Origin of the sequence: Nonomuraea sp. B12E4 (assembly GCF_039871825.1) — a bacterium.
Classification (GTDB): Bacteria; Actinomycetota; Actinomycetes; order Streptosporangiales; family Streptosporangiaceae; genus Nonomuraea.
The window spans coordinates 344,194-398,735 of sequence record NZ_JBDPME010000001.1 but is presented as its reverse complement, the minus strand read 5'-3'; the positions used below and the strand labels follow the sequence as shown (position 1 = coordinate 398,735).

Genomic DNA, 54,542 nt, shown 5'->3' with positions numbered 1-54,542 from the left:
GCCGAGCGTCCGGCCCAGGTCGGCGATCTCACGGAAGACCCGGCTGTCGGCGCCCGCGTGCGGGACCATGCCCTGGCACCATTGCTCCGCCCCGCCCTGGGAGGCGCGCCACTGGAAGTGCAGGACCCCGGTGGACCCGCGGGCCACGTACTCGAGGCTGCGCCGCGCGTGCTCGCCCGGCTCCAGCGGGAGCGTCCCCTCGGGGGTGTACATGGCCGCGACACCCTGCTCCATCAGCATCCACGGCTTGCCGCGCGCCCAGGAGCGGGCGAGGTCGGAGGCGAGGGCGACCTGGGCCAGCCCGCCGTCGCCGGGCTCGTCGGTGTAGTGGTCGATCGCGACGAGATCGACCTCGGCCGACCATTTCCAGTGGTCCAGCGGCGTCCACCCGGCCATGACGTAGTTCGTGGTCACCGGCTGCCGCCCGTGGACGCGCAGGAGGTCGCGCTGCTCGCGATAGTGGGCGAGCAGCGCGTCGGAGCAGAAACGGCGGTAGTCCAGCAGGTGGGCGGGGTTCGACCGGTACTGGGTGGTCCGCGGTGGCATGATCTGCTCCCACGCCGAGTAGTGCTGGCTCCAGAACGCCGTGGTCCACGCGTCGTTGAGCGCGTCGAGGGACTTGTGCCGCTCGCGCAGCCAGGCGCGGAAGGCCGCCGCGCAGTGATCGCAGTGGCAGGTCGTGCCGTACTCGTTGTGCACGTGCCACATGGCCGTCGCCGGGTGGGCGCCGTACCGCTCGGCGAGCGCCGTCGCGATACGGCGCGAGGCCGCCCGGTAGGCGGGCGCGTTGACGCAGTACGTGTCACGGCTGCCATGGGTGAGCCGGGTCCCGTCGGCGAGCACCGGCATCGCGTCCGGATGGGCCAGGCCGAACCAGGGCGGCGGGGAGGCCGTCGGGGTCGCCAGGTTGACCTGGATGTCGTTGCCGTGCAGCAGGTCCATGACGCGGTCGAGCCAGCCGAAGTCGTGGACGCCCTCCGACGGCTCCAGCCGGGCCCAGGAGAAGACCCCCACGGTGACGAGGTTGACCTTCGCCTCCCGCATCAGCCGGACGTCCTCCAGCCAGACGTCCTCCGGCCACTGTTCGGGGTTGTAGTCTCCGCCGAAATACATGCTCTCTCCAACAGGGGTGTCGCGGCCGCTGATCAGTCGCTGCCGGTTACGAAACTCTGGATGGCCACCACCGCGCCGCCACGCGCCCATTCGCGGAAGGTGTCCGCTTCGATCAGCACGTCGACCGAGCCGGCCTGCCCGCGGCGGTTCGCGCTGAGCGCGCGGTCGAGGCCGTCCTTGGCGACGCGGGCCAGCTCCACGCCCTCACCGGCCACGATCACCGTCTTGACCATGGAGAACGTCGCGACATGGGCGATGAGCCGGCCGAGCGCGTCCGCGGCTTCGGCGACGACGACGCGGCACACCCTGTCCCCCTCCGCGGCCAGGCGCATCACCTCCTCGTACGTCACCGGCCGCCGCAGCCCCTGCCTGGCGGCGGTCACGATGGACTCGCTGGCCAGGTAGGCCGAGGCGCAGCCGCGGTGGCCCTCCCCGCACATCGGCCCACCCGCGTTCAGCACCAGGTGGGCGAACATGCCGAGGTCCGACTCGGCAGCCGTCACCAGATGGTCGTGTACGACCAGGGCGTAGCCGATCCCCGCCCCGATCGAGACGAGCGCGAAGTCGCGCAGCCCGCGGGCCGCCCCGAACCAGTGATGCTGGTGGCCCAGCGCCGCCACGTCGTTCTTGACCACGCACGGGACGCCCAGAGCCCGCTCCAGCAGCGACTTGAGCGGCACCTGCCGCCAGCCGAGATACGCGGAGTCGACCGGCCGCTCGCCGCCGAGCGGGGCCGCCGAGCGGGCGTCGCCGCCGAGCGTGACGCCGGCCCCGGCGAGCGTCTGCCCGCTGCCGGCCAGCTCATCGAGCAGCCCCTTGATCTGATGGCACACGGCCTCGGGGCGGTGGTCGGAGATCGGCTCGTCGCGGGCCGCGACGATCTGCGCGCGCAGGTCGGTCACAACCGCGTGGACGCGGTCCGCGGTCAGCTTGACGCCGAACAAGCAGTGCTCGCCCGCGGCCACGTCCAGCGGCCGGCTCGGAAGCGCCGGCGAAGCCGAGTTCGCCGGCCACCTCGGTTTCGATGACGGGATCGGTCATCGGGATGACCTCGATCGCCAGGCTCACACTTCGCGCCCCTTCCTAGGGAGACCCAGGTTCGGTTTTCTCCGGGCCGGTGTCGTACGTCGGTTTGGCGCGGTAGTCACTCGCCGGTGCCGCGTCACCGGGAGTGCCCGGCAGGTCGCGGCCGATGAGGGTGCCGATCAGCAGGCCGATGGGCAGATCGGCCTCGGTCGGGTAGCGGAAGCGCTGGTCCAGGTTGAGGCTGTAGCGGTTGCGCCGGCCGATCCGTTCGCGGGTCAGGTATCCCGCCTCGTAGAGATCGGAGACGATGTTCTGCACCGCCCGCTCGGTGATGCTGATCTTGTCGGCGATGTCACGGAGCCGCACATCGGGATCGCGGGCGATCTCGACCAGCACGCGGGCGTGATGGGTGAGAAAAGTCCACGTCGACGGGCGACCTTCCGATGCGGCCACGGCCTGTGTGCTTCTTCTCCTGCGGTCTCCAGCTTGCCTTCTTGACCGAACACTATATGACGAATCCGCTTTCGTGTAACAACGTTCGGCCGTGGCGTCTTCAGCGATGCCGGCGCACCCACTCCCCGCGCGGCCTGGACGTCGGCGGCGGCCTTGGCGGCGGGCCCCCGCGCGGTCGCCCGGCCGATCAGCGGGATGCCTCGGTCATGATGGCCCCTTCGTCCGTCTGTGATTCTCCCGGCCGTCGGATGTTCATTTCCAAGACTCCGCCACGAAAGCGCCCAACCGGTCGGCATGCGGATTCACCTCATCGGCGCGGGGCATCTGACCGGGGCCCAATGGACCTACTGGTGGAGGGCATCCATGGCCAGACGAATGATGATCACGATCGCCGTCGCAGCGGTGGCGCCTCTCGTGGCCGCGGGCGCGGTCGCCGCACCGAAGATCAGCGAACAGGACCGTGCGTTCCTCATCCAGGCGCACCAGGGCAACCTGGCCGAGATCCAGGCCGGGCACGCCGCCGCCGAGGCGGCCACGGATGAGGTCCGCGCCGTGGGCGCGCTGCTGGTCACGGACCACACCAGCCTCGACAGCGCCATCACGCGGCAGGCCAGCCAAGCCGGCGTGGAACTGCCGAGCGAGCCAAGCCCTCAGCAACGCACCGCGCTCGCCAAGGTGACCGCCAAGAGCGGCAAGGACTTCGACAAGGCCTGGCTGGCCTCTCAGATCGACGGCCATCGCGAGACCCTCTCGGCCATAGAGAAGCAGCTTCGCGAGGGAACGCACCCGGACGTGAAGAAGGTCGCCTCCGACGCCCGGCCCGTCGTGCAACAGCACCTCGACGTCCTGCTCCACACAAGCCAAACCCAATGACGGGCACGGGGTTCGACGGTTGGGCCGGATCGCAAGCGGAGTCCAAGCCGGCGCTCGCAAGCGGAGTCCAAGCCGGCGCGAAAGGCACCGAACTGGCGCAGTCCGCACCCACGAGCAGGGCCGCGCCGGTGACGGGGCGAACCCGATGGACGGGCCACAGCCTCAGCTCGCCCCATGCCCAGCGAGTGGGTGCGTGTCATGCGATGGGGTGGTTCGCTCCTAAGATCCGAGGGTGGCCAAGTACTTTGATCTGCACCCGGACAATCCCCAGCCTCGCCTGATCGGCCAGGTCGTCGATCTCCTGCGTTCGGACGGGCTGATCGCATATCCGACCGACTCGTGCTATGCCCTGGGGTGCCGGCCGGGCAACAAGGACGGGATCGACCGGATCAGGGAGATCCGCAACCTCGGCAGCGACCACCACTTCACGCTGATCTGCAGGGACTTCGCCCAGTTCGGCCAGTTCGTGCATGTGAGCAATGCGGTGTTCCGGCTGGTCAAGGCGGCGACTCCCGGCGGTTACACGTTCATCCTGCCCGCGACCAAGGAGGTGCCGCGGCGGTTGCTGCACCCCCGGAAGAAGACGGTCGGCGTCCGGATCCCTGATCACGTCGTCACCCAGGCGCTGCTGGACGAGTTCGGCGAGCCGCTGCTGTCGAGCACGCTGCTGCTGCCCGACGAGACCGAGCCCATGACCCAGGGCTGGGAGATCAAGGAGAAGCTGGACTACGTGGTGGACGCCGTCCTCGACTCCGGCGAATGCGGCGCCACCCCGACGACCGTCGTCGATCTCTCGCAGGACGAGCCCGAGATCCTTCGCCTGGGCACGGGAGACCCGTCCCTGTTCGAGTAGGCGTCACCCGATCTGGACCCAGGTTCCGGGCGTGCCAGCCCACCATGCGTGTCGCCCGCTGCCAGGCCGTCGCCTCCCTTGGGTACGACGATGTCGCCCCGACGCTCGCCAGGGTCGTCGGTGACCCCTTCGAGGGCGGCGCCGGGTGAGGCGGGGGTTCGGCGTTGACGCGGGCGGCACGAAGATGTCGCCGGCGCGGGGAACCGCGCTTGTCACGATGCGCCCGCGGGCGCGCTCGCCATCATGGCAGGCATCGTGACCGCTGCTTGGTCATCCCGGCCTGGCGGTCATTCGGAGCCGGTGGGGTCGCGGTCCTGGTGCTCGCCGGTCCGTGGCCTGCCGTTGTCCTGGCCGGGGCGCTGGGCTTCGACATCCCGTGAGGTGTCCTGATCGCCCGCTTTGTGGTTGCTCTTACGGTGGGTGGTGCGTCGCTGGTCGTGGCGGGTTAAGCGATCCGTTCCGGGGTGGTGCACGAAATCGTTGATGGAGCGAAGGTTGAGCTGCCGGCCGACCTTCTGTCCGGCCTGGTTGGCGGTGGCCTCCTTGGGAGCGTGACCGTCGAACGCGATCTCCAGTCGCCAGCCGTCGCGTTGCAGGATGACCACAGGGCCGGAGGATCGCGGGATGGTTTGCACGTCCCAGCCATGTCGGTGTGCCCGGTGGGCAAGTGCGTGCGGATTCACCGAGTCTTACTCCTTGTCGAACGGGGGTGGTCCAGCGGAGTCGGCTTGCGGGGTGTCACGGGACGGATGCGGTACGTACGCGGTCGGATAATACCCATCTATCAAGGGGACGGTCGTAAGTCCGGTTCCGGTTCCATGGCGAATCAGGTCGGCGGGTGACACCGTTCGGCCAGAAGGGGCCGACATAGCCCCCGAACGGTGTGATTCCGGGCGGATCGGATCCGGCTCGACAAGCTTTTCGCCGGTCAAAACCGTTCAGGACCCGTACCCGGATCCCCGGGGTCCGGGTACGGGTCGCGTACTCATCAGGCGAGCGCGCGAGATCAGTCTTACCGGGCTCGCAGGCCGTGTACGAGCATGTGAACGGTGCCGGAGACGACCGAGCCGGCCTCCCGATCGCCGATCATGCCGCTCGTGACAGCCGCCGATCCGTACCGCCGTCCCGCGGGCCGCGGGCGGCACGCGGGTCGGGCTCATCGATCGTGCGGGCTCCGTACGCGGGGAGGTCTTCGGCGGCCCGATGGACACCGTGCGCGCCCGGGGTTGGCGTGACAGGCTCCAGGGCGGCGCAGGGCGTTGGGTTGCTGCTCGCGATGTGACGGAGGCCGAACGGTCCACGGAGGCTCCGGTCATCCTGCCGCGAACCCGGCGCGACGGCGCCAGGCGTCGTCCCGCCCAGGCCCACCTTGAACCGGTGGACCACAAGGCCGGGGTTCGCCGCCGCGACCGGCGACGTTCGCCCGGCCCGCGGTCAGCCGCGGGCGTCCAGCCCGTCTCGATCGAGCGCTGCCCGGATCTGGCTGAGCCACTCCGCGGCCAGCCGGTGCCCGTTCGGGAGCCGGTCATCTCGATCCCAGCGCCACGTCGTGACCATCGCCAGCATGAGGATCCGGCACTCGCGCAGCAGTCCTTGGTCGACGCCTGGATAGTGCCGGCCGACTTCTTCGGGCGCATGGGCGAGGTCGAATTCGACGGGCCCACGGCAGCACGTCTCGAGGTCCACGAACAGCAGCCCGTCCTTCGTGGTGAGCACGTTGCCCGGGTGCGGCTCGCCGTGCAGGAGCTGCTCGGCGCCGCCGCGCTCGCCGATGGCCCGTCCCAGGGTCCGTAAGGTGTCGCCGAGGAGCTCCCTGTCCGCGTCCGCGAGCGCCGGCGTGCGGTCGCGGCTCGCCACGAGTCGCTGAGCCTGCTCGACCCGATCCGTGAAGCGCGGCGTCGGGACATCGACCTTGCGCATGCCGGCGTGCAGCCGTTCGAGAGCGGCGGCATAGTCGGCTGGTGAGACCTCATGAGGCGTCGCAGGTTCGTAGTAGGTCCACAGCGTGACCGCGAAGCCATCGCGCTCGTGGACACGTGGCTCCACGCGCGGCTCGAGAGCGGCCACCGGGCACCCGGATTCGGCGAGCCTCTGAGCCAGCTCGATTTCGAACCCCGCGGTCTGATGCGCCACAGGTGCCACCCGGGCCAGGACGTCACACGGCAGCAGCCGCAGAGTGAGCTTGTTCGAGTCATGAAGAACGATCGCGTCGTCGGCCCTCAGACCAAGCGATGAGGCGATCGACCTGGCCGCGGCCATGGCCCGAGCGCCCTCTGACACCTGCATCGTCGCCTGCCCCTCTTGGTTTGCGCGCTTCCGCACCCTCCCAGCGGTACAACCCGGGCACCATACCAAGGTGTCCGCAGAGCCGCGGTGGCGCGCGACTCGCCTTGCCGGCACGGACGGCGACGGGGAGGTCCGCGTACGCCAGGCCCGTCGCCGCGGCGAGGGCTGATACACCAACGGCTTTATTCACGATAAGGGCCCGCTGTTTTCCGGCTGTTCCGCGGCGGGCAATTCCCGCCTCAATAGACAACAACTGTCATTTGCCAGCAAACCCACCACCGGCTGATTCGCTGAAAATGCACACCGCGCCCTATTGATGGATTAGCATCCAGGCTGGACCGGGCGAGACCGGCTACGGCACCCACGCGACTGACACGCGGGCGGAAAGGAGAATCAGGTGCATCCCCATCCGGCTGCTGGAGTCACCCGGCGCGCATTTCTCATCGGCGCTGCCGTTCTCTGCTCAGCGTCGTGTGGGACCGGCAACGGCACGGCCGGATATCGGCAGACCCCTTCCAGAGCCGCCACCGTGAAATCCCGATGGCCGGCGCCCAGGCCGGACGGCAGTTCGTTGCCGGCCATCTCCTCTCGTGCCCTCTACGCCTCGACCCCGTCCGGTGACGTCGTCGCGATCGACACGCGCACCGGACGCGAGTTGTGGCACGTCACCATCCCGCCGGACCCGGACGGCAAACCGATCACCTCCCTCGGCGATCCCGAGGCGGACGGCGATCTCGTCGTCGTTCAGGGCATCCGCGGAGAGGTGTCCTACGGCCGGCCGGCCGATTCTTTCGTGACCGCGCTGGACGCGACCACGGGCGCCACGAAATGGACCTCCCATCAGCCTGACGTCATTTCCGCCCGTGTGTCCGGCCGTCTGGTGCACTGCGAGACCAACGGCCAGGTCCGCACGTTGGACGCGGCCACCGGCCGCCTTTCCTGGAGCTGGCCGGAGAACACACCGGAAAAGCCTGAGGCGGCGAGAATGGACGTCCTGCCGGGCATCATCCTGTTCTGCCGTTTTCGCCGTGGCGCGGCACTCACCGCCCTGGATCCGAGTACGGGAAACGAACTCTGGACGCTCGACCTCGACGCCGAACACGTCGACCACGTCATCGCCGACCCGGAAATCGTCGCCGTGGCGTCTCGTACGGGTCCCGACGACACTTCGGGGCTCACCGTGGTCGACCGGGCGACCGGCCGGCGCCTTTGGCGACGCCGTCCCAAGAATCTCCATACCGACCTGACGATCCGGGGTGGGCAGTTGTGCGTCTGCGACCGTACGCATATCCGCGCCTACGACCGCGTCACCGGCACCGAAATATGGCGTCATCCGCTTGCCGCGCCCAGGTCTCCCGCGTTTTTTCGCGCCGAGGGCGGTCTGCTGCTGGTGTCGATGACGGCGGAGGCGGCCGACGGCACTTTCCGTACCGTGATTTTCGACCACAAGGGGCGCGCGGCACACACCCTGCGACTACCGGCCCCGCTGACGCCCGCGGCGGCGGACCGTGGCGTCGTGTTCGCCGTCGCCGGCAACCTTGACGCCGAGGCCATGGCCCTCGACCTCGCCACGGGCGAGTTCCTGTGGAAGACCCGGGTCGCCAAAGACTCGCAACTCTTCTACGCGAACGACCTCGTCTACGTGTGGGGGCCCACCATCAGCGCACTCGATCCGGCCACCGGGTCTCCCGTCTGAGCGGGGAACACCATGCCAGATGGCGAAGTCATGACGCAGCCAGGCAACCGCGACCCGCAGGCCGGGCGCTCCCGGAGATCGGGCTGGACCGAACCGCAGGCGCTTTGCGCCCTCGCCGCGGTGATCATCAGCGTGGTCTCCCTTTTCGTCGCGCTGGACTCGGCCCGGAGCGGCAGGGACTCCGCCGACATCAGCCGGCGGGAGGCATCGCGCGCCGGCGTTCTCGACGTCTCCGCCGTCGCCGCCTACCTGGGAACCGATCTCGAAGGCGAGACCGTGCCCCTCCGCCCGGAGGACGAGCCCAGGAAGGTCGCCGGCCTGGCCGGTCCGAAGATCGATATCACGCTGAAGAACCGCGGCAGCGGGGAGGCGATGCTCACCTCGGCCACGGTCACGGTCCTGAGCTCGGAGACCCTGTCCCCATGCATGTCGGTGGGAGGCACCGAGGGGATCGCGGCGAACTACGACTTCCCCGTTGACGTCGCGGCCCGGCCGCCCTTCACCATGAGCGAGGAGTTGCGCTTCGCCGTGCCTTCAGGAGAGCACGAGCGATTCACCCTCACCGTCGGCCCGATGAACACCACCGGCCTCACGGAAATGTGGGTCGGGGTTGTGAACCTCACGATGCACCAGCCCAACGGCAAGGACATCGACGTCGGCCCCATCGCCGTCGTCAGCCCCGGCCAAACCGACGCCTTCACCCTCCGGGAACGCCGGTGGATCATCAAGCCGCCCAAGGACCTGCCCTGCATGGAGCGGAACGCGCGAACCGTACGCGACATGGCCTCACTCGACGGAATCCTGCCCTCGGTGGAATTCAGCGCTCTGGGCAGCGCCTTGCGTACGTACCTGCCCGGCTGATCCGCCTCGGCTGCCGTGTGGGCCACGACGTGGATGCACGATCCCAGCGAGTGCATGGCGCCGCAGCCCGGACGGCGGCGATGATCGGTGGTCAACGGGCCGATCTGACGTTTCTGCCCTCGGTGACACGCTGGGGGCCGTTGGCGATGTTTCCGCCGCCGAAGGTGTTGCCGCTGGACACCGCGCCATCTGTGTGGACGAAGTTTCCGCTGTTCACCGCACGGCCCCAATTTCGGAAATTGCCGCTGTTCCGGCTGTTGCCGTTGCCGTTCGGCACCTCGAAGCCCGAAGCGGTCTGGGTGGAGGCGGCGGCCGGCGGTGTCCACAGCGCGGCAGCCGTCAGTGTCAGCCCGAGATACGACATGACCGCAACCGTCCGCGCATGTGTCGCCAACGCGTTCCTCCGTGCAGACTCACGCATGATCCACCAGGACGTACGCACAGTAATCGATAACGGGGCAGGGCAGTACACGGCGGCGGGCGGGCATTCCGGGTCGTTGCCCACTCCGTGCCTGCTTCTGAAGCTCGGCCCGCACATGTCGCGGCGCTCTCACACGATTCGGGCTTCCTCCCCGGCAGGCTGGAACTTCCGATGCCGAGGAGGGATCCCTTGGTCACGGTCATGCATACCGATGGCCGATTCCGGCACCGGCGCGCGGCGGGTCGGCGATCGGAACCTTGTTCTGGGGAGTGCCACGGGCCTCACTAGGATGCGTCCGTGTGACTGGTTCCTCGCTTGCCCTCCGCCAACGTTCGCTGGGCGACGCCTCAGCCGAGTTCCCGTTGTTCCCGCCGCTGACCCGGGGCTGTCCCAGGACGAGCACGAGCGAGATCGCCTACCCGCTGGAGGTCGTCTACGACTACGCGCGGGTGGACGGGCGCCTGTTCGACCAAGAGCCCGGGCCGGACCTCGCGCGGTGGTCGCCGCTGCTGCCGCCGCTGGACGCGCCCACGCTCGGGGAGGGCGGGACGCCGCTGGTGAAGGTCGGTGACGTCTACGTCAAGGACGAGTCGCGCAACCCCACGTGGTCGCACAAGGACCGGCTCAACCGCGTCACCGTCAGCGCCGCCGTCGCCTCCGGGGCGCCCGGTGTGGTCGTGGCGTCGTCCGGCAACCACGGGGCCTCGGCCGCCGCTTACGCCGCCCGCGCCGGGCTGCCCGCCATCGTGCTGACCTCGGCCGACTCGCCGCCGGCCGTGCAGGCGTTCACCCGCGCGTACGGCGCCACGGTCGTGTCCGTGCCGGTCGAGCGGCGCTGGCCGCTGCTGCGCGAGGTCGTGGACCGGCTCGGCTACCACCCGCTCAGCAACCAGACCGTGACGCACACCGGCCACCCGTTCGGGCCCGAGGGCTACAAGACGATCGCGTACGAGCTGTTCCTGCAGCTCGGCGAGGTGCCGGCGGCGGTGTTCGCGCCCACCGGCTACGCCGAGCTGCTGTACGGGGTGTGGAAGGGCTTCGTGGAGCTGCGCCTGCTCGGTGTGGCCGGACGGACCCCGCGGATCTTCTCCTGCGAGCCGGCGACCGGCGGTCCCCACGCGCGGGCGCTGGCCACCGGCGCGCCCGCCGCGATCGTCGAGCTGGGGCCCAGTGACGCCTACTCCATCGCCGGGCCGGTCGGCGGCCACCGGGGTGTGGTGGCCGTGCGCGACAGCGGCGGCGAGGCGGTGCTGGTGACCGACGGGGAGATGCGGGCCGCGCAGCGCGAGCTCGCCCGGGAAGGGCTGTGGCAGGAGCTGTCGGGGGCCGCGGGGCTGGCGGCGTACCGGAAGCTGCGGCGTGACTTCGACGGGCCGGTGGTCTGCGTGGCGACCTCCAGCGGGTTCAAGGACGCCGGGGTCGGCTCGCGCCGCTACCCGGCCCTGGAGCATCCGACGCTCGACGACCTCCTGCCCTGACAGTGAGGATGCCGGCGAGCGCTTCCCGCCAAGTCTGCCCCATGTCCTGACTTGTCTCCGGGTCCCCAACGGGATCTGTCGTCCCTGGCCGGGAGGCGGAAATACCGCCCGTACCGCCACGCGCGATCACGGGAAATATACGGCGAGAGCCGATTGGCGGCCATAACCGGCAAATGGCGCGCGTCAATACGCATCAAAACCGCGTCAATGGCGCTGAATCCGCATAAAGCGCCGGGTACTTTGTGTGATCGTCCGCGCTCGTTCACCGCACGCGAAGGGTCCGCATGGAATCTGGAGATGATCGCGCCAACAGGCTGCACGACCTGCTCAACTGGAGCACCCCGTTCGCCCCCGGCAGCGCGGAGGAGGTCCGCGAGCGGCTGACGTCGCGGGCCGAGGAGCCCTCTGAGGTGGCTCCGGCGGCGGAGACGCCCGCCGCCGAGCCGCAGCCGCAGCGGGCTCCCGTCGCGGATGCCGGGATCGCGCGGCGCCCGTTGCCCGATGGTCCGGTCACACCGCCGGTGCCTCGGCCGCCGGTCGATCCGCTCGACCTGTTCGGCGGCGCGCGGACGGTCCTGGCCGAGATCGGCGGCCTGACCGATGCCCTGAGAACGGCCCGGCAGCGGTACGCCGGGCCGGCCACGGGTGAGGACGGGTCCGGCACGATCGCGGTCACGCTGGCACCCGACGGCACCCTCGACCGCCTCTCCTTCCGGCGGCCGTGGCAGAAGGCGCTGCCGTTCGAGGCGTTCGACCAGGCGGTCCTGGAGGCGATCTCCAACGCGGTGCTGGCACGCTTCACCGGCATGCTGCCCGAGGAGGGCGTCATCCCGCCCGCCACCGGGCTCCCGCCGGTCCCGGAGTTCCCGGCCGTGCCCGCGCCCGGCCTCGACGCGGAGACCGTACTGCGTCAGGCCAACCTGCTGTTCGCCGAACTGGCGACGGCGCTGACCACCGCCCGGCGGGACGCCGCGCGGGCCACGCCGGCCGCCGTGACGATCAAGAGCCGGACCGGCAGGGTGACGCTGACCCTGACCGGCGAGGTCGTCACCGGAGTCGCCACCGAGCCCGCCTGGCTGCGCACCGCCAGGGAGACCCGCCTCGCCGAGGAGTTCGGCGGCGCCTTCGAGCGGGCCAACCAGGTCATCACCGACAGGCAGGCCCGGCCCGCGGCGGAGACCGTACCCGGCCTGCGGCAACTGACCAAGGTGACGAGCGAGCTCAAGGCGCTGACCCGCGGCCTCGGCCTCCCCTTCTGACAAGGACGACATTGAGTGAACTGGAGACGCGTCTCGACGAGATGCGTAAGGACGCTGAGACCTGGCAGCAGGTCGCCGAGGCCATGAACACGGCCGCGCAGACCCTCGCGGAGCTCAGGAGCGTGCGGAACGCGTTCGGCTATCTCGGCAGGCAGGGCGACGCGGACACCACCTACGCGACCCTGAACGACACCCTGCACGGCCTCGCCCAGCAGGCCGACAGGACCTTCCAGGACGTCGAGGGCAAGCTCACCACGGTGATCCGCGTGTACGAGGGCATGGAAGCGCGCAACCGGCAACTGGTCCGCGACGTCAAGGAAGGGTGGAACTTCTGACATGACCGAGTTCGCCCTGCTGATGAGGAACATCGACGGCCAACTGACCCAACTGGAGTCGACGTTCGACGACCTGCGCGAGAAGGTCAACGGTTTCCTCGACGGCGTTCCCGGCTTCCTGGCGTGGGCGGTCAAGCCGCTCCAGGACGCCTGGGACAGGTTCTGCGAGGCGTGCGGGAGGCTGTGGAGGGAGGTCTCGGATTTCTTCTCCGACCCCGGCGACCCCGGGCGGCTGAACGACGCCGCCACGACGTTCAGCGACAGGATCCAGAACGGCGTCAGCTCCCAGGCGGGCAAGCTCACCGAGACCTACATGCGGGTGGACGACAAGTGGAAGGGCGATGCCGCCGAGCAGTACAAGAAGGTCCTGGAGCCGAACGCGCCGCAGGGCGCGGCGCTCCGCCAGTACTCCACCTCGGCGGAGGAGATCTCCAAGGCCCTGAACGACTGCCGCTGGGCACTGATCGTCTTCTGGGTCGCGTTCGGCACCGCCCTGGCGATCCTCATCGGGGAGGCGGTCGCCGCGATCATCGGGATCGTCAGCATCGTCGGGACGGTCCCCGCCATCCTCTACACCGTCGGCATCATCGCGGAGTTCCTGGTCACCGTCGCCGGCGCCGCCGCGTACGCGATCAGCAAGATGTCCGACGCGGCGACCGTCTTCCGCACGCAGAACAACGGCAACGACCACTGGACGGGCGGCAGGTGGCCACCGTCCGGGGTGGTCGCCTGGTGACCAGCCCGCGCCAGCCCCGGCCCCGCCAGCCCCGGCCCCGCCGGCACCGGACCCGCCTGCCCCAGCCCCGCCGGCGCTGGGTCCGCCTGCGGCGGCAACCACCGGATCCGGCGACCGCCCGCCGCTACCTGTGGTTCTGCCTGATCCGCTTCCTGGTGCTGGGCGCGATCGCCGCCACGGTCTTCACGGCCGCCGATCCGCCCGGCACGGCGAGGCCCTTCGTGGCGGCCTGTGCGACGGCGGCGGCCAGTTGCCTGACGCTGTCGCTGGCAGCCGCCACGGGCCTGGCACGCCGCCCGCTGCCCGCCCTCGTCCTGGCCGCCTTCGCCGGCTGGGTCCTCGGTGTGCTCCTCACCGTCGCCGTCACGGTGGTCGAGGGCGGCCCCGCCTGGGGAACGCTGCTGGTCGGCTGCCTGGTCCTGCTGGCGTCCCGGCCGCCGCTGATGCTCCGCGACCGCCTCGCCGACGCCCCGGAGGCTCGCCTCAGGGGGTGACCCCCGGCTTCCGCCCACCCGGCCTTTACGTTGTGCCGGGCGTGCCGCCCTCACACGAGCGGTACGTAGTGGTGCGGGGAGTCTCGTACGGGGAAGTGGGCGATGGGCACCGGCGGCAGGCGTTGGATCTTCGCGGACCAGCTCGGGGAGCACTTCCTGGACGCGGCCGGCCAGCCGGTGCTGCTGATCGAGTCGCGGGCCGTGCTGCGTCGCAGGCGGTTCCACCGTCAGAAGGCCCACCTGGTGCTCTCCGCGCTGCGGCACCGCGCGGCCGAGCTCGGTGACCAGGCCGTCTTCCGCCCATGCGACACCTACGGCGAGGCGCTCGCCGGTGTACGCGAGCCGCTGACGGTGTGCCGTCCCACCTCGTACGCCGCGGCGGGCTTCGTCGCCGGGCTGCCCGACGTCACGGTGCTGGAGCCGCGCGGATTCGCCAGCTCGCAGGCCGAGTTCGCCCGGTGGGCGCGGGAGCGCGGGCGCCGGCGCCTGCTGATGGAGGACTTCTACCGGGACGCCAGGCGGCGGCTGGACGTCCTCATGGACGGGGCCGAACCCGCCGGCGGGCGGTGGAACTTCGACACCGAGAACCGGCAGCCCCCTCCCCCGGGCGGGCTGGAGGCGCCCCGCCCCTGGCGGCCCGCGGAGGACGAGATCGACGAGCGGGTCCGTCACGACCTCTCCCGGTGGGAGCGCGACGGGGACGTGGCCTTCGTCGGCCGGGACGCGCCCCGCGCCTTCCCCGCCACCAGGGCCGAGGCCCTCGCCGCGCTGGCGGACTTCGTGGCCCACCGGCTGCCCGGCTTCGGCCCCCACCAGGACGCCATGCTCGCCGGCGACCCGGTGATGGCGCACAGCCTGCTGTCGGCCGCGCTCAACCTCGGCCTGCTCGATCCCATGGAGTGCGTGCGCGCGGCCGAGGCGGCCTACCGCGCGGGCAGGGCGCCGCTGGCGAGCGTCGAGGGGTACGTCCGCCAGCTCATCGGCTGGCGCGACTACGTCTGGCACCTCTACTGGCACCTCGGCCCGTCCTACCGCGCGGAGAACCGCCTGGCCGCCGACGTCCGGCCGCCGGAGTGGTTCCGCGAGCTGGACGCCGGAGCGGTGCGGGCCCGCTGCCTGTCGTGGGCGCTGGAGCAGGTCCGCGACCACGGCTTCACGCACCACATCGTCCGCCTGATGGTGCTCGGCAACTACGCCCTCCAGCGCGGCTTCCACCCCGCCGACCTGGCCGACTGGTTCCACCGGTGCTTCGTCGACGGGTACGACTGGGTGATGATCCCCAACGTGGTCGGCATGTCCCAGTACGCCGACGGCGGCACCCTGGCCACCAAGCCGTACGCGGCGGGCGGCGCCTACATCAACCGGATGAGCGACTTCTGCGGCGGCTGCGACTACCGCCCGGCCGAGCGCACCGGCGACACGGCGTGCCCGTTCACCGCGGGCTACTGGTGGTTCCTGGCCCGGAACGAGCACCGCCTCAAGGGCAACCCCCGCGTGACCGTGCAGCTCAGGAACCTGCGCCGGTTGCCCGACCTCGACGAGGTGTGCGCCCGCGAGCAGGACCGCGGCACCGGCCCGCCCTGAGGCGGGCAGCTTACCTGGCCCGGGCGGCGACCCATCCGGAGATCAGGTTTCTGCCGCGTCCCGACCAGGCCGTGATCAAAGCGTGATGGACGTGGCGGGTGTCCGCTTGTTTAGCCCTGGAGCCCCGGGCAGTCCCCCAGCATGGCTACTCTTCTCTGGATCATCGCCGTCATTCTCGTCATCTCAGGCATCTACGTTCTCCTGGCCCGCCGCGACATTCTCTGGGGCATCGTGCTCATCGTGGTGGGGCTGCTGGTCGGACCCGGCGGTGTGAGCATCTTCAACGTATGAGGTCCGGCCGCGGGCGTGGGACGCCCCGCCGGGGGCGCCCTGCGGCGATCGCGGTACGGCTGACCGAATATCGGGCTCCTGCGGGCTTCCCGCAGGAGAGCAGATCACTTCTCGACACCGGCGCCTCCTGCCTCCTCGTGCCGCGTCAGGCCACGTTTGCCCTCTTCACGATGCGGCGTAGGCGTGGGTTGTCGGTGTTGCGGTTTCGCCAGGCGATATAGGGGCGGATCATGCTGCCCTGCGCGGTGGCTGGCGTGGTCGGTGCCGTTGAGGGTGAATTCGCGCAACGCGGTGAACTGCGCTTCGATGCGGTTCAACCACGAGGAGCTGGTGGGCGTGTGGGCGATCTCGACGTTGTCCGCCTCTGCCCACTCGCCGACCCGCTTGTCCTTCTTGGTCGTCAAGTGCGGGCTGAAGTTGTCACAGATGATCGCGATGCGTACCTCGGGCGGGTAGAGGCTGCGCAGATAGCGGCAGAACTCCAGGAACTCTCCGCGTCGCTTGCGCTTCTTGATGTGCCCGTACATCTTGTCCTTGCCCAGGTCTAACGCGGCGAACAGGTGCCGTATGCCTTGGGTGCGGGTGTAGGTGGCGCGGATCCTGGGCCGAGGTTCACGATCGGGATCCTTGCTCTTGGCTGCCGCACCGGATGATGCGCAGCAGCCGGTTTCCCTCGTCGTCATCGATCTCTCGCACCTGTACCCGCTCGGCCATGCCGAACGGTCTGGACCGAACGCGCTGGGCCGGAAACGACTTCCGGCCCAGCGCGCCGGGCACTGCGATCTCGTCTCAACTCAGATGCTGGGTGAAGAACCTCAGCGAGTTGTCCTCTTCGAACGACGGCACATCCCCGTGCTTGCCGGGGTTCGCGTGCAGCGTCTTGTGAGCCGAGGCCAGGGCGTCGAACAGGGCCAGGCTCTGGTCCCGCGGCACCATCTGGTCGTCCCACTGGACCAGGAACTGCACCGGCACGGTGATTCGCGCGGCGTCTTCGGCCAGCCCATGCACGCCGAGCAGGCCCAGGACAGCAACGCGGATCCGGGGCTCCGCGGCGATGAGCGGGATGCCGAGCCCGCAACCCATCGACATGCCACAGTAGCCCACCGGGCCGACGCCGACCTGGTCGAGGCGCTGGACCGCGGTCAGGACTGCCTGCCAGTCGGCGACGGCCTGATCGGCCAGATAGCTGTGCATGCCGGAGACCAGCGCGCCCGGATTATCACCGGCGGCCATGCCGGCCCGCATCTCGGCCGCGATCCGGCCGAACTCCTCGTCCTGGGGCCGGTCGCCGTGGTTGGGCGCGTCGATCGCGAGGACCGCGAAACCCTCGGCGGCGTAGCGACGCGCGCGGGACACGTTGCCGGGGGCCGTCTTGTGCTGCCCGCCGCCATGGCCCAGCAGAATCAGGGGACGAGTACCGCAGGCGTCTTCCGGCGTCCACAGCACGCCGGGGATCTCGTCGAGGGTGAAGAACTGTTCGGTGACGCCGTCCGACGACGTCTGGGAGATGAAGCGCATCAGCGTTTCAAGCCTTTCGGGAATGCCTTGTGCGGGCGCTCCCTAGACCATGCAAAGGAGGGAGCCCCGACCTGTCACAGCGTTGATCGGACTCACCTCCTCGAATTCGCAGTACTGCACGGCGGCGCCAAAGGTATCACAAAAATCATTACTTGAGCCTCATCGGGGCAAACGTTGCCTGATGCGGCACTAGTCTTCCTGCCTAGCGGCCGCCGGCTCGCCTACCAGGCGAAACACGGATGCGGCCGCCCCGGCGGCCGGCGTGGACGGCCATATCGGCTGGAAGGAATCGATCGATGACCGCAACGCCGCGCGAGCTCGTCGCCATGGCGTCCCGTGTGCTGGCCGACCAGGGGCACGACGACCTCATCTGGGGTCACGCGTCCGTACGCGACCCGGAGGGCCGGGGCGTCTGGATCAAGGCGGCGGAGTGGAGCCTGGCGGAGGTCACGGCGGAGCGCGTCCATCTGGTCGACCGCGACGGCGCCGTCCTGGAGGGTGACGGCGCGCGGCACAGCGAGTACCCGATTCACACGGAGGTCCTCGCCGCCCGTCCCGACGCCGGCGCCGTGGTCCACACGCACCCACCGTACGCCGTCGCGCTCGCCGCGGCCAACCAGCCGCTGCGCCCGGTCAGCCACGCGGCGAACATGTTCGTGCCGCCCGAGGTCCCGCGCTTCACCCTCACCGCCGACCTGATCCTCACCCCCGAGCTGGGCCGGGAGGTGGCGGCCGAGCTCGGCCAGGCCGATGCCCTGTTCCTGGTCAACCACGGGATCGTCACGGTGGGCCCGGACCTGGAGACCGCGACCGTCACCGCCGTACTCCTCGAACGCGCCTGCCGGCAGCAGTTGCTCACCAACGCCATGGGCGGATGGCCCACCTGGTCGGGCCCGGAGGAGTCCGCGGCCAAGCGCGCCCACATCTACTCCGACCACGCCCTGCGCGCCGTCTGGGACCACCTGGTGCGATCACTCGGCTCTCATCCGGCGTCTCCGTAAGGGGCGGGCCGCTCCCGCACGCGGTGAGGCTCGGTGCCGAGACGGCGGTCGCCCCGCCTCGGTTCAGCCCTGCCGGACCTTGATGCCCGGCCGCCGTCCCAGCATCCTCGATATGGCCAACCCGGAGGACGGCATCGCCAGGGCGGTGGCCCCGATCATGGCCGCCGTCCCCGCGAACAACCCCACACCCGTCACCGAGGAGAACCTCACCGCTCTGCTCCGAGCGGCCTGGGAAGGAGCGAGACCATGACCGCTGCGCGCCCCGACGTGTCCGCCGAGCAGGCCGCCCGTGAGGAAGAGCTGGTCGAACGGGTGGCGCGCTCGTTCGACTCCTGCCGGGACCCTCGGCTGAAGGAGCTGATGGTCGGCCTGGTCAGGCACGTCCACGCCTACATCCGCGAGACGCGGCTGACCGAGGAGGAGTGGAGCAGGGCGATCGGGTTCCTCACCGCCGCCGGTCACATCACCGACGACAGGCGCCAGGAGTTCATCCTGCTCTCCGACGTGCTCGGCGCCTCCATGCAGACCATCGCGGTCAACAACCAGGCCTACGCTGAGGCGACCGAGGCGACCGTGGTCGGGCCGTTCTTCGTCGAGGGAGCGCCGGAGATCGCCAACGGCGGGGACCTGTCCTTCGGCGCCCCCGGCGAGCCGTGCTGGGTCGAGGGCACCGTCACCGGCCCCGACGGCACGCCCCGCTGCTCGGCTCCGACGCCGTCTTCGGGTCAAGGAGTCCCTGGTCAGGGACTTCGAGCGGCAACCGGCCGGCACGCCCACCCCTGACGACCGGGCCGTCGGCGGCACCTGGTCGCGGACGCGTTTCGACATCGCGCTCGCCCCCTCCGGCGCCTGACCCGCGCTCTGCCGTGCCGCGGCCGGCACCCTTCCCGGGGTGCCGGCCGCTGCCGCGGGTCAGACCCTCACACCCCGGTCAGGCCGAACAGCCGGACGGCGTTGTCGTGGTAGATGTCCTGCCGCTGGTCGTCGCCGAGGTCCAGCTCCTCGATGTTCTGGATCGTCGCGCGGATGAAGCCCGGGCCCTTCTCGGGGTCGTACGGGCTGTCCGACGCGAACACCACCCGGTCATGGCCGTGGAACCGGATCGAGGTCCGGAGCGCGTCCCCGGCGCCGAAGCAGGCGGTGTCGGCGTAGAAGTTCTTGAAGTACTCGAAGGGCCGCTTCGTCAGCGGGTACCCCTCCACGTCGCCCTTCTGGCTCTCCGGCGTCCGGCTGCCCAACTGGTCCCAGCCGGCGCCGACCCGCCCGGCGAAGTGCGGGATCATGGCTCCGCCGTGGCGGATCAGGAACTTCAGGTCCGGCCAGCGCTCGAAGGCGCCCGAGAAGACCATGCGGGCCATGAACGCGGACAGGTCGTACTCCCAGCCGAGCGCCCACCAGATCTCGAACTTGGAGCGTTCCTCGGTCGGGTAGTCCGGCCACGAGGAGTTCCTGTTGGGGTGGACCTGGATCATCTTCCCGCTGCCGGCGAGCGTCTCCCAGAACGGGTCGTACCGGGGGTCGTCCATCGGCCCCCGGTTGACGTGGCAGTAGATCTGGACGCCGACCGCGTTCAGGCTGTCGAAGGCGTAGTCGACCTCCTTGATCGCCCGGTCGACGTCGTCGAGCGAGACGGCGGCGCAGAACCCCGCGAACCGGTCGGGGTGGTTCTGGACCAGCTCCGCCATGCCCTCGTTGGCGATGCGCGCCATCTCGGCGTTGCGCTCGGCGCCGGCACCCGGACGGGGTCCGGCCATCACGGCCCGCGTGCTGGACCGCGTCGCTGCAGTACTTCGCCGCCTTCACCTACGGTTGGCTGACGTCGTTGTACCTGAGGTTCGCCGACCCCAGGACGGCGGACACCATCGACGACGTCGCCGTGGCCTGCGCCGGCTCGGCGACCTTCAGGCCCTTGAGGTCCCCGATCTGCTGCACCTTGCCCGAGCCGGCGAGGTCCTTCCGGACGAGGATGGGCAGGAAGTTGTAGCCCCCGGCGAGCTTGGCCTTGTCGGCCACGATGCGCACGTCGATGCCGCGGGCCACGGCGTTGCAGAAGCCGGCCGACGGCGCGCCCGCCCCGATGTCCGGTTGCCCGGACCCCAGGGGTGCGATCACCTGCGCGGCGGAGTCGAACCTCACGGACTCCACCCGGAGGCCCTGGTCGGCGAAGTAGCCCTTCTTCTCCGCGATGAACAGCAGCGCGTCGGAGGAGCTGGCCAGGGCGCCCATCGGTGAACCTCACCCCCGGTCTCTGGCCGCCCCCTCGACGACCTGATCGATCCGGGCGGCCAGTTCCACGTCCAGCGGGGTCACCCCGCCCGCGCTGTGCGTCGAGACCCGGAACCGGATGCCCTCCCCGGTCCGCTCGATGCCCGGATGGTGATCCATCGCGTCCGCCTCGTTCATCACGGCCTCGCTCAGCCAGCCGTAGTTGTCGGGCGTGATCGGGATGTCCCGTACCAGGGCCTCCCCTTCCCTGCGCCACCCCTGCAGCGCCGCCAGCGCCGTCTCGATCTCCTCACCGCTCAGGCGTCCGGCCACGGTGTCCTCCTGTGCTCGTCGGTCCTCACCGGGGCCCTACCACCGCCCGAAGCGTTCACACGCCCCCTCACCTGGCCGAAAGTACGTTTTCGTCCCTCCTTGTCGGAAAGTACAGGGCCTTAGGGGGATCAGATCAGAAAGGCAGGAAGATGAGCACCAACGACAAGATCCGCAACAAGGCCCAGGAGCTCAAGGGGCGCGCGAAGGAGAACCTCGGCGACGCCACCGACGATGAGGAACTGCGGGCCGAAGGGCGCGCGGATCGGAGCGAGGGGGGCCTGAGGCAGGCCGGCGAGAAGGTCAAGGACGCCGGGAAGAAGGTCAAGGACGCCTTCAAGAAGTGACCACCCGCTCCCGTCGCGTAGCACCTCGCGCCAAGCCGGGCCCGGCGGGCCCCGCTTGGCGCGACCTTCCACTTTCGGCCTGCCGCCTGGGTGCCGGCGCGGCGCCCACGGGCTCGTACGCGCCCAGCGAAGTCGGTGCGCACCAGGATGTCGCTGGTCCACACGCTCTCGTCGTGCGTCCGGCGCGGCGGCGGGCCGGCGTAGGACGGGGTGACCTCGAACGGACCGAAGTTCACCGTGTCGTTGTTGATGGGAATGACCGGATAGGTCTTCCGGTCGATGGGGTTGTGCCACTCCCGCAGGATGCGCGTCGGGTCATTCGGATCGGTGCAGAAGACGATCTCGCGGGAGAGCTGGTACAGCTGGGTGGTGTCCGGCACCCGGTAGAGGCGGCGGTGTTGTAGCCCTCGATGGTGAAGAGCTTCTGGCCGTGCCGCAGCGCCGGTTCCAGGCCGCAAGCCCATGCGATCATGCCGCCGGCGGCGCTGTCCACCCCTGCTCCGAGGCGGCCCGGGGACCGGGATCGGGCCGGGGTCGGTTCACTCCCAGGTGACCGGCAGGCTGTGCACGCCGTAGATCTGGATGGGGTCGCGCAGCGGCACCTCCTCGGCCGGCACGGCGAGCCGCAGCGACGGGAAGCGGGCCAGCAGCGCCGGGAAGGCGACGCGCATCTCGACACGGGCGAGTTGCTGGCCGAGGCACTGGTGGATGCCGTGGCCGAAGGCCAGGTGCCCGGCGGTGGAGCGGCGCAGGTCCAGCACGTCGGGGTCGGGGAACTTGGCCGGGTCCCGGTTGGCGGCGTTGACCGCGAGGATGACCGTGTCGCCGGCCTTGATCGGCACGCCGCCGAGCTCGACGTCCGCCAGCACGCCGCGCATGCCGGTGGTGGCGATGGACAGGTAACGCAGCAGCTCCTCGACAGCGCCGTCGACCAGGCTGGGGTCGTCGCGCAGGGCGCTCGACTGCGCCGGGTTCCGCAGCAGCGCGAAGGTCCCGAGCGCCAGCATGTTGGCGGTGGTGTCCAGGCCCGCGCCGAGCAGGAAGGCGGCCACGCCACCGAGCTCCTCTTCGGTCAGGTCACTGGTGGTCAGGTCGCTGAGCAGATCGTCGGTGGGGTCGGCCCGCTTGGCGCGGGCGAGGGCCTGCAGGTATTCGCTGAGCTGGGCGAAGGCCGCGAGCTGCGTCCCGAGGTCGTCGCCGTTGGAGGCGGACTGGGCGAAGCCGACGAAGGCGTCGCGCTCCTCGTACGGCACGCCGAGCAGTTCGCAGATCATCTGGGCGGGGATGGGATGGGCGAAGACCCGCACCAGGTCGGCCGGCGGCCCCTGCTTCTCCATCGCGTCGAGGTGGGCCTGGGTGATCTCGGTGGCACGCTCGGTGAGCTGGTTCATCCTGCGGACGGTGAACTTTCCGGCCAGCATCCTGCGGATGCGGGTGTGCTCGGGCGCGTCCATGCCGGTCAGGTCGCCGATCGGCGCGGGCGGCAGGTGGGCGCCCATGAGCGGGTGGCACTGCGTCTCGTACCGGGAGCTGAAGCGCGGGTCGGCGAGGATCTTGCGGACCAGCTCGTAGCCGGTGACCAGCCAGACGCCGGGCGCGCCCTCGGGCGCGGCCAGGCGCGCGACCGGCAGCTCGGCGCGCAGCGCGGTGATCTCCGGGGACGGGTCGAAGGGGCAGCCGGCGGGACGCGCGAAGGACGGCGTGACCGGCTCATGCTCGCGATAGTACGTGTTCGTCATGCATTGAAAGCTACGTTGCGTTCAACTTGATCGTCAATTGGGGATTACATATACAAGCAGGTAAAGGCCGCGATATCGGTGCAATGACGATGAGCGCGAACGCAACGAATCATTGCAATGGAATGACGGCGAACGCAATAATGGCGCCATGCCAGGAGGAAGGTTGACCCAGCAGGACCGCCACCGCATCGCGGCGGGGCTCGCCGGCGGTCTCTCCTATGCCGAGATCGCCCGGCGGCTCGACCGGCCGACCTCGACGATCAGCCGGGAGATCAACCGCAACGGCGGCCCGAGCGGCTACCGGCCCGAGCGGGCGCACCGGGCGACGGAGCGGCGGGCACGGCGCGGCACGCCCGCGTCCCCGCCCACGCCCGGAGCGCCGGGCGATGCGGTGCGCGAGGTGGAGGACGGGGCCGTGACGATGGCCATCGGGATGGGCCTGCCGAAGATGGTGGCGCGCGTGCTCGTCTGCCTGCTGCTCACCGACGACGGCCGGCTCACCGCGGCCGGCCTGGCCCGCCGGCTCAAGGTCAGCCCCGCGTCGGTCTCCACGGCCGTCGGCTACCTGGAGGACCAGGGGATGACCAGGCGCGAGCGCGATCCGCAGCGGCGGCGCGACATCTACGTGATGGACGACGACGCGTGGTACCGCTCGACGGTGATCGGCTCGCGGCAGACGCTGGGGGCGGCCGAGGCCACGAAGCAGGCGGCGGAGGTCTTCGGACCCGACACGCCGGTGGGACGCCGGCTGCTCGCGAGCGGGGCGTTCCTGGAACGGATCAGCCTGGACACGCTGGCCTCCGCCGAGCGCTGGCGTCACCTCCTGCCATGACGCCCTGCCCGGACGCCCGGCCTTGACGCGCAGAAAGGCGATGGTTCCGCGCCCTCCGCGCGGAACCATCGCCTCCGTGCTACTTGAAGCGGCGCAGCCGCAGGCTGTTGCTGACCACGAAGACGCTGGAGAACGCCATCGCGGCCCCCGCGATCATCGGGTTGAGCAGGCCGAGCGCGGCCAGCGGCAGGGCGGCCACGTTGTAGGCGAAGGCCCAGAACAGGTTGCCCTTGATGGTGGACAGCGTGCGGCGGGACAGCCGGATGGCGTCGGCCGCCACCCGCAGGTCGCCGCGGACCAGCGTGAGATCGCTCGCCTCGATGGCGGCGTCGGTGCCGGTGCCCATGGCCAGCCCCAGGTCGGCCTGGGCCAGCGCGGCGGCGTCGTTGACCCCGTCGCCCACCATGGCCACGACCTTGCCCTCGGCCTGAAGCTTCTTGACCACGTCCACCTTGTCGGCGGGCAGCACCTCGGCGATCACCTCGTCGATGCCCACCTCGGCGGCCACGGTCCTGGCCACGGCCTCGTTGTCGCCGGTCAGCAGCACCGGCGTGAGACCGAGCGCGCGGAGCCGGCCGATGGCCTCCTTGCTGGTCGGCTTGACCACGTCGGCCACCACCAGCACCGCCCGTGCCTGACCGTCCCAGCCGACCGCGACCGCGGTACGGCCGGCGGCCTGCGCCTCGTGCAGGTCCCGCTCCAGGTCGGCGGGCAGGTGCTGGGACCACTCCGCCAGCAGCCTGGGCCGGCCGACCAGCACCGCGTGCCCGTCCACGACGCCCTGCACGCCCAGCCCCTCGACGTTGGCGAAGGACTCCACGGCGGGCAGCTCGCCGACGCGGCCGGCGGCACCCTTGGCGACGGCCTGGGCGATGGGGTGCTCGGAGGCGTACTCCAGGGCGCCCGCCAGGCGCAGCACCTCCTCCTCGCTCTCACCCTCGGCCACGTGCACGGCCGTCAGCGTCATCCTGCCCTCGGTGACCGTGCCGGTCTTGTCCAGCACCACGGTGTCGATCTTGCGGGTGGACTCCAGCACCTCCGGCCCCTTGATCAGGATGCCGAGCTGGGCGCCCCGGCCCGTCCCGACCAGCAGCGCGGTCGGCGTGGCCAGGCCCAGCGCGCACGGGCAGGCGATGATCAGCACCGCCACCGCCGCAGTGAAGGCGGCGCCCACCCCGTCGCCGGTGCCGAGCCAGAAGCCCAGCGTGCCCAGGGCCAGCGCGATCACCACGGGGACGAAGATGCCGGAGATGCGGTCGGCGAGCCGCTGCACCTGCGCCTTGCCGGTCTGCGCGTCCTCCACCAGCCTGGCCATCTGGGCGAGCTGGGTGTCGGCGCCGACCCGGGTGGCGCGGACGACCAGCCGGCCGCCCGCGTTCACGGTGGCGCCGGTGACGGCGTCGCCCACCCCGACCTCGACCGGCACCGACTCGCCGGTCAGCATCGAGGCGTCCACGGCCGAGGTGCCCTCCTCGACCACACCGTCCGTGGCGATCTTCTCGCCCGGCCGGACCACGAACCGGTCCCCCGCCTTGAGCTGCTCGACCGGGACGCGCCGGCCGTCGGCCAGCTCCACGTCCTTGGCGCCCAGCTCCAGCAGGGCCCGCAGCGCCGCGCCGGCCCGGCGCTTGGACCGGGCCTCGAAGTAGCGCCCGGCCAGGATGAACGCCGTCACCCCCGCCGCGGCCTCCAGGTAGATGTTGCCCGACCCGTCGGTGCGCTCGATGGTGAACGCGAACGGGTGCGTCATCCCCGGCGTGCCCGCCGTACCGAAGAACAGCGCCCACAGCGACCAGCCCAGCGCCGCGATGGTGCCGAGCGAGATCAGCGTGTCCATGGTCGCCGCGCCGTGCCGCAGGTTGGTCCAGGCGGCCTTGTGGAACGGCCATCCCGCGTACACCACCACGGGGGCGGCCAGCACCAGCGACAACCACTGCCAGTTGGTGAACTGCAGCGGCGGGATCATCGCCATCGCGATCACCGGCACGGCCAGGACGACCGCCGTGACGAGGCGGTCGCGCAGCGGCCGGAACTCGTCCTCCGGCTCCTGCCCGGCCGTCTCCGCCTGGGGCGGGGCGGGCAGCGCCGCCGTGTAGCCGGCCTTCTCCACTTCGGCGATGAGCTGCCGCGGGTCGACGGCCTCGGGGAAGGTGACCTTCGCCTTCTCCGTCGCGTAGTTGACCGTCGCGGTGACGCCGTCCAGTTTGTTGAGCTTGCGCTCGATGCGGTTGGCGCACGAGGCGCAGGTCATGCCGCCGATCGAGAGCTCGACCGCGTGCTGCCGGTCATCGGTGACCTGTGACATCACCGTTCTCCTCTCTTGCTCAGTGGCCGTGGTCGCCGTCGTCGCCGTGCCCGCTCGGGGCGTCCGAGGGGACGGCGGGGCGGTCGCCGACGCCCACGGTGAAGTCGGCGGTACGGACCTCGCCCCCGTGCTGGAAGTCCAGGAAGAGGCGGTAGTCGCCGATGCTGGGCACCTCGGCGTAGAAAACGATCTCGGGACCGGCCTTGGTCCTGCCGTCGCCGGGCTCGCCGTCGGGGTGGACGTGCAGGTAGGCCAGGTCCCGGGCGCGCAGGGCCACCAGGTGGCCGTAGGCGCCGAGGTAGGGCTGCAGGTCGGTGACCGGCTTGCCGTCCTTGCTGACCTTGAGGGTGAGCTTGCTCGCCCGGCCGGGGATCAGATCGCCGTCGAGGGTCACCTCATAGCCGTCGACCGTAGCGGTCCGGCTCGCGGCCCGCAGCGGCCTGGGCGCGTAGTCGCCCGCCGCGGCCAGGTCGGCGCCCAGCGTCAGGGCGCTGCCACCGGTGGGCGCGAAGTCGGCGAAGGCCCGGTACGGTCCGGCGTCCGGCAGCTTCAGCTTGACCGACCAGACGCCGTCGGGCGCCATCTCGGGGTGCAGGTGCTGGAAGGTCTCCAGATCGCGGGAGACGACGATGAAGTGCAGCTTCTTGTCGTGCTCGACCTGGAAATCGGTCACCGGCCTGCCGTCGGGGCCGGTCACGCTGAAGCGGAAGTCGGCCGGCTCGCCGGGTGTGATCGTCGGGGTGAGCGGGTTGAGGGTGTAGCCGTTCTCGGACACTTGGAGCCCCCCGGGGGTATCGCTCTTCGCCTGCTGGGTGGCGTGGCCCCCGTGACCCACGCTCCCAGCCGTCTCCTTCGTGGGCGCCGTCATGGCGGCGTGAGCCTCGGCCGGGGGCGTCCCGACCGGCCCCACGACCTTGCCCGCGCCCAGCGCGCCGCCGAAGACGACGGCCAGGCCCAGGACGTAGGAGCCGAGCTTGGCCGCGGTGTTCACTGGTTCGCCACTTCGTATCCGGCCTCCTCCACCGCGGCGACGATGCGCGCCGGGTCGATGGGGCCGTCGCTGTCCACGGTCAGCAGCCCGGTCGCCAGGTCCACCTCGACCTGGGTGACACCGGCCACCTCACCGACCTCCTCCTTGACCGAGCTGACGCAGTGGCCGCAGGTCATGCCCTTGACGGTGTACGTGGCGGTGGTGCTCATATCGATCTCCTCAATCCGCGTCGATCACGAACGAACAAGTCTGGCGATGGCGTCGGAGGCCTCCTTGACCTTGGCCTCCGCCTCCGGGCCGCCCTTCTGGGTGGCCTCGGCCACGCAGTGGGCGAGGTGCTCCTCGAGCAGCGACAGGGAGAACGACTTCAGCGCGCTGGTCGCCGCCGACACCTGGGTCAGGATGTCGATGCAGTATTTGTCGTCCTCGACCATCTTCTGCAGGCCGCGGACCTGCCCTTCGATCCGGCGCAGCCGCATCGCGTGATCCTGCTTGCTACCGCTGTATCCGGCCATGTCCACCCCTTCCTCCATCGCCCTGAACAACACCATACCCCCCTACGGTATTCCGCGCAATCGCCGGATCGCGTGTCAGGCGGGATCCCCCAGGTGGACAGACCACAGGTCGTCCGCGGGCGCACCCCATTGCCGCCCGCATACCCCCCGACAGTACTGTGGCTGGACAGCCGACTCGACGCCGGACGACCAAGGAGCATCGCCATGGACCACAGCGATCACCCTCGTTCAAGCTCCCAGGCTCGCCCCGCGGGGCACGATCACGCCGCCCCAGCCGCGGCCACATGGGCGATGGCCGCGCAGGCGACCCTGCACTGCCTGACGGGCTGTGCCATCGGCGAGGTGCTGGGCATGGTCATCGGCACCGCCGCCGGCATGTCCAACCTCGCGACGGTGGTGCTGGCGGTGGCGCTGGCGTTCGTGTTCGGCTACGCGCTGACCATGCGTGGCGTGTTGCGGGCCGGAGTCGGCTTCCGCACGGCGTTGAAGGTCGCGCTGGCCGCGGACACCGTGTCCATCGCGGTGATGGAGGTCCTGGACAACGCCGTGATGGTGTCCGTGCCCGGCGCGATGGACGCGGGGCTGACCAGCCGGCTGTTCTGGGGGGCGCTGGCCGGGTCGTTGCTGGTGGCCTTCGTGCTGACCACGCCGGTGAACAAGTGGCTGATCTCCCGGGGCAAGGGCCACGCGGTGACGCACCAGTACCACGGCCACTGATCGGCCACGCCGGTCGGCACTTGCCAGGCGTGCGCGCTTCTCCGTGACGGCCCTTTCCGAAGCGGCCGGTGGAGTGGTCGTCCTGAGCCTCGCGGTCACGCTCGGCTACGTCGAGGCGTGCGAGGGCGACCCGGCGCAGTGGGAAAACCGATGCCATTCCCTGATGCGCGGGCTCTCCTCCACCCGGCCGCCCGCCCGCACCGAGGGCGCGGCGCCCTATCTCCATGCCCGCGGCGAACCTGGGACCGCACTCATCCTGGCCGAGCCGAACCGCGCGGGGGCGAGACTGCCCCGACCTGCACCTGGAGGGGCATGCGGCGGCCGGTCCGCCGCGGCCACGGGCCGTCGGGCCCGCACTGGAAGGGCTCGCGGGTGCAAGCCCTCGACACGAACGCGCTCGGCCAGGAGCCATGCGGACGCTGTCAGAACTGGTAGCGGATTATCCAGCCGCTCTCTCTCATCGACGGAACCATTCTGATCAGCGCGCAGAGCATCCGGCAGTACAGCGGTGTGCGGGCGAGCAAGGGTGTGTCCAGCTGGTTCTCCTTTTCCATGAAGCGCAGGCGGTCGTCGAGACTCTCGGCTGCTCGCGCGTCGTCGAGCGTCCACTTCTCCTCGATGCCGAATTTCTTGAAGAGCGCTGACGGACGCTTCTCGTGGAGCTTCTTGGTCTGCGAGGAGATGTTGTTTCGCTGCACGGCTCCGTGCGGCCATGGATCGCGGAGGATGGGACGCCGGTCACGGCCGTCCAGACAGCGAAGGTACAGCTCCAGTCATGCGGTGGCCGTAGGCCGGTGAAGTCAGCCGGAGTCCTTGTTGGAGCCGAAATGGTGGCGCACCGGCCCGGACGACACGCCGGCGGTCTCAACGGTCCCGCGGATCGTCGCCCCACCCGAAGCCGTGCTCCCCGATGCGCTGCCTGGCCGCGTCTCCAACCCGAGCACGAGCGGTTTGATCAATATGCTCCAGCGGGGGAGTCAGCGCAAGAAGCACCGATCGCACGCCTCAAGGGACATCAGGGCGGGCAGTGTCGGGCAGTCCCGCGGCCAGTGCGCGCAGGACGGCGCGCAGGAGCGGGACGAGCGGCACCGGCGGGTCCGAGTGCAGCCAGTGCACGACGGCTGTCTGGACGGCGGCGGTCGCGGTGACCGCGACCAGGCGCGGGTAGAGGTCCCGGGCGGCGTCGGTGCCGGTGCGCTCGGCTATCGCCGCGGCCAGCTCGCTGTCGGCCGCCGACACCGCCCGCATCGACACCGCCCGCACCGCGGGCTCGTCGGCAAGGAGGCGAACACTCGCCAGCAGCTCGGGATCGGGAGTCGTGCCCAGGCGACCCGAGTGCCCCTCCCAGGGCTCGACCATCGCCTGCGTCAAAGCCTCCCACAGAGGCTCCTCGGCAGGCCGGGCACGCAGCGCCGCCACGGCCCGCCCGAACCGGTCGGTGTGGCCTGCGGCCATCGCCTCGTACTTGCCGGCGAAGTAGTTGTTGAACGTCCGGACCGAGACTCCGGCCTCGGCGGCGACATCCTCCACTCGCACGCCCTCCGGCCCGCGTTCCAGGGCCAGCCGCAGCGCGACCGTCATCAGCGCCTCACGCGTGGCCCGTTTCTTCCGCTCTCGCAGCCCGCTCATAGGATTCAAAACTTTTCTGATTCGGCAAAAATCCGGTCAGGCACATTCGTGATCGTGCGCGGCGAACAGGCGGGCGACCATGTTGTTCAGCAGCGAGCGCTCAACAGGCGTCAGGGGACCGAGGAAGTCGGCCTCCACCTTCACCATGTGCGCCAGCACCTCCTCCACCACGCGGGCGCCGTCCTCGGTCACCGTGATGAGATATTTGCGCCGGTCGGCGGTGTTGCGGACACGGCTCACGTACCGCAGCCGCTCCAGCGTGTTGATGACGGCCGTCATGGTGGTGCGGTCCATGCGGGCAAGCGCGGTCAGATCGCGCTGCGACATGGCGGCGTCGCGCGCGTAGGCCAGCACGCGCAACTGCTTGCCCGTCAGCCCCCAGCGGTCGACCTCCTCCTCGATGCGCTGCCGCGCGAAGTCGCCGAGGCGCGCCAGCATGTAGCCGGTGGCCGTGGATATCCGCTCTGCTGCGCCGCGCGTGCTCATGCTGTCTCATGGTAGAGCCCTTAAGCCCGGCAGTAATCGTCAGCTATACTGACGGATATTGGTCACTCGAAGGAGCTCTCATGATGCTGTCCTCCCGTGGCGAGCCCGCCCTGCGCGTCGTCCTCATCCTGATCGGCGTGATCACCACGCTGCCCGCCGTCGCCCTCGTGAACATCGGCATCCTCGACTGGAACTACGGGGTCTCCGATCCCGCTCCGATGACGCAGGCCCTGCTGCAGCACCGGGGCATGCTGCAGTTCCTGCTCGGGGCGGCCATCGTGTGGAGCGCGTTCCACCCACCGGCGCGGCTCGCGGCCGCCCTGGCCGCCGTAGCCGGCAAGACCACGTTCCTCGCCCTCATCCTGCCCAACGCGGAGATCCGCGGGGATCTGACGCCGCTGAGCATCTGGTTCGACCTGACCTGCATCGTCGTGCTGGGGGTCCTCGCCGCCCGGCTCATTCGGTCAGGTGCTCGACTGGCCGACCGATCGCCCGCGACGGGCATCCCGTGCCGACCCGCGCGGTGAGCTCGGCCCGCAGGGCGCGAACTCGGCCATGCGTTCGTCGATGATCTGGATCTTCTCTTCGAGCAGCGCGGACAGGGCTCCCACGGGGTCCGGCGCGTCGTGCGGGCCCTCGCCGTGCCGGACGATCTCCGCCACGGAGAATCCGAGCCGCTGTCGTCGCCGGCCGGCACACTCGGCCTGGACCCCATGCCCGCCCTCGACCTCATGCAGACCCTGTACGTCAACCTGATGGGTTCGGTCGTCGTGGTGTGGTCCCTCCTGCGCATCGTCAGACCGCTGCCGGTGCACGGCCTGTTCGACGGCGCGGCACGCGTCCTGTTCGCGATGTGGCAGGTCTACGCGCTGGCCCAGGGCGTCACGGGAGTGCTGTGGCTGTTCTTCGTCGTCGAGGCGGCGTTCAGCGTCGTCCAGCTCGTACCGTGGTGGCGGACCCGTCCGGCCTGACCCACCCCGGCGGCGGTCACGCGGGCCAGGCGAAGGGCCCGATGGCAGTGACGCGAATCACCGTCGCCGGCGCCTGATCGCCGTCACACGCGCACAGCCCTATCCGTCTTGTGAGTGAGGCAAGAATAGGGGGCTCACATGCTTTCGCTGCCGGCCAAACGCCGCTCCTTTCAGTTCTCCCACTGGTCGTTCCTGTTCGCGGAAATGGCTCTCTGGTCGTTCGTCGTCCTGGCGGTGACCGGGGCGGTGCTGATGGTGTTCTACGACCCCGGCATGTCCCAGGTGACCTACGACGGCTCGTACGGCCCGCTGCGCGGGCTCCTCGTCAGCAAGGCCTTCGACTCGACCATGCACCTGAGCCTGGAGGTACGCGGCGGCCTGCTCATCCGACAGGTCCACCACTGGGCGGCGCTCGTCTTCGTGGCGGCCGTCGTCCTGCAACTGCTGCGGATGTTCCTCACCGGCGCGTTCCGCCGCCCGCGCACCGGGCAGTGGCTGATCTGGGTGACGCTGCTGGCGCTGGGCATGGCCGCGGGCGAGACGGGTAACGCCCTGCCCGACGACCTGCTGTCCGGCGGGAGCCTGTGGCTGATCATGTCGGTCGCGCAGTCCATCCCCGTGGTGGGGAACTGGGCGCTGTCGCTGCTGTTCGGCCCGGACTTTCCCGGCGACCAGGTCATCCCGGTCCTGTACGGGGGGCACCTGCTGGTCGCGGCCGTGATCGCCGGGCTGCTGGTCGCCCGTGCGCTGCTGGTGCGGCGGCACGGCCACTCCCGGTTCGTCGCCTCGCTGCCGGCGCGGCGGGGCGCCCGCCCGTTGATGGCGGTCACGACGATCGGCACGCTGATCATCCTCGGGTTCGGCTTCCAGATCGCCCCCATCTGGCTGTACGGTCCCGCCAAGCCGACGCAGAGCTCGGCGGGCTCGGTCCCCGACTGGTACATGGGGTTCCTCGACGGCGCCATCCGGATCATGCCCGGGTGGGAGCTCACCCTCGGGGACTACACGCTCAGCCTCGCGGTCCTCGTCCCCACGCTGGTGGTACCAGGGGTCTTCTTCACCGCTCTGGCCGCGTACCCGACGGCCGAGCGCCTCCTGCTCGCGCGGCGCGGCCGCCGCGACGCGCTGGGACGGCCCAAGACCACGAGCCGCATGAACCGCGAGGGGCACGCGCGCGACCTGCTCGACCGGCCGCGCGAGACGCCGGTGAAGACGGCGATCGCGGTCGCCGGCGTCACGTTCTACGGCCTGCTGTGGGCGGCCGCGGCCAACGACCAGCTCGCCCACCAGTTCCACCTCACCGTCGAGACCGTGACGATCTTCTTCAGGTACGCCGTGGTCATCGGCCCCGTCATCGCCTTCGCCGTCACCCGGTGGATCTGCCTCGCGCTGCAGCAGACGGATCGCCACGTGGCCGAGCACGGGGTGGAGACCGGGATCATCACGCGGTCCCCGGACGGCGGCTTCCACGAGCGGCTGGAGCCGGCGCGGCGGGAACCGGCGATCACCTCGGGCAGATGACGATGGCACCGAACAGGCCCCGGGTGGTGATCGTCGGAGCCGGGGTCGCCGGCTATCAGGCGGCGCGTACCCTGTCGCGCGGGGTGGCCGGCGGCGCGGAGATCGTGCTGGTCGACCCGACATCCACGCCTGCGGCGACGTGGCCGCCGTCCCCGATGTACCGGCGGCCGTCCGGCAGGCCGAGGTTCGCCGGATCACCGGGCTCAGCGGCTTGCCCGGTGCGTTGTGCTCCAACCACACCGGCCAGACCTGGCGGTTCCGGGCCGTGATCACCTGCGGCTGGGCCCCTGACGTCGTCGGGGAGTGGGTCACGATCGGGCCGGGGCGCACGGGGCAGTCGCAGGGCGTCTGCGGCCGCCTCGGCACCGGCGTCGGCGCCGTGGGCGTGGACGAGCGCCGGGTCTGAGCCGGAGGGCCGGCAACGGGCACCGTCCAGGCGATGGACGGTGCCCGTTCGCGTGGTGGTGCGCCGCCGGGGCCTCGGGCCCGTACGGACCCGGAGCACCGCCGCATCCCGAGCTCACCCCCAAGCCCGGAGCACCGCCGCAGGCCCGCAGCTCACCCGCCCAAAGCCCGGAGCACCGCCGGCGGCTCCGGGCTCACCTCAGGTCCGGGGCGCCGCCTGCGACCTCGAAACCCGACGTCTCATCCCATGGGACGGCCGACCAGAGCTTGACCAGCGCCGCCCAGATCCGGTTGACGAGGGCCCGGTCCGGGAAAGTGCCGTTGAGGATGATCGTGGCAATCAGGTCGCATCCCCAGATGCCGTGTTCGTCCTGCGGGTCCGCACTCATCACCGACTCCGCGATGAACGCGTCACCCGCGTGGACCTCCAGCGTCAGCCAGTCGGCGAGCGCCTGCCCGGCGGGACCCCTCGTGGCCAGGGAACACGCGGCCACCTCATCGGAATTGAACGGACCCTGCCACTTCCCCAGGAGGGGATCGCCGGAGGCGAGCAGGTCGTCGAGCAGACGTTCCAGCGCGACCTGGCCTGCCTGCTCGCCCGCCCTGCAGAAGAAATTGAGCCGATACGCCACCGCGAGCACCCCCATCCATTCGTTCACCGTTCAACGCACCCCAGGTTCGCAGCATGAGGGGTTCGGGGTCTGCTTAATGCGTGAGGAGTTGCGCCCAAAACGGCGCGAAAGGCCGCCAGGCGCGCGTGCGCGTCAGCGCTTACGCCCCACCCCGCAGATCGCCGCCGTCCCCGCCATGCGATCCTTCTCCAGAAGCGTCTCATCCGGACGCCACTCCGGCAGCGGCACCACCCCCGGGGACACCGGCTCCAGCCCGTCCAGGAACTCGGCGATCCGCTCGGGCGAGCGGAGCACCGCCCCCGTCCCCGAGGCGCTGTAGAAGCCCGCGGCCTTCCGGAGTTGCGGAGTGTCGCCGATGTGGCTGAGGACCAGGTACGATCCCGGCGGCACCGCGTCCATCACCGTGCGGACGATCCGGTGGGCGTCCTCGTCCGGCACGAAGTGCAGCATCGCCAGCATCATCACCGCGACGGGCCGGTCGAGGCCCATCAGGGAGTCCGCCTCCGCCAGGATCGGCTCGGGCCGGTAAAGGTCGCCGTCCACCACGTACGCGTCGCCCGTCGTGGCCAGCAGCGCCCGCGCGTGCGCCAGCGCCACCGGGTCGTTGTCCACATAGACGACTGCGGCCGCCGGATTCACCTGCCGCGCTACCTCGTGCACGTTCTCCATCGTCGGCAAACCCGCGCCCAGGTCGAGGAACCGCCCGACGCCCGCCTCCCCGGCCAGGAACCGCACCACCCGGCGAAGGAACGACCGGTTGTGATAGGCCATCAACGGCATCTCGGGCACGACGGCCTTGACCCGGTCGCCCATTTCCCGGTCGGCGGCGAAGTTGTCTTTTCCGCCCAGCCAATAATCATAGACGCGGGCGATGCTCGGCACGGTCGGATCGACACCTGCGGGGGGCTTCTCGTCGTGATCCATGACCATGAAGGTTAACGGCCCCAGGACCGGCGGACGACGCTCCACCACCAGACGCGTCCACCGGCGCGGCTGATCTGCCGTCGCGGGCGCGACCGGGGTCGCCCCGATGTCGTGGGACTGTGCGGTGGTTCCGCCCGCGCCGACGGGCACGAGCCTTTCCGGTCGCGCGCATCGGTACGGCGATCGCAGGCGATCGTCCTCGTCGTCCGCGTCCGCGTCCGCGTCCAGGCTGTGCGACGACGACGGTGCGGAGGTTCATCGACTATGTCACGGAACTCCGCATCGAAAACGCGCGGTCATTGCCGGCGCGTTCGGACGTGACGATCGCCGGGATGTGCCGGAGCGTCGGGTTCTCATTTCGCCGTGGTGTGAAGGGCGGCAGATCTTCGAGTTCGATCTCGCGCGGGCACGGGGAAGGGCCGGAGGCGAGCCTCCGGCCCCGGTATCCCGAGTGGTCAGCGCCCGCTGTGCGTCTTGCGCCAGTGGAAGCCGCCGGGCAGGTTGACCGACACGGTCCGGCGCCCGTCCGCCCCCCGGGTGACTCGGAACAGCCGGTTGCCCCAGCTGTGTCCCACGCCACGACGGGACAGGTTCAGCCGGAACGGGCCGAACTTGATCGACTTTCGGTAGCTCCAGCCCATATCGCCTTCCTCCATTGAGATCGCAAGGATCTCCAGCTACCCAGCCAGGGCGCGATATATCGGATTCAGTAAACCTCTCCCTGCGCACGCGCTGCCGCCGCGTGGTCAGTACGACTGGAGCTCGATCAGGTTGGACTCCGGATCACGCAGGTGCGCGGTACGCAGGCCGGGCGTCCACTCCGGGCGATCCTGGGGTGGCGCGACCTGGATCGCCCGTGCCGGACGAGGCAGCCGGCGGCCTTGTCCACGTCGTCCATCTTCATGACCAGCATCGCCGTGTCCCCGGCCGGACCCGGGTCTGGTGAGCCGGTCACCTTCGTGATGGTCTCGCGGCCGTACCGGACGAGGGCCGCCTGGCCGGCGACGTCCCAGTTGGCGTACCGGGGATCGGGCAGGACCTTGACCGGCTCGACGCCGAGCAGTTCGTAAAAGCACGCCCTGGTAGAAGGCGGTCGTCCTGGTGGGCGTGGCGAGCGGGGTGAGCGCCGGGCCCGTGCTCCTGCGCTGGTGACCTGCCGTGGGATCGTTCAGGGGCGGCGCTGGAGGATCATGCCGGGCCAGTCCCCCACGGTGAACGGCTGGGCCCGGGTGAAGCCGCAGCTCTCGTAGTAGGCCACCAGCCGGCCGTCGTCGCCGGCGTAGCAGTCGACGCGTACCAGGCCGACGCCGCGGTCGCGGGCTTCGTGGACCGCCCATTCGAGCAGGTGGCGGCCGACGCCGTGGCCGGCGTGGCGGCGGTCGGTGACGAGGGCCTGGACGTACAGCTCGGGTTCGGGGGCCGGGGTGACGTAGTCGTGGGCGGCACCGACGACGATGCACCCGGCGGGGCTGCCGTCGAGTTCGGCGATGCGCATGCCGCCGCCGTCCACCCAGCCGGTGATCTGCCGGGTGCGGCGGTCGTCGCCGGTGAAGGGGCGGCTCCCCCACTGGCCGGTGCGTCCCTGGGAGGCCAGCCACGCCACGGCGCTGTCGAACATGGCCAGCACGAGGCCGGCGTCGCCGTCGCGCCCTTCTCGGATATCCATCCGGACACTGTAGGCGAGCGACGATCTCGGGCCGCCCACCGCTCGGCGGGGCGGTGAGCCGTCGGGGGCTGGCCGGCGCGGGTGCGACGGCGGTCACCGTGGCGGGCGGCGGGGTGTGGGGTGCCGATGCCGCGCTGGCGGCATCGGGCGCGGCGGAAGCGGGCACGGCGGAAGCGGGCACGGCAGGATCGGGCACGGCAGGATCGGGCGCGGCTGGCCGTCGAACCCCAAGGCCGGCCGGTGATCTCGGCCCGCCGCACCGGCACCTATCGCCGAGGGGGCTCCTTGGCGGGTGAGCAGCAATCGTCGGCGCATCCGCCGGCCGGGGTGGCCTCGGTGAAGGGGGCGGGGGCGGCGCAGCAGGCGTCGCCTCTCCAGGCTTCGCGGCCTTCCTTGACGGCGACGGCGGCGATCACCAGGGCGGCGATCGGGTCGGCCCAGGACCAGCCGAACAGGCTGTTGAGGGCCAGCCCGGCCAGCAGCACCGCGGACAGGTAGGTGCACAGCAGGGTCTGCTTGGAGTCGGCCACCGTCGAGACCGAGCCCAGCTCGCGGCCCGCGCGCCGCTGGGCGTACGACAGGAACGGCATGACGATCAGCGACAGCGCGGCCAGGATCAGGCCGGGTGTGGAATGGGCGGCCTCGCCCACGCCGAGGAGCGCCCGGATGGCGTCGATGCTCACGTAGGCGGCCAGGGCGAAGAAGGACAGCGCGATCACGCGCAGCGCCGCCTTCTCCCGGCGCTCGTGATCGGCGGCCGAGAACTGCCAGGCCACCGCGGCGGCGGAGGCCACCTCGACGACCGAGTCGAGACCGAAGCCGATCAGCGCCGACGAGGAGGCGATGGTGCCGGCGGTGAGGGCCACGGCCGCTTCGATCACGTTGTAGGTGATGGTGGCGGCGACCAGCAGCCGGATCCGGCGCCGCAGCGAGGCCCGCCGGCCCGGGGACAGGGCGGCGGGCAGGTTGAGCGCCGTCACGACACCTGCTCCTCTGTGAGGGGAGCGCCTTCAGTGCCGGGACGTAGTGCCACGGTGTGGCCGGTGGCGGCCAGCAGGTGCTCGGCGGAGGACAGCAGGTCCATCAGTTCGGGACGGGTCAGGCTGTAGAAGGACTGGCGTCCCTCGGCCCGGTAGGTGACCAGGTCGCAGTCGCGCAGGCAGGCCAGGTGCTTGGACACGGTCGACTGGGCCAGTCCGAGCTCGGCGGTCAGGTCCACCACCCGTGCCTCGCCGCAGGCCAGGCGACGCACGATGCGCAGCCGCGTCTCATCGGCCAGGGAGTGGAAGAGCGCCGCCGCCGGGGAGATGCCGGCCGCGATGCCGGCGCTGACGCATCGCCCACCGCCGGTGACATTATCAATCGCCATGTGGCGATGATAGCGCGAATACGCGAACATACCGCCCAGCGGCACTCACTTCCCGGAATCAGTCGCCCGGACCGCCGGGCTCACGTGGGCGTTCATGACCAGGTCAGTGGATCAGGTGGTCGCCCTCACGGGCCGCGTTTGGGGCCCGTGTACAAACTGATCGTCAGGGCGACTTGGGAGAGGCGGATCGTGCGAGTCGTCGTCCCATGAGGATGATCATCGCCCACAGGACCATGGCCTCGTGTTGCTCGGATGAGCGTTCATGGTCGCGTACGCATCGCCTGCGCTGGGCTCCGGCTCGCGCCCGTCGGCCAGTCGGAGTTCGTACCCGGGCACTCAGGCGCGCCGCCGCGCGCAAGCGGCGACGGGCGTGCGGCCGGGTTCCGGGCCGACCGATGCGGCGTAGACGGCTCGTCGTCATCAACTCCAGCAATCCGCCGATGCCCCGTGTGTCCCAGACGCCGGCGGACCGGGCCAGGCGCCCGCGAAACATCATCTTGGCTCTCCTGAGCCTCCATCAGGTGTTTGTGAGCCATCTAGCTTTCCCTGATGATCTGGCTGTGATCGTCCGGTGAGTCTTGTGAGTTGGCGAGTTCGCCGCATGGATCGGGCCAGGAGCGGGATCATGCACAGTGTGGCGGTGCCGGCGGCAGTGAGCATGGCGGCGCGCAGGTCGAACACAGTGCCGACAACTCCGGCAATGGTCGAGCCGATTGGCAGCATGCCCCAGGTCACTGTCCTGTGTACTGCGGTGGCGAGAGTGGTCATCTCGGGTGGGGTCGCGAGGTGTCGGATGGTGAGCGCGTTGACGGCGAAAACCCCTTGGCCGACCCCGTTGACGAAGGTTCCGGTGGCCAGCAGCAGCACTGACAGGTGGCCGTCGGCGCCGGCGGCGATCGCGAGCCCGAGCACGGAAGGAATCCCGGCCAGCGTGAGCGATGGGCCGATGCCGACACGGTCGGCGAGTCGTCGCGCCAGCAGGCTGCCCAGGGGAAATCCCGCGCCACCGATGGCGATGGAGAGGCCGAGGACCGATGGGCTCAGGTGCAACTGACGGACGGCGAACACGACCAGTAGCGAGTCGTACATGGCCACGCCGAGGTTGTAGACGGCGCCGCAGACCATGATGGGCCGAAGGAGGGGATGGACGGCGACGTAACGCAGCCCAGTGCCCACCTCCTTCCACAAGGGATGGCGCGTCGGAGTTGTGAGGGATTCCTCACCGTGGCGGATCGCGAGAATGGTCAGCACACTGGCCAAGTAGCTCGTGGCATCGACGAGCAGGGCTCGTGCTGCACCGACCACACTGATGACCAAGCCGGCCAGGCCGGGGCCGATGAGTAGCGCCGTCGACTCGGAAAACGACAACCGGGTGTTGGCGGCGTGCAACCGCCGATCATCGCTGATCAACACCGGCGGATACGACTGGTACGCCACCTGGAAGAACACCATGGCGGCACCGGTGACCGACGCGGCGAGGAGCAGGTGCGGAAAGCCGAGAGCACCAGCCCATGCCGCGAGCGGCAGTGAAAGCACGGCCAGGCCGCGTGTCACGTCGGCGCCGATCATGGATCGTCGCAGACCCAGTCGGGCCACCCAGACTCCGGCGGGCAGGCCAATCAGCAGGAACGGCGCCTTGCTCACCGCCGAAAGCACGGCGACCTGCATGGTGCTCGCGTGCAGCGCTTCGACGGCAACGAGCGGCAAAGCCAGCAGAAAGACCTGATCACCGAGAAGACTGACGCTCTGGCCACCCCAAAGTAGCCGGAAGTCCCTCCACCTGCGCCGACTCTCAGATGACAAGGCCCGGCCGAGTGGGATCTGCCGGGTCGTCGGCTCAGCAGCCACACGCCACTCCCGTGGGGACCGCGGTCAGGTCGTCCACCTGGCGCGGCCGCAGGCCGTTCACGATGCGTGCCAGGAAGCCCTCGCGCACCCCATACTCGTAGCCGCCGATCATCTCCTTGACCTGGTAGCCGAGCCTGGCGAACTCCAGCGCGGCCCGGGTGGCGCCATTGCAGCCCGGCCCCCAGCAGTAGGTGATCGCCACGACAGGCCCCGGCGTACCGGCCTCCAAGTCGGTGTGGACGTCGCTGACATCGGTTTCGTAGGCCAGTTTGGCGGCGAAGTGGGCGATGGCCTGCTCGGGCGATGCCGGCGGTGGGGAAAGCACGGATGACATGGAAGGGATCCTCGTTCCAGGCCTGCTGACGTCACCAGTGGCGCTAGTGACGCTGTGCGCTAAGATCCCGCCACGCTTACCCAACTCAGCGAGGGCGGACCGTTTCGGTACTCGCGTACGACGGCATGTCGGTCTTCGAGATGGGCATCGTCACCGAAGTGTTCGGCCTGTCCAGGCCGGAGTTCGATGTGCCGTGGTACGAGCTGACCATTTGCGCAGAAGTGCCCGGCCCGGTGCGCGTCATCGGCGGGGCGAGCCTGCATACGCCCTATGGCCTGGACACCTTCGCCGCCGCCGAGACGGTCATCGTGCCCGGCGTGCCCGACGTCACCGCCGACCCTTCACCCGAGCTGATCGCCGCGCTGAACCGAGCCTACGATCGGGGCGCGCGCATCATGTCCATCTGCACCGGAGGGCGTCCTGGGGCCGTGCCCAGCCGGCGATCTGGGTTCGCGCTGGTCATACCAGGACGGCCTCGACGGCCGGCCGCTGCCGCCGCAGGGCCCGCCGCTGGACCCGGGCCGGTTCTTCCTCGCCGACGAGCGGCTGGACATCGCGCTGGTGGCCGTCAGGGCGAGCGGGGCGCAGTTGGCGTCGTTCGGGTTCAACCGGCTGGTGGAGGCGGAGGGCAAGGCGATCGCCGGGGACTTCGTGACGATCACCCAGCACCCGCGCGGCGACAAGAAGCAGATCGCCCTGCGCGAGAACCGGATCGTCGACGTCGAGGACCTGTTCCTGCACTACGCGACCGACACCGATCCGGGCTCCTCCGGCTCCCCGGTCTTCAACGACCAGTGGGAGATCGTCGCGCTGCATCACGCGAGCGTGCCCGTGCCCGGGCGGGAAGAGCTCGGCGGCATCCTCAACGAGGGGATCAGGGTGAGCCGGCTGCTCGCCTTCCTCCACGACCAGCGGCTCCCCGCCGCCCAGCAGGCGCTGCTCGACAGGGTGTTCGCCGACCGCGTCACCCTGCCGGGCACCACGCCCACGCAGGCGCACCCGGCGCTCGGCGGGACGGCCCCCCTGGTGCTCGCCGGCGGAACGGCGCGGCCCACGCCCGACGGGCCGGTACGCGCCGGAGCGGAGTCCGACGGAACGGCGTGGCCTGCCGCCGGCGGGACGGCGCGGTCCCTCGCGGTCATGGTGCCGTTCGACCTGCACATCCGGTGCGAGGTGACCGATCCGCGCGGGCAGTCGCCGGCGCAGGAGGCGATCGCCATCGATCCCGACTACTCCACCCGCGTGGGCTACGACCCGGGCTTCCTCGCCGCGGGCCATCGCGTCCCGCTGCCCGTCCTGCGTCCCGGCCTGGTGCCGTTGGCGGCGGTCAACCGCTCGCCGTCGGCCGCCGATCCCCCGTGCGTGCTGCCCTACCACCACTTCAGCGTGATTCTGAACAAGCGGCGGCGGCTGGCGTTCTTCACGGCGGTCAACATCGACGGCAATGTCAGCGTCCGGCTGCGCAGGGAGCCGGACCACTGGTCGTTCGACCCGCGCGTGGCCGAGGAGGAGCAGGCCGGTGAGGAGGTCTACCGTGCCAACCCGCTCGACCGGGGTCACCTGGTCCGCCGCCTGGACCCCGCGTGGGGAGCCTCCCGAGGGGTCGCCAAGCTGGCCAACGACGACACCTTCCACTTCACCAACCGCACCCCGCAGCACCAGGACTTCAACCAGAACAAGACGACCTGGGCCGGGCTGGAGGACTACATCCTGGAGAACGCCGACAACCGGGACCTCAAGGTGAGTGTCTTCACGGGGCCGGTCCTGGCCGAGGACGACGAGCAGTACCGGGGGGTTCAGCTGCCCCGCCAGTTCTGGAAGGTGGTCATCATGGTGAAGCGGAACGGCGAGCTGTCCGCCACCGGATATCTGCTCAGCCAGGAGCGGCTCATCGACGGCCTGGAGGTCGCGCCGGAAGACTTCTCGTACGGCGAGTACCGGACCTTCCAGGTGCCGGTGCGGCGGATCGAGGGCCTCACCGGGCTGTCGTTCGACGGCCTGGCCGCGGCCGACCCCTTCGACCGCATGGAGGCGGCGGTCACCCGAAGGAGATCTCCGACCCACGCCAGCTCCAGTTGCGACCCCCGGCCGCTGCCCCGCGCGGTGGGTGGTGGTGGTGATGATCGCGGAGTGGCGTCCGGATGTCGGTGATCTCTCCTACCATCGCTTGCCATGAAGATCACCGACTCACCCGAGAACGGGCCGGAGGCGTTCGAGGAGGCGCTGCGGGCCGTGGACTGGGGCGCGTTCGTCCCGGAACGCGACCTCGTTCCGCTGCGCGCCGCGCTCGTGGACCTGGAGCGGCGCCACGGTGTCGTCGGCGCGCACCGCTACGCGACCGAGCGGATCCTGGAGCGTGGCGCGCTGCTGCGCCATCCGGACGTCCACCAGGTGGAGCTCACCGCTCAGGCGCTCAGCCCGGCCGGCCGGTATCTGGCGGTGGGCGACTTCGGCGGCGACGACTACGAGCGCGGAGCCACCCTGCAGATCTGGGAGGTGACGACCGGACGGTGTGTCAACGTCATCGACTGGATCGTGGGCGGGATCGGCTGGCCCGGCTACGGTGAGGTCATCCAGTGGTCGGCGGACGAGTCGCGCCTCGCCGTGGTCTACCGGTCGAACAACGTGGGCGTCTGGGACCCGTTCGGCGAGGACAACGAGCCCGTCGGGACCGCCCGCCTCACCTACTCGGGGCGTCCGGATCCGTTCGCCTTCGCGCCCGACGGCGAGCACGCCTACGTGCGCCAGGAGGCTGATCCCGGCGCCCACGGCGCCGTCGTCCCGCTGGACGACGGCGCCGTCTGGCCGCACGACCCCAGGATCAAGCCGCTGTCGGACGGAGAACACGAGGAGCACGAAGGCGCGGAGGACGACGAGTGGTACGACGAGGATGAGGATGAAGGCGAAGACGACGAGGACCGGTTCGTCCTCGAAAGGGTCGTCTGGTCGCGAGACGGCCGGCGGCTCTACGGGAACCTGTACGACGGGCGGGTCTGCTCGATCGACGCCGAGTCGGGCCGCGTCATATGGATGACCGAGGGTGACCGGAACCACGACTGGCCGTGCGCCGAATGGAGCCCGGACGAACGCCTCCTCGCCTTCCACCACGGCGGCAACCTGGTGATCGCGGACGCGCTGACCGGCCGGCGGCTGTCCGAGGGACCCGGATACGGCAAAGTGACGTTCATGTCCTGGGGCGCGCGCCTGGCGGTCGTCGAATGCGGTTCCCGGGTCGGCGTCGTGGACGGCACCGGACGGCACCGCTATGACCTCGACCTCGCGCCGCGGCAGCCGGGTTACGCGCTGGACGTACGGCCCTGGGCCTGGGAGCCGGACGGCGACCGGGCCGCGTGCCTGACCGCCGAGGGCCGCGTCGAGATCTGGTCGCTCGGCGACGAGGGCGGCGAACGGCTCGCCTCCTTCGAGGCGCCCGAGGGGGCCCTGGGAGTGCACTGGGGCGCCGACGGCGTGCTCGTGACGCTGGGCCCGAAGGTGCTGCGGTTCCTGCGCGCGGACTCCGGCGAGGTGATCGGCGACTTCACGCTGCTGCGGCAGCCGCTCTGGCCGCGTCCCCTGGTGCTGGGCCAGGAGGATTTCGGGGCGGACATGTATCCCGAGCCCAACCCGGCGTTCGCCCTGGACGACGAGACGTGGGCCGCCGCCCTGCTCCCGGGGGTCGTGATCGCGCCTCCCGGGCGGGAGGACGACCTGGCCGCGACCCTCGCCTGGGCGGTCGACCGGCGCTTCGCCTGGCCGGTGCACTGGGGAGAGCTGGAGGTCGTCCCCGACGCGGCCGCCGCGGCCGGACGCGTGCCCGAGCCGCTGCGCGAATACCTTGAGCCCTTCCTCGGCCAGCCGCCGGAGCCGGGTCCCCAGGAGTGGCCGCCGCCCGACACCGCGACCATGGAAGATCTCTTCCGCGCCTTCCGGGAGACGGTCGTGGAGTACGGGGTCGACCGGGCCAACACCTGGGCCGGCGCGGCGCTCCACGTCGCGGCCGTGATCAGGGCGCTGCGCGGGGAGACGGCCGGGGCGCTGGAACTGATCGGGACGTGCCTCGAACGCCGCCGGCCCCGCGTCGCCGCCGAGGTGGCCATGCTCCTCGCGTCCTCGGGCCTGGAGGACGACGCGCGTTCCGTGTTCGCGCCGTACGAAGCGGCTTATGAGGGCATGTGGGGTGAGTCCCCTGCGACGGCGGGCTGCGTGGGCGCCGCCTACGCGCTGCTGGGCGACGGCGAACGCGCCGGGGCCTGGTTCGACCGGGCACGGGAGAAGGTCCGCGAGAACCACGGCGACAGGGACCACGCGCTCCCGATCGTCCGGGCGCTGATGGAATGCCGACGGGCGGACGAGGCGCGGGCTCTGCTCGCCGAGGGGACCGGCGCGGCCGGCGACGACGTCGGCGTCCCGTTCCTGGGCTACCTGCTGCGCAAGGGCGAGGTGGACCTCGCCGAGGAGTTGCTCCGCTCCGATGAGGGCTGGTTCCGGGGTTGGAAAGCGCGGCAGCTCCTCGTCGAGCACGGCCTGCCGGGGCTGCTCGCGTACTGGGGCGACCGCCACGACTGCTCGGTGGAGGAGGATCTGCCGATCGCGGAACGCAACGCCGCGCACGGCCGTCCGGCCGGGCCCGGCGGCGCGGACGTCGAGGCCCTCTCCCGGGCACGCGCCGAGCTGCTCCGCACGCCCCCGGCCCGCCGCCAGCACCCCACCGCCGGCCTCGCCCTCACGGCCGCCGAATGCCGCCACCTGAGCGCGGTGCTCGCCCTGCTCCCCGAGCTGCCGATGCCGTACCGCGGCGGCATCGCCTCCCACGACCGGCCGTGGGTCGCCTATTCGGCCCTGCGCGTCGTCACCACGGGTGTCGACCTCGATCCCTGGTGAGGCCGTACGGATCCTCGGTGAGCGGCCCGGTCCCCGTCCCGGGGCGAGGACCGCAGGACGTCGGCGAGGGTGATCGCGCTCAGCAGCCGGTCCTCGTGGTCGCGTAACCCGGCCCAGATCTCGGCCAGCGGCTCGGCCGCCCTCGGCAGCGGCCGCCCGGCCGGTTCCATGCCCTCGGTGACGCGGATGACGTCGGCCAGCGCGATCTCCGTGGCGGGGCGGGCCAGCCAGTAGCCGCCGTCCGCGCCGCGCTGGCTGTGGATGAGCCCCGAGCGGCGCAACTGGAGCAGGATGTTGTCGCAGAAGCGGCGCGGGATGCCCTGCGAGACGGCGATCGATCCGGCTCGCAGCGGGCCGTCGACGGCGGCCAGGGCGAGCATCGCGGTGAGTGCGTACTGGGTTCTGGCGGAGATTCTCATAGGCGTGGAAGCACCACGTGCCCGGCCCTGACGAGGCCGGGCCCGGTGCGGCCTCATGCGGAGGCCTGCTCCTCCTTGGCGGTCTGGGCGCGCAGCTCGGCCTCGACGGACTCGACGGACTCACTGGCCTTGTCGCGGCGGTATTCACGCACCGAGTAGGCGATGGCGGCGACCCAGATGACGGCGATGGCCACGTACACGACCGTCTGCACGCCGTCGGAGGCGCTGACCCAGTCGCTGCGCAGCAGGGTGCGTACGTTGGTCAGCACGATGATGCCGCCCACGGCCGAGCCCAGGATGCGCGGCGGGATGTGCCGCACCAGCCAGGCGGCGATCGGCGCGGCGATGATCCCGCCGAGCAGCAGCACGCCGACCCAGGCGAAGTTGATGTTCTCCGAGCCGATGCCGACGAAGAAGCCGATGCTGGCGGCGATGGCGACGAGGAACTCGCTCGCGTCGATCGAGCCGATCACCTTGCGCGGGGCCATCCGGCCGCTGGCCAGGATGGCGGGCGTGCCGACCGGCCCCCAGCCACCGCCGCCGGTCGCGTCCACGAAGCCGGCCACCAGGCCGAGCGGCGTCAGGAAACGCCTGCGCAGCGGCTTGCCCAGGTTGCCGCGCGGCAGGCCGAAGGCGGTGAAGCGGATCAGGATGTACACGCCCAGGACCAGCAGGATGAGCGACATGACCGGGGCGGCGAGCTCGGTCGACAGGCTGGACAGGAACGTGGCCCCGGCGAAGGCCCCGACCGCTCCGGGAATGCCGATCTTGGCGACGACTTTCCAGTCGACATTGCCGAAACGCCAGTGGGAGATGCCCGAGGCGAGCGTGGTGCCGATCTCGGCCAGGTGCACCGTGGCGGAGGCGGCCGCCGCGTTGGTGCCGATGGCCAGCAGAAGCGTGGTCGAGGTGACGCCGTAGGCCATCCCCAGACTGCCGTCGACGAGCTGGGCCGCGAGGCCGACCAGCCCGAGCAGGATGAGCGCTCGCACGATCCCAACTCCTCTTTCTCTACTTAATAAGTAGGTATAAGGATGTATGGAGATCCAAGCCCCGTCAATAGGCTCCCGTGCCCTTCGTCGTCCTGCCCTCCCTCGCCAGCGCGCTGATCTGCCCGCTCCGGAGTGCCAACCTTCTGCCGAGGCCACAGCGTCTGGAGGTTACTGACAGGAGGAGATTCATTTTGGAGCGCAATGCCGGCTTCCAAGCATTCGCCGATGAGCATCAACATCGGCTGCTGCGCCTGGCATACCTGCTGACCGGCGATGTCCACCTTGCCGAGGACCTCGTGCAGAGCGTGCTGGTTCGCATGTTCGGGCGGTGGCCGAAATTACGGGACGTCGACTGGCCGGAGGCCTATGCCCGAAGGGCCATGGTGAACCAGTACACCTCGTGGCGCCGGCGGCGCGCCTCCAGTGAGGTGCCCAGCGCGAGCACGCCCGAGCGCGCCTTCTCGCCCGAGGACTCCACCGTCCTGCGGGTCGTCCTGCACCAGGCGCTCATGCGGCTGACGCCCAAGCAGCGCGCGGTGCTCGTCCTGCGCTACTACGAGGACCGTACGGAACGCGACGTCGCCGACCTGCTGGGCTGCTCGGTCGGCACCGTGAAGAGCCAGACCCATCACGCCCTGGCCCGCCTGCGCGCGCTGGCACCCGAACTGGCACCCAGGCTGCCCGCCCTGGACACGCCATCCGAGATCGAGGAGGCACGCCGATGACCTGGCTAGGCGACGAACTCGGCCGCATCGCGGACGACGTCCCCGAGCGGGACCTGGGGGTCCGGGCGATCGAGGTCTACCGGCGCAGGCGGCGCAACCTCATGGCGGTCGCCGCGGCCGCCGTGGTCGTCGTCACCGTGCTGGCCGGCACGGTCACGATCCGGCTGCTGCCGCGGCACGACGCGCCGGACGCCGCCCGCCCCGTGGCGCCACCCGAGCAGAGTGTGATCGACGTCAGCGTGGAGGCCGGCGCGGAGGCGGCGCCGCTGTACGTGGCCCGAAGCAAGGGGTATTTCGCGGCGGAGGGGCTGACGGTACGGCCCGTCGTCAAGCCGACCGTCATGGCCGTCCTGCCCGAGCTGGGCGGGGGAACGATCGATCTCGCCCAGACCGACTACGTCTCATCGTTCTTGGTGAGCCAGCAGATTCGGGGAATCGACCTGAAAATCGTCGGCGGCCTGCACCAGGCCGAGCCCGGAAGCCTGGCCCTCGTGGTCAGGCCCGGATCCGGGATCAGGACCGTGGCCGACCTCAAGGGCAAGAGGATCGCCGTCACGAACCCCTCCGGGCTGGGGGCGCTCTCCCTGGTCGCCATGATGAAGCGAGCCGGACTGGACCGGTATGACGCCAAGCTGGTGATCCAGCAGGATACCGACATGGTCGGCGGGCTGGACGACGGGAAGTACCAGGCCGCCCTCCTGCCCGAGCCGTTCGTCGCCGCGAGCGTGCATCAGGGGCGTGCGCGGGTGCTGCAGAAGCTGATGACCGGGGAGGTCGCGGGGCTGCCCAGCGCCGGGTGGACGGCCGAAGCGGATTGGATCCGGGCCAATCCCCGGACGCTGGCCGCCTTCCAGCGCGCGCTCGCCAAGGCGCGGCGCCTGATCGCGAGCGACCCGGCGCAGGCCGTGGCCGTGCTGCCCCAGTACCTGAAGGTCACGGCGGGCGACCTCGATCGGGTAGCCCTCGGGACCTATCCGGCCGAACTGGACGTGCGGGGGCTGCAACGGCTGGCCGATATGGCGCGGCGGTACACGTTCCTGAGGAAGAGCTTCGACGTGCGGAGCATCGTCGCGTCCGGCGAATAGGCGGCCGACGGCGCCTCCGTACGGAGGTCCGCCGGCCGACGGGGTCAGGGGGCGTACAGTTCCAGGCTCTCGGCCTCGTCCAGGTGGCCGAGAGCGCGTAGCGTCCGGGCCAGGTTGCCACGGCTGGCCGAGGTGCTCGGGTGCTCGTCGCCCAGGAGCCTGCGGCGCGCCTCCAGCACCGCCCGGTGCTTGGCCTCGGCCTCCTCCAGCCGGCCCAGGCCGTGCAGCACCAGGGCCAGGTTGCTCTGGTTGATCAGCGTGTGGGGGTGCTCGTCGCCCAGAACCCGGCGGCGGACCTCCAGGACCGCGCGGTGCTCGTTCCTGGCCTCCTCCAGCCGTCCCATGTCGCCGAGGAGCTGGGCGAGGTTGCCCCAGCTCGCCAGCGTGTCGGGGTGCTCCTCGCCCAGGATCCGGCGGCGTGTCTCCAGCACCGCCCGGTGCTCGGCCTCGGCCCCCGCCTGCCAGCCGAGCTCGCTGTGCGCCCGGGCCAGGTTGTTGCGGCTGGCCAGCGTGTCGGGGTGCTCGTCGCCGAGCAGTTGGCGGCGGGCCTGCAGCACGGCCCGGTACTCGGCCTCGGCGTACGTGAGGTGGCCGAGCGCGCGCAACACCAGCGCCAGGTTGTTACGGGTGGCCAGCGTGTGCGGGTGCGTGTCGCCGAGCAGCACCCGGCGCGCCTCCAGCACGGCGCGGTGCTCGCTCTGCGCCTCCTCCAGCCGGCCGCGCTCCCCCACCACGGAGGCCAGGTTGTCGCGGCTGGTCAGCGTGTTGGGGTGGTCGTCGCCGAGCGTCAGCCGGCAGACCTCCAGCACCGTGCGGTGCTCGGTCTCCGCCTCCTCCAGCCGCCCCAGCTCGCGCAGCACCAGCGCCAGGTGGTTGCGGCTGGCCAGCGTGTGCGGGTGCGTCTCGCCGAGCCGCCTGCGCCGGATGCCGAGCAACTCGCGGTACTCGGCCTCGGCCTCGGCCGGCTGCCCGAGCGTGCGCAGCGTGCCGGCCAGGGCGTCGCGGAAGGCGAGCGTGTCCGGGTGGGCGTCGCCGAGCTCGTCCCTGGCCAGCGTGATGGCGTGCCGGTAGGCGTGCGCGGCGGATCTGTGGCGTCCCTGAGCACGGAGCCTGTCGCCGAGGGCCAGCGAGTCCTTCATGGTGGCGTACTCCAGCATCGTGGCGATCGCCCGGTCGGGCACGTATTCGTCCTGATGGAGCTGGTCCACGTCGGCCAGGTATTCGGACACCTCGAAGGTGTCGCCGGTGACCGGCCGCAGCATCGCGGCGGTGGTCCTGGGCAGCGTCGCCCAGGACCAGGCCTCCGCCATCGGCTCCGCCTCGGCGCCCCCGGCGTCGTGCAGGGCTTCGAGCAGTTCCCTGGGAAGCGGTGACAGGTAGCCGGCACGGCGGCAGTCGAGCGCGGCGCCCACGAGGGCCATGCCGCGCGCGTGCCCGGTCAGGCAGCCGTGCTCGAACTCCTCGCGCAGCTCGGGGCCCGCCGAGAGGAACTCGGCGACACCGTACGCGCTGCTCACCTTCAACGCGTCGGCGACCCGCCCGTCGGGCACGTGCAAGGCCCGCTCCAGCTCGGCCGGGGTGAACAGGCGGGGCAGCGAGATCCGCTGCGCCTCGGTGAGCACGTGGGCGGCGTGCCCGGCCAGTCCGCGCACATCGTCCCGGCCCTGCACGCTCTCGACCAGCCGCGCCTCGGCCATCCGGCGGATCGTCGCGATGACGGCCAGGTGGCCGGGCGCACGCAGGATGCGGACCACCTGGGCGGACGTCACCGCGTCCGCCAGCAGGAAGCGCTCCAGGTCGTCCAGCCACAGCACCGCGCCCGGCGACTCGACCATGCGGTCGACCAGCCCCGCCATGGCATCCCTGCCCAGGCCGGGGGCCGGCGCGAAGAGCTGGTGGCCGGGGAGGGTGGCACGCATCGCCTCGTAGGCCGTACGCGACTTGCCGGCGGCCGAGTCGCCGACCAGCAGCACGAAGCCGCCCGCCGCCAGGTGCCGGCACACCTGCGGGTCCACGTCACGCGGCACATAGGTGGGCACCCCGCCGAGCTCGGCCAGGACGCTGGGGTGGACGCCCAGCGCCAGCGGGTCATTCGCCTGGTGGACCTTCAACGCGCCTCCTCCTGGTACGTCCCTTGCTTCGAGGAAAACGCATGACAGGCGGTCGCGGCTACCGGTCCCGTGCCGTCTTGCGGCCGGCCTGTCCGCATGCGGTCAGCCCGCCTGCAGCATGCTGCCGCCCTTTCGCCTGGTTTCCCGGCGCCCCGGCCCGCACAGTTGGAATGTGCCAAGAAAGCCCACCAAGGAATCACTGGAAACGATTGAAAAAGAATACAGATCGCCGCCCATTCCATTATTCCCCGACCCCCGGAAGGCGGCCCGTCCATGGGACTTGAACTGACCATACGCAGGAACGACGGAACGGGGATCCCGAATTCCCCGATCGACGGAATCCGAGTGCTCGCGGCCCTGCCCGGGCACTGGCGAACATATTTGCGGCAGGCCATCGGAGACATCATCGTGCACGTGCACGCCGACAGGTCCGAACACATCGACAACGAAGTGCAGGAGTTATTCGCCGACCCGGCAAACCAGGAATGGGTCCTGGTGGCCTGCCGCCCCCTGCCATGACCAGAAGTAAGGAGGAGATCATGCCGGAACTGGTGCTGGGCGCCAACGAATGCAGGGTGTGGTGGGCGGATCCACGCAACCGCTCCGAGGACGAGCTGGCCGAGGCACTGGACGGGCACGAGCGGGCCAGGGCCGAGCGGTACCTCAACGAGGATGACCGGCGGCGGTTCCTGACCGCCTGCTGGCTGCTGCGTACCAAGGCGGCGGCCCAGCTCGGCACCGAGCCCGAGGACGTGCCCGTCGACCGAAGCTGTCCCGACTGCGGCAAGCCGCACGGCAAGCCGCGCATCCGCACCCGCGGCATGGAGAGCCTGTACGTCTCCGTGTCGCATTCCGCGGACCGCATCGCGGTGGCTCTGACTTCCGTCGCCCCCGTCGGGGTCGACGTGGAGCTGATCCCCGACGTGCCGATCGACGAGCTGGCGGGCAGCGCCCTGTCACCGGGCGAACGGGCGGTGCTGCGCTGGATGCCCCCGCACCTTCAGCACGCCGCCTTCACCCGCATGTGGGTGTGCAAGGAGGCGGCGCTCAAGGCCACGGGGCACGGCCTGCGCATCCCGCCCGACCAGGTGCACGTCAGCCACCCGGACACGCCGCCCGCCCTGCTGGCCTGGCCGATCGAGGTGCCGCCGAGCACCGTCGGCCTGCAGCCGCTGGACGCGGGACCCGATTACCGGGCCGTCGTCGCCCTGCTCAGTCCCGAGCCCGCCACCGTCACCCAGAAGTACGCCGACCGGTTCCTTACCCCCGCTTTCGAGCGCCAGGCCGCGTGACGTGGTGTAGTGAGTAGGAGGTCACTGTCATGAGTAGCTCTTTTGTCCTGGTGCCGGGCCCGTGGATGGGGGCCTGGGTGTGGGAGCACGTGACCCGGGGGCTGCGCGCCCTCGGTCATGAGGCGTACCCGATCACGTTGTCCGGTCTTGACGACCCGTACGCGGACGTCTCCGACATCGGGCCGGAGACGCACGTGGACGACGTGCTCTCAGTGCTGGAGAAGCTGGATCTGCGCGACGCCATCCTCGTGGGCCACAGCTACGGCGGGCTGGTCGCCGCCCAGGTGGCCGACCGCGCGCCCGAGCGGGTGGTCCGTACGGTGTTCGTCGAGGGTTTCCTGCCTCATGACGGCAAGTCCATGCTGAACGCCTTTCCCCGCTCACAGCACACGAGCGAGCTGGAGTTGATCACCCTGCACCGGGGCCGCTGGCCCGTGCCGGATCCCGAGGTGATGGCCGACGGCCAGGATCTGACGCTCGCGCAGGCCCGGCGGCTCGCCGAGCGGTCCGTCGGCCATCCCGGGCGGACGATCAGCGAGCCGGTCAGGATGAGCCGGCCCCTCAACCGGCTGTGCGCCTCATACGTGGTGTGCCAGATGGAGCACTTCGGCGGCCTGCTCTCGGCGGACGTCCAGTCCATGCGCGACGAGGGGTTCTGGACGTTCCACTCGCTGGACACCGGCCACTGGCCCATGGTGTCGGCTCCGAGGGAGGTGGTCTCCCTGCTCGACGACATCGCGGGCCAGCGTGGCTAGGACCCGGCGATGGGGGACAGCGCGATGGCCCTCCGCAGGTGTGGCAGTGGCGGGGTTGCGGAGGGCCAGATCAATCGCGCGGGGCGGCGGCTCTAACGCTCGTCGCCCGGCTGCGCGGAACTCTTGACCTGCTCGGTCACCGACCAGATGAATTCCTTCATGGAGGGGTTCTCGAACAGGCTGCCGGCGTCGATCCTGATACCCAGCTCGTCCTCGATCCGCGACGCGATGCGAATGGCGGACACCGACTGGCCCTGCAGTTCGAAGAACGTGGCGTCCTCCTGGTCCTGCGGCATGCGGAGCACGTAACGCCAAATCTGCTCGACCTGCTGCTCGACGGTGGAGAGACTCGGCTCGCTCGGGTGGTTAACCGTCATCCGAAACGCTCCTATGCGTGTGTGGCTGGGGTGGGCCGACTACCCTTCGACCATCGTTGGGCGTGCCGCCCGCGGGCGCATCTTTGGGATTGCTCTGCGGCTGTGCGATTGCGCAGCTTATGAGAAGCACCGCCCGGCTCGCGGACCGCAGAATGCGGAGCGTGGTGACCGATGAATTCCGTGGTGCTGACGCCGGATCCGCCCCGACCTCACCTGCCGAGGCCGAGGCGTGCTTCATGCATCGCCTTTTCCCGGAATCGCCGGCGCACCAGATATTCCGGGTTTATCGAATTACGGGTGATCTGCGGATCGAGGCGTTGCGCGCGGCCTGGCAGGCGATGCTCCGCGAGCACGCCGCCCTGCGCACCACATTCGCGGAAGTGCACGGCGAACTGTCGCGCCACGTCGCCCCGGAAGGTCCGCCGCTGACCTTCGCCGATCTCACCGGCACGGACCTGTCACGGCTCGACCACCTGCTCGCCATCGAGGCGCTGACCCCGGCCGACCCGGCCGAGGCCCCGCCGGCCAGGGCGACCCTGCTCCGGCTCGGCGAGACCGACCACATACTGCTGCTCGCCCTGCACAGGGCCATCGCCGACGAGCACTCGATGTCCCTCCTCGCGGAGGGCCTCAGCACGGCGTACGCGGGCGACGACCCTTCCGGCGAGGGCCCGGCCGAGGCTCCCGCCACAGCAGGCCCGGACGAGTTCCCCGCTGCTGGGAGCCCGGACGAGGTTCCCGCCGATGGCACCGCCGCCGCGCTTCCGGGCGAGCCCTCGCGGTCTGGCGGGTTTTCACCCGCTCCCCCCGACATGCTCGACTGGTGGGTCAGGGCGCTGACGCCGTTCCCGCCGCGGCTGGAGCTGCCCGCGGACCGCCCGGAGCGGTCAGAGCCCTCCTTCCACGGCGGCACGATCCGCTTCGACTGGGGTGACGAGGTCCGCTCGGGCCTGCGCGCCATGGCCGGCACGGCGGGCACCGACCCGTGGGTCGTGGTGCTGGCCGCTCTACAGGGCCTGCTGCGCCGCTACGGCGGCGAGGACCGGGTGGCCGTCGGCGTGCTCGCCTCAACCCGGCCCACCGCCCGGGAAGCCGTGACCACGCCCGCCATCCAGGAGGCCGGGATCGGGGCCTTTCACAATCTGCTGGTGCTCGGTGCCGAGGTGCCCGCTGATCTGGTCTTCCGCGAGGCAGTGAGGGGAGCCGCCGGGCTGGTGGGTGAGGCACTCGCCCGCCGGTGGCTGCCGATCACGGAGCTGACACGCCGGCTCGACACCGGCCGCCGGCTACCGCTGTGCCAGGTGGTCCTGGTCCCGGCCGCGCCGGAGGCCGAGCTGCGCCTGGCCGGGGCCACGGTGCGCCGCCACCATCTCGGCGGCGGCGCGACCTGGGCCGACCTCACGCTCACGGTGGACGAGGGCGGAGCGAGCGGCTCCCTGACCTACCGCGCCGCCCTGTTCGACCGGTCGACGGCGGGCGCCGTGCTCGATCACCTCCGTACCCTGCTGGCCGCCGCGCTGGCCGAGCCCGGCCTGCCGCTGGACACGCTGCCCGTCGAGGACGAGGCCACGATCGCGGCGGGCGTCGCCGCCGCCGACGGCATCGCACCGGCGGCGCCCGCCCCGCCGCCGGTTCACCAGCTCGTACGACAACAGGCGGAACGGCATCCGGACGCGATCGCCATCTCCTGGGAAGGCACCGCGATCACCTACCGTGACCTGGTCGCCCAGGCCCACGCCGCCGCCACCGCCGCCACCGCACCGGCGCTGCCCGGCACAACCCCCGCCACGGCACCGGCGCCGCCCGGCACGGCCGTCGCCGTCCGGCTGGCGCCGGGGCCCGGGCCCTATGTCGCGCTGCT

60 protein-coding genes and 1 pseudogene (2 of these 61 only partly in view) are annotated in these 54,542 nt (G+C 70.7%); 29 read left to right on the top strand and 32 right to left on the bottom strand.

The genetic code is table 11. The annotated features are described in order from the left end of the window. From ABGB18_RS01735 to ABGB18_RS01725, 3 genes are all read right to left on the bottom strand, one after another. Positions 1-1,113, bottom strand: partial view of a beta-galactosidase gene (locus ABGB18_RS01735; protein WP_347693483.1) — the 5' portion only. The gene continues 606 nt to the left of window position 1, outside the view; only the first 1,113 of its 1,719 coding nucleotides appear in the window; it begins with the start codon at positions 1,111-1,113; its stop codon lies off the left edge, out of view. A gap of 32 nt (positions 1,114-1,145) precedes the next feature. Beyond that, positions 1,146-2,057, bottom strand: coding sequence for an ROK family protein (locus ABGB18_RS01730; protein ID WP_347693482.1), 912 nt, complete (start codon positions 2,055-2,057; stop codon positions 1,146-1,148). 139 nt (positions 2,058-2,196) lie between these two features. Continuing rightward, positions 2,197-2,535 carry a helix-turn-helix domain-containing protein gene (locus ABGB18_RS01725; protein ID WP_347693481.1) on the bottom strand — a complete coding sequence of 113 codons (339 nt, stop codon included), beginning with the start codon at positions 2,533-2,535 and terminating at the stop codon, positions 2,197-2,199. A 432-nt stretch (positions 2,536-2,967) separates the two neighbouring features. On the opposite strand from ABGB18_RS01725, the gene ABGB18_RS01720 reads away from it, so the two are divergent. Continuing rightward, positions 2,968-3,465 (top strand): DUF4142 domain-containing protein, encoded by a 498-nt coding sequence (locus ABGB18_RS01720; protein WP_347693480.1) that lies wholly within the window; start codon positions 2,968-2,970, stop codon positions 3,463-3,465. 232 nt (positions 3,466-3,697) lie between these two features. Beyond that, positions 3,698-4,318 (top strand): L-threonylcarbamoyladenylate synthase, encoded by a 621-nt coding sequence (locus tag ABGB18_RS01715; RefSeq protein ID WP_347693479.1) that lies wholly within the window; start codon positions 3,698-3,700, stop codon positions 4,316-4,318. Between the two features lie 287 nt (positions 4,319-4,605). Here ABGB18_RS01715 and ABGB18_RS01710 read toward each other — a convergent pair whose 3' ends face one another. Both ABGB18_RS01710 and ABGB18_RS01705 read right to left on the bottom strand, forming a co-directional pair. Beyond that, positions 4,606-5,001, bottom strand: a complete 396-nt coding sequence (locus ABGB18_RS01710; protein ID WP_347693478.1) for a hypothetical protein — start codon at positions 4,999-5,001, stop codon at positions 4,606-4,608. A gap of 751 nt (positions 5,002-5,752) precedes the next feature. Further along, positions 5,753-6,577 carry an aminoglycoside phosphotransferase family protein gene (locus tag ABGB18_RS01705; RefSeq protein WP_347694287.1) on the bottom strand — a complete coding sequence of 275 codons (825 nt, stop codon included), beginning with the start codon at positions 6,575-6,577 and terminating at the stop codon, positions 5,753-5,755. Between the two features lie 598 nt (positions 6,578-7,175). Here ABGB18_RS01705 and ABGB18_RS01700 point away from each other — a divergent pair. Together ABGB18_RS01700 and ABGB18_RS01695 are read left to right on the top strand one after the other, a co-directional pair. Beyond that, positions 7,176-8,300: a PQQ-binding-like beta-propeller repeat protein gene (locus tag ABGB18_RS01700; RefSeq protein ID WP_347693477.1), complete on the top strand. Its 1,125-nt coding sequence runs from the start codon at positions 7,176-7,178 to the stop codon at positions 8,298-8,300. A 30-nt stretch (positions 8,301-8,330) separates the two neighbouring features. Next, on the top strand, positions 8,331-9,161 hold the full coding sequence (locus ABGB18_RS01695) for a hypothetical protein (protein ID WP_347693476.1): 831 nt from the start codon (positions 8,331-8,333) through the stop codon (positions 9,159-9,161). Positions 9,162-9,252: 91 nt separating this feature from the next. Here ABGB18_RS01695 and ABGB18_RS01690 read toward each other — a convergent pair whose 3' ends face one another. After that, positions 9,253-9,525 carry a hypothetical protein gene (locus ABGB18_RS01690; protein ID WP_347693475.1) on the bottom strand — a complete coding sequence of 91 codons (273 nt, stop codon included), beginning with the start codon at positions 9,523-9,525 and terminating at the stop codon, positions 9,253-9,255. Positions 9,526-9,881: 356 nt separating this feature from the next. Between ABGB18_RS01690 and ABGB18_RS01685 the strand changes: the two genes are divergently transcribed. From ABGB18_RS01685 to ABGB18_RS01655, 7 genes are all read left to right on the top strand, one after another. Continuing rightward, entirely contained in the window at positions 9,882-11,060 is a 1,179-nt protein-coding gene (locus ABGB18_RS01685) for a pyridoxal-phosphate dependent enzyme (protein ID WP_347693474.1), read from the top strand. Positions 11,061-11,344: 284 nt separating this feature from the next. Next, on the top strand, positions 11,345-12,319 hold the full coding sequence (locus tag ABGB18_RS01680) for an energy transducer TonB (RefSeq protein ID WP_347693473.1): 975 nt from the start codon (positions 11,345-11,347) through the stop codon (positions 12,317-12,319). Between the two features lie 11 nt (positions 12,320-12,330). Beyond that, on the top strand, positions 12,331-12,654 hold the full coding sequence (locus ABGB18_RS01675; RefSeq protein WP_347693472.1) for a hypothetical protein: 324 nt from the start codon (positions 12,331-12,333) through the stop codon (positions 12,652-12,654). 1 nt (position 12,655) lies between these two features. Next, complete coding sequence (locus ABGB18_RS01670; protein WP_347693471.1) at positions 12,656-13,390, top strand: hypothetical protein; 735 nt, start codon at positions 12,656-12,658, stop codon at positions 13,388-13,390. Further along, positions 13,387-13,884 (top strand): hypothetical protein, encoded by a 498-nt coding sequence (locus tag ABGB18_RS01665; RefSeq protein ID WP_347693470.1) that lies wholly within the window; start codon positions 13,387-13,389, stop codon positions 13,882-13,884. Before ABGB18_RS01670 ends, ABGB18_RS01665 begins: the two co-directional genes overlap by 4 nt. 102 nt (positions 13,885-13,986) lie before the next feature. Beyond that, positions 13,987-15,468 carry a cryptochrome/photolyase family protein gene (locus ABGB18_RS01660; protein WP_347693469.1) on the top strand — a complete coding sequence of 494 codons (1,482 nt, stop codon included), beginning with the start codon at positions 13,987-13,989 and terminating at the stop codon, positions 15,466-15,468. 141 nt (positions 15,469-15,609) lie between these two features. Continuing rightward, entirely contained in the window at positions 15,610-15,759 is a 150-nt protein-coding gene (locus ABGB18_RS01655; protein WP_347693468.1) for a GPGG-motif small membrane protein, read from the top strand. 104 nt (positions 15,760-15,863) lie between these two features. Here ABGB18_RS01655 and ABGB18_RS01650 read toward each other — a convergent pair whose 3' ends face one another. Then, positions 15,864-16,442 (bottom strand): transposase, encoded by a 579-nt coding sequence (locus tag ABGB18_RS01650; protein WP_347693467.1) that lies wholly within the window; start codon positions 16,440-16,442, stop codon positions 15,864-15,866. Positions 16,443-16,548: 106 nt separating this feature from the next. Continuing rightward, a complete protein-coding gene (locus ABGB18_RS01645) occupies positions 16,549-17,277 on the bottom strand; it encodes a dienelactone hydrolase family protein (protein ID WP_347693466.1) in 729 nt (242 codons plus the stop codon). 296 nt (positions 17,278-17,573) lie between these two features. Here ABGB18_RS01645 and ABGB18_RS01640 point away from each other — a divergent pair, with 296 nt between their 5' ends. From ABGB18_RS01640 to ABGB18_RS01630, 3 genes are all read left to right on the top strand, one after another. Further along, positions 17,574-18,278, top strand: a complete 705-nt coding sequence (locus ABGB18_RS01640; protein WP_347693465.1) for a class II aldolase/adducin family protein — start codon at positions 17,574-17,576, stop codon at positions 18,276-18,278. 112 nt (positions 18,279-18,390) lie between these two features. Further along, a complete protein-coding gene (locus ABGB18_RS01635; RefSeq protein WP_347693464.1) occupies positions 18,391-18,528 on the top strand; it encodes a hypothetical protein in 138 nt (45 codons plus the stop codon). After that, positions 18,525-19,061 (top strand): dioxygenase, encoded by a 537-nt coding sequence (locus ABGB18_RS01630; protein ID WP_347693463.1) that lies wholly within the window; start codon positions 18,525-18,527, stop codon positions 19,059-19,061. The genes ABGB18_RS01635 and ABGB18_RS01630 overlap by 4 nt, the downstream gene beginning before the upstream one ends. 137 nt (positions 19,062-19,198) lie before the next feature. Here ABGB18_RS01630 and ABGB18_RS01625 read toward each other — a convergent pair whose 3' ends face one another. The 3 genes from ABGB18_RS01625 to ABGB18_RS01615 are packed head-to-tail and all read right to left on the bottom strand — an operon-like array spanning position 19,199 to position 20,816. Further along, positions 19,199-20,032: an amidohydrolase family protein gene (locus tag ABGB18_RS01625; RefSeq protein ID WP_347693462.1), complete on the bottom strand. Its 834-nt coding sequence runs from the start codon at positions 20,030-20,032 to the stop codon at positions 19,199-19,201. 49 nt (positions 20,033-20,081) lie between these two features. After that, positions 20,082-20,504, bottom strand: a complete 423-nt coding sequence (locus ABGB18_RS01620; RefSeq protein WP_347693461.1) for an ABC transporter substrate-binding protein — start codon at positions 20,502-20,504, stop codon at positions 20,082-20,084. Between the two features lie 9 nt (positions 20,505-20,513). Then, a complete protein-coding gene (locus ABGB18_RS01615; RefSeq protein ID WP_347693460.1) occupies positions 20,514-20,816 on the bottom strand; it encodes a 4a-hydroxytetrahydrobiopterin dehydratase in 303 nt (100 codons plus the stop codon). Between the two features lie 149 nt (positions 20,817-20,965). Here ABGB18_RS01615 and ABGB18_RS01610 point away from each other — a divergent pair, with 149 nt between their 5' ends. Continuing rightward, on the top strand, positions 20,966-21,160 hold the full coding sequence (locus ABGB18_RS01610; RefSeq protein ID WP_347694286.1) for a CsbD family protein: 195 nt from the start codon (positions 20,966-20,968) through the stop codon (positions 21,158-21,160). Positions 21,161-21,447: 287 nt separating this feature from the next. On the opposite strand, the pseudogene ABGB18_RS01605 reads toward ABGB18_RS01610, so the two are convergent. Then, a pseudogene (locus tag ABGB18_RS01605) lies at positions 21,448-21,624 on the bottom strand (hypothetical protein); the annotation flags it as partial. A gap of 75 nt (positions 21,625-21,699) precedes the next feature. Next, a complete protein-coding gene (locus ABGB18_RS01600) occupies positions 21,700-22,899 on the bottom strand; it encodes a cytochrome P450 (RefSeq protein ID WP_347693459.1) in 1,200 nt (399 codons plus the stop codon). A gap of 163 nt (positions 22,900-23,062) precedes the next feature. Here ABGB18_RS01600 and ABGB18_RS01595 point away from each other — a divergent pair, with 163 nt between their 5' ends. Further along, positions 23,063-23,731 carry a helix-turn-helix domain-containing protein gene (locus ABGB18_RS01595; protein WP_347693458.1) on the top strand — a complete coding sequence of 223 codons (669 nt, stop codon included), beginning with the start codon at positions 23,063-23,065 and terminating at the stop codon, positions 23,729-23,731. Between the two features lie 79 nt (positions 23,732-23,810). On the opposite strand, the gene ABGB18_RS01590 is transcribed toward ABGB18_RS01595, so the two are convergent. From ABGB18_RS01590 to ABGB18_RS01575, 4 genes are read right to left on the bottom strand one after another with little or no spacing between them, the layout of a single operon-like run. Further along, on the bottom strand, positions 23,811-26,036 hold the full coding sequence (locus ABGB18_RS01590) for a heavy metal translocating P-type ATPase (RefSeq protein ID WP_347693457.1): 2,226 nt from the start codon (positions 26,034-26,036) through the stop codon (positions 23,811-23,813). A gap of 19 nt (positions 26,037-26,055) precedes the next feature. Next, positions 26,056-27,027 carry a hypothetical protein gene (locus ABGB18_RS01585; protein WP_347693456.1) on the bottom strand — a complete coding sequence of 324 codons (972 nt, stop codon included), beginning with the start codon at positions 27,025-27,027 and terminating at the stop codon, positions 26,056-26,058. Further along, positions 27,024-27,236 (bottom strand): heavy metal-associated domain-containing protein, encoded by a 213-nt coding sequence (locus ABGB18_RS01580; protein ID WP_347693455.1) that lies wholly within the window; start codon positions 27,234-27,236, stop codon positions 27,024-27,026. Before ABGB18_RS01580 ends, ABGB18_RS01585 begins: the two co-directional genes overlap by 4 nt. 24 nt (positions 27,237-27,260) lie before the next feature. Further along, a complete protein-coding gene (locus tag ABGB18_RS01575) occupies positions 27,261-27,542 on the bottom strand; it encodes a metal-sensitive transcriptional regulator (RefSeq protein ID WP_347694285.1) in 282 nt (93 codons plus the stop codon). A 204-nt stretch (positions 27,543-27,746) separates the two neighbouring features. On the opposite strand from ABGB18_RS01575, the gene ABGB18_RS01570 reads away from it, so the two are divergent. Beyond that, on the top strand, positions 27,747-28,259 hold the full coding sequence (locus ABGB18_RS01570; RefSeq protein ID WP_347693454.1) for a DUF4396 domain-containing protein: 513 nt from the start codon (positions 27,747-27,749) through the stop codon (positions 28,257-28,259). Positions 28,260-28,681: 422 nt separating this feature from the next. On the opposite strand, the gene ABGB18_RS01565 is transcribed toward ABGB18_RS01570, so the two are convergent. The 3 genes from ABGB18_RS01565 to ABGB18_RS01555 all read right to left on the bottom strand — a co-directional run bounded on the left by ABGB18_RS01565 (position 28,682) and on the right by ABGB18_RS01555 (position 30,374). After that, a complete protein-coding gene (locus ABGB18_RS01565; protein ID WP_347693453.1) occupies positions 28,682-28,957 on the bottom strand; it encodes a hypothetical protein in 276 nt (91 codons plus the stop codon). A gap of 307 nt (positions 28,958-29,264) precedes the next feature. Beyond that, on the bottom strand, positions 29,265-29,888 hold the full coding sequence (locus ABGB18_RS01560) for a TetR family transcriptional regulator (protein ID WP_347693452.1): 624 nt from the start codon (positions 29,886-29,888) through the stop codon (positions 29,265-29,267). A 36-nt stretch (positions 29,889-29,924) separates the two neighbouring features. Next, the gene (locus ABGB18_RS01555) at positions 29,925-30,374 is read right to left on the bottom strand and encodes a MarR family transcriptional regulator (protein ID WP_347693450.1); all 450 of its coding nucleotides are present in this window, start codon (positions 30,372-30,374) and stop codon (positions 29,925-29,927) included. Between the two features lie 80 nt (positions 30,375-30,454). Between ABGB18_RS01555 and ABGB18_RS01550 the strand changes: the two genes are divergently transcribed. The 4 genes from ABGB18_RS01550 to ABGB18_RS01535 all read left to right on the top strand — a co-directional run bounded on the left by ABGB18_RS01550 (position 30,455) and on the right by ABGB18_RS01535 (position 33,272). After that, complete coding sequence (locus tag ABGB18_RS01550; RefSeq protein WP_347693449.1) at positions 30,455-30,901, top strand: hypothetical protein; 447 nt, start codon at positions 30,455-30,457, stop codon at positions 30,899-30,901. A 99-nt stretch (positions 30,902-31,000) separates the two neighbouring features. Continuing rightward, a complete protein-coding gene (locus ABGB18_RS01545; protein WP_347693448.1) occupies positions 31,001-31,345 on the top strand; it encodes a hypothetical protein in 345 nt (114 codons plus the stop codon). A gap of 138 nt (positions 31,346-31,483) precedes the next feature. Then, complete coding sequence (locus ABGB18_RS01540) at positions 31,484-32,866, top strand: cytochrome b N-terminal domain-containing protein (RefSeq protein ID WP_347693447.1); 1,383 nt, start codon at positions 31,484-31,486, stop codon at positions 32,864-32,866. Positions 32,867-33,005: 139 nt separating this feature from the next. After that, a complete protein-coding gene (locus ABGB18_RS01535; RefSeq protein ID WP_347693446.1) occupies positions 33,006-33,272 on the top strand; it encodes a hypothetical protein in 267 nt (88 codons plus the stop codon). A 193-nt stretch (positions 33,273-33,465) separates the two neighbouring features. Here ABGB18_RS01535 and ABGB18_RS01530 read toward each other — a convergent pair whose 3' ends face one another. From ABGB18_RS01530 to ABGB18_RS01495, 8 genes are all read right to left on the bottom strand, one after another. Continuing rightward, positions 33,466-33,930, bottom strand: coding sequence for a hypothetical protein (locus ABGB18_RS01530; RefSeq protein WP_347693445.1), 465 nt, complete (start codon positions 33,928-33,930; stop codon positions 33,466-33,468). A gap of 105 nt (positions 33,931-34,035) precedes the next feature. Further along, positions 34,036-34,827 carry an SAM-dependent methyltransferase gene (locus ABGB18_RS01525; protein ID WP_347693444.1) on the bottom strand — a complete coding sequence of 264 codons (792 nt, stop codon included), beginning with the start codon at positions 34,825-34,827 and terminating at the stop codon, positions 34,036-34,038. 455 nt (positions 34,828-35,282) lie between these two features. After that, positions 35,283-35,468, bottom strand: a complete 186-nt coding sequence (locus ABGB18_RS01520) for a DUF4236 domain-containing protein (protein ID WP_347693443.1) — start codon at positions 35,466-35,468, stop codon at positions 35,283-35,285. Between the two features lie 527 nt (positions 35,469-35,995). Beyond that, entirely contained in the window at positions 35,996-36,493 is a 498-nt protein-coding gene (locus tag ABGB18_RS01515) for a GNAT family N-acetyltransferase (protein WP_347693442.1), read from the bottom strand. A gap of 266 nt (positions 36,494-36,759) precedes the next feature. Continuing rightward, positions 36,760-37,473: a cation transporter gene (locus ABGB18_RS01510; RefSeq protein ID WP_347693441.1), complete on the bottom strand. Its 714-nt coding sequence runs from the start codon at positions 37,471-37,473 to the stop codon at positions 36,760-36,762. Next, positions 37,470-37,862 (bottom strand): metalloregulator ArsR/SmtB family transcription factor, encoded by a 393-nt coding sequence (locus ABGB18_RS01505; protein ID WP_347693440.1) that lies wholly within the window; start codon positions 37,860-37,862, stop codon positions 37,470-37,472. Before ABGB18_RS01505 ends, ABGB18_RS01510 begins: the two co-directional genes overlap by 4 nt. 492 nt (positions 37,863-38,354) lie before the next feature. After that, positions 38,355-39,710 (bottom strand): MFS transporter, encoded by a 1,356-nt coding sequence (locus tag ABGB18_RS01500; RefSeq protein ID WP_347693439.1) that lies wholly within the window; start codon positions 39,708-39,710, stop codon positions 38,355-38,357. Then, positions 39,700-40,044 carry a rhodanese-like domain-containing protein gene (locus ABGB18_RS01495; RefSeq protein ID WP_347693438.1) on the bottom strand — a complete coding sequence of 115 codons (345 nt, stop codon included), beginning with the start codon at positions 40,042-40,044 and terminating at the stop codon, positions 39,700-39,702. Before ABGB18_RS01495 ends, ABGB18_RS01500 begins: the two co-directional genes overlap by 11 nt. A 378-nt stretch (positions 40,045-40,422) precedes the next feature. On the opposite strand from ABGB18_RS01495, the gene ABGB18_RS01490 reads away from it, so the two are divergent. Together ABGB18_RS01490 and ABGB18_RS01485 are read left to right on the top strand one after the other, a co-directional pair. Then, positions 40,423-42,195, top strand: coding sequence for a DNA/RNA non-specific endonuclease (locus ABGB18_RS01490; protein WP_347694284.1), 1,773 nt, complete (start codon positions 40,423-40,425; stop codon positions 42,193-42,195). Between the two features lie 21 nt (positions 42,196-42,216). Then, entirely contained in the window at positions 42,217-44,925 is a 2,709-nt protein-coding gene (locus ABGB18_RS01485; protein WP_347693437.1) for a WD40 repeat domain-containing protein, read from the top strand. Here the strand turns inward: ABGB18_RS01485 and ABGB18_RS01480 are convergent. Then, the gene (locus ABGB18_RS01480; protein WP_347693436.1) at positions 44,874-45,344 is read right to left on the bottom strand and encodes an Rrf2 family transcriptional regulator; all 471 of its coding nucleotides are present in this window, start codon (positions 45,342-45,344) and stop codon (positions 44,874-44,876) included. The genes ABGB18_RS01485 and ABGB18_RS01480 overlap by 52 nt on opposite strands. A gap of 53 nt (positions 45,345-45,397) precedes the next feature. Next, complete coding sequence (locus tag ABGB18_RS01475; protein ID WP_347693435.1) at positions 45,398-46,336, bottom strand: sulfite exporter TauE/SafE family protein; 939 nt, start codon at positions 46,334-46,336, stop codon at positions 45,398-45,400. Between the two features lie 191 nt (positions 46,337-46,527). Here ABGB18_RS01475 and ABGB18_RS01470 point away from each other — a divergent pair, with 191 nt between their 5' ends. Both ABGB18_RS01470 and ABGB18_RS01465 read left to right on the top strand, forming a co-directional pair. Continuing rightward, positions 46,528-47,061, top strand: a complete 534-nt coding sequence (locus tag ABGB18_RS01470; protein ID WP_347693434.1) for a SigE family RNA polymerase sigma factor — start codon at positions 46,528-46,530, stop codon at positions 47,059-47,061. Continuing rightward, positions 47,058-48,146 (top strand): ABC transporter substrate-binding protein, encoded by a 1,089-nt coding sequence (locus ABGB18_RS01465; RefSeq protein ID WP_347693433.1) that lies wholly within the window; start codon positions 47,058-47,060, stop codon positions 48,144-48,146. Before ABGB18_RS01470 ends, ABGB18_RS01465 begins: the two co-directional genes overlap by 4 nt. Positions 48,147-48,190: 44 nt before the next feature. On the opposite strand, the gene ABGB18_RS01460 is transcribed toward ABGB18_RS01465, so the two are convergent. Then, positions 48,191-50,257, bottom strand: coding sequence for a tetratricopeptide repeat protein (locus ABGB18_RS01460; RefSeq protein ID WP_347693432.1), 2,067 nt, complete (start codon positions 50,255-50,257; stop codon positions 48,191-48,193). 273 nt (positions 50,258-50,530) lie between these two features. On the opposite strand from ABGB18_RS01460, the gene ABGB18_RS01455 reads away from it, so the two are divergent. Genes ABGB18_RS01455 through ABGB18_RS01445 form a run of 3 tightly spaced genes read left to right on the top strand, consistent with a single transcriptional unit; the run spans position 50,531 to position 52,304 of the window. Beyond that, on the top strand, positions 50,531-50,776 hold the full coding sequence (locus tag ABGB18_RS01455) for a hypothetical protein (protein ID WP_347693431.1): 246 nt from the start codon (positions 50,531-50,533) through the stop codon (positions 50,774-50,776). Further along, positions 50,773-51,549, top strand: a complete 777-nt coding sequence (locus ABGB18_RS01450) for a 4'-phosphopantetheinyl transferase superfamily protein (RefSeq protein WP_347693430.1) — start codon at positions 50,773-50,775, stop codon at positions 51,547-51,549. Before ABGB18_RS01455 ends, ABGB18_RS01450 begins: the two co-directional genes overlap by 4 nt. A gap of 29 nt (positions 51,550-51,578) precedes the next feature. Further along, complete coding sequence (locus tag ABGB18_RS01445; RefSeq protein ID WP_347693429.1) at positions 51,579-52,304, top strand: alpha/beta hydrolase; 726 nt, start codon at positions 51,579-51,581, stop codon at positions 52,302-52,304. A 92-nt stretch (positions 52,305-52,396) separates the two neighbouring features. On the opposite strand, the gene ABGB18_RS01440 is transcribed toward ABGB18_RS01445, so the two are convergent. Continuing rightward, complete coding sequence (locus ABGB18_RS01440; protein WP_347693428.1) at positions 52,397-52,681, bottom strand: phosphopantetheine-binding protein; 285 nt, start codon at positions 52,679-52,681, stop codon at positions 52,397-52,399. A gap of 119 nt (positions 52,682-52,800) precedes the next feature. On the opposite strand from ABGB18_RS01440, the gene ABGB18_RS01435 reads away from it, so the two are divergent. Next, positions 52,801-54,542, top strand: partial view of an AMP-binding protein gene (locus ABGB18_RS01435; RefSeq protein ID WP_347693427.1) — the 5' portion only. Its footprint extends 1,618 nt past the window's final position; the window shows 1,742 of its 3,360 coding nt (coding positions 1-1,742); the start codon lies at positions 52,801-52,803; the stop codon falls past the right edge of the window.

Bases quoted from the DNA above. Each gene is read 5' to 3' on its own strand.
- ABGB18_RS01610 (WP_347694286.1), top strand. From the start codon at position 20,966: ATGAGCACCAACGACAAGATCCGCAACAAGGCCCAGGAGCTCAAGGGG.
- ABGB18_RS01645 (WP_347693466.1), bottom strand. From the start codon at position 17,277: ATGCGCTTCATCTCCCAGACGTCGTCGGACGGCGTCACCGAACAGTTC.
- ABGB18_RS01690 (WP_347693475.1), bottom strand. From the start codon at position 9,525: ATGTCGTATCTCGGGCTGACACTGACGGCTGCCGCGCTGTGGACACCG.
- ABGB18_RS01670 (WP_347693471.1), top strand. From the start codon at position 12,656: ATGACCGAGTTCGCCCTGCTGATGAGGAACATCGACGGCCAACTGACC.
- ABGB18_RS01570 (WP_347693454.1), top strand. From the start codon at position 27,747: ATGGACCACAGCGATCACCCTCGTTCAAGCTCCCAGGCTCGCCCCGCG.
- ABGB18_RS01485 (WP_347693437.1), top strand. From the start codon at position 42,217: ATGAAGATCACCGACTCACCCGAGAACGGGCCGGAGGCGTTCGAGGAG.
- ABGB18_RS01600 (WP_347693459.1), bottom strand. From the start codon at position 22,899: ATGACGAACACGTACTATCGCGAGCATGAGCCGGTCACGCCGTCCTTC.
- ABGB18_RS01655 (WP_347693468.1), top strand. From the start codon at position 15,610: ATGGCTACTCTTCTCTGGATCATCGCCGTCATTCTCGTCATCTCAGGC.
- ABGB18_RS01640 (WP_347693465.1), top strand. From the start codon at position 17,574: ATGACCGCAACGCCGCGCGAGCTCGTCGCCATGGCGTCCCGTGTGCTG.
- ABGB18_RS01465 (WP_347693433.1), top strand. From the start codon at position 47,058: ATGACCTGGCTAGGCGACGAACTCGGCCGCATCGCGGACGACGTCCCC.
- ABGB18_RS01525 (WP_347693444.1), bottom strand. From the start codon at position 34,827: ATGGATCACGACGAGAAGCCCCCCGCAGGTGTCGATCCGACCGTGCCG.
- ABGB18_RS01450 (WP_347693430.1), top strand. From the start codon at position 50,773: ATGACCAGAAGTAAGGAGGAGATCATGCCGGAACTGGTGCTGGGCGCC.
- ABGB18_RS01540 (WP_347693447.1), top strand. From the start codon at position 31,484: ATGCTTTCGCTGCCGGCCAAACGCCGCTCCTTTCAGTTCTCCCACTGG.
- ABGB18_RS01445 (WP_347693429.1), top strand. From the start codon at position 51,579: ATGAGTAGCTCTTTTGTCCTGGTGCCGGGCCCGTGGATGGGGGCCTGG.
- ABGB18_RS01590 (WP_347693457.1), bottom strand. From the start codon at position 26,036: ATGTCACAGGTCACCGATGACCGGCAGCACGCGGTCGAGCTCTCGATC.
- ABGB18_RS01720 (WP_347693480.1), top strand. From the start codon at position 2,968: ATGATGATCACGATCGCCGTCGCAGCGGTGGCGCCTCTCGTGGCCGCG.
- ABGB18_RS01550 (WP_347693449.1), top strand. From the start codon at position 30,455: ATGATGCTGTCCTCCCGTGGCGAGCCCGCCCTGCGCGTCGTCCTCATC.
- ABGB18_RS01695 (WP_347693476.1), top strand. From the start codon at position 8,331: ATGACGCAGCCAGGCAACCGCGACCCGCAGGCCGGGCGCTCCCGGAGA.
- ABGB18_RS01650 (WP_347693467.1), bottom strand. From the start codon at position 16,442: ATGACGACGAGGGAAACCGGCTGCTGCGCATCATCCGGTGCGGCAGCC.
- ABGB18_RS01660 (WP_347693469.1), top strand. From the start codon at position 13,987: ATGGGCACCGGCGGCAGGCGTTGGATCTTCGCGGACCAGCTCGGGGAG.
- ABGB18_RS01480 (WP_347693436.1), bottom strand. From the start codon at position 45,344: ATGAGAATCTCCGCCAGAACCCAGTACGCACTCACCGCGATGCTCGCC.
- ABGB18_RS01505 (WP_347693440.1), bottom strand. From the start codon at position 37,862: ATGGCGATTGATAATGTCACCGGCGGTGGGCGATGCGTCAGCGCCGGC.
- ABGB18_RS01625 (WP_347693462.1), bottom strand. From the start codon at position 20,032: ATGGCCGGACCCCGTCCGGGTGCCGGCGCCGAGCGCAACGCCGAGATG.
- ABGB18_RS01520 (WP_347693443.1), bottom strand. From the start codon at position 35,468: ATGGGCTGGAGCTACCGAAAGTCGATCAAGTTCGGCCCGTTCCGGCTG.
- ABGB18_RS01515 (WP_347693442.1), bottom strand. From the start codon at position 36,493: ATGGATATCCGAGAAGGGCGCGACGGCGACGCCGGCCTCGTGCTGGCC.
- ABGB18_RS01555 (WP_347693450.1), bottom strand. From the start codon at position 30,374: ATGAGCACGCGCGGCGCAGCAGAGCGGATATCCACGGCCACCGGCTAC.
- ABGB18_RS01455 (WP_347693431.1), top strand. From the start codon at position 50,531: ATGGGACTTGAACTGACCATACGCAGGAACGACGGAACGGGGATCCCG.
- ABGB18_RS01620 (WP_347693461.1), bottom strand. From the start codon at position 20,504: ATGGGCGCCCTGGCCAGCTCCTCCGACGCGCTGCTGTTCATCGCGGAG.
- ABGB18_RS01630 (WP_347693463.1), top strand. From the start codon at position 18,525: ATGACCGCTGCGCGCCCCGACGTGTCCGCCGAGCAGGCCGCCCGTGAG.
- ABGB18_RS01635 (WP_347693464.1), top strand. From the start codon at position 18,391: ATGGCCAACCCGGAGGACGGCATCGCCAGGGCGGTGGCCCCGATCATG.
- ABGB18_RS01575 (WP_347694285.1), bottom strand. From the start codon at position 27,542: ATGGCCGGATACAGCGGTAGCAAGCAGGATCACGCGATGCGGCTGCGC.
- ABGB18_RS01495 (WP_347693438.1), bottom strand. From the start codon at position 40,044: ATGTCATCCGTGCTTTCCCCACCGCCGGCATCGCCCGAGCAGGCCATC.
- ABGB18_RS01440 (WP_347693428.1), bottom strand. From the start codon at position 52,681: ATGACGGTTAACCACCCGAGCGAGCCGAGTCTCTCCACCGTCGAGCAG.
- ABGB18_RS01560 (WP_347693452.1), bottom strand. From the start codon at position 29,888: ATGAGCGGGCTGCGAGAGCGGAAGAAACGGGCCACGCGTGAGGCGCTG.
- ABGB18_RS01580 (WP_347693455.1), bottom strand. From the start codon at position 27,236: ATGAGCACCACCGCCACGTACACCGTCAAGGGCATGACCTGCGGCCAC.
- ABGB18_RS01680 (WP_347693473.1), top strand. From the start codon at position 11,345: ATGGAATCTGGAGATGATCGCGCCAACAGGCTGCACGACCTGCTCAAC.
- ABGB18_RS01705 (WP_347694287.1), bottom strand. From the start codon at position 6,577: ATGGCCGCGGCCAGGTCGATCGCCTCATCGCTTGGTCTGAGGGCCGAC.